Below are 55,666 nucleotides of genomic sequence, written 5' to 3'. Positions count from 1 at the left end.
CGCGTCCGACCTCCGCAGGATCTTCCACGACCACTGGCCGAGGCTGATCCTCTGCGTCTGCCTCGTCGGCGCGTACAACGTCACGGACTACATGCTGCTGTCCTACATGCCGACGTACCTCTCCGACCAGCTCCACTACAGCGACACCCACGGCCTGCTCACCCTGCTCGGCGTGATGGTCGCCCTGATGGCGATCATCACCCAAGTGGGCCGCCTCAGCGACCAGTTCGGCCGCAAACCGCTGCTGATGACGGGCATGCTCGGCTTCTTCGTCCTCTCCCTTCCGGCGTTCCTCCTCATCCAGCAGGGCGGCTATCTCGCGATCGTCGCGGGGATGGCGATGCTGGGGCTCTCCCTGGTCTGTCTCCTCGGCACGATGTCGGCGGCCCTGCCCGCGCTGTTCCCCACGAGCGTCCGCTACGGCTCCCTGTCGGTCGGCTACAACCTCTCCGCGTCCCTGTTCGGCGGTACGACCCCGTTCGTGATCACCGGGCTGATCAGCCTCACCGGCGACAACCTGATGCCCGCGTACTACGCGATGTTCGCGGCCCTGGTCGGCGTGGGCGCGGTGGCCTGCATGGCGGAGACGGCGGGCCTGCCGCTGGAGGGATCGCCACCGTCGGTGGAGACGAAGGAGGAGGCGGCGGAACTGGTCCTGGAGCAGGCCCTGGCCCAGGCTTCCGTACGGTCGTCCTGAGGCGGGAAGTGCCGAGCGACCATCGGCGCCGGGCCGGTAGGATACGGGCGTCTCGCGGCGGTGGCGCAGTGGCGACGCAGCAGACTTAGGATCTGTGGCCCGTGAAAAGGCTTGAGGGTTCGAATCCCTTCCGCCGCACCGAGGAACGGCCCGCGCGTCGAAGCCCCTGGGCACTCGACGCGCGGGCCGTCCTTCGTGCGCGGGCCGTTCCTCGTACGCGGCCGTCCCCCGACAGGCGGATGTCAGCCCAGCAGCTCCCGCACCGCCGGTACCAGCGCGCGGAATGCCTTGCCCCGGTGGCTGATCGCGTTCTTCTCCGCCGGGGTCAGTTCCGCGCAGGTGCGGGTGTCGTTGTCCGGCTGGAGGATCGGGTCGTAGCCGAAGCCTCCCGTGCCCGACGGGGTGTGGCGCAGGGTGCCGTGGAGCCGTCCCTCGGCCACCCGTTCCGTCCCGTCCGGGAGCGCGAGGGCCGCCGCGCAGGCGAAGTGGGCCGCGCGGTGCGGGGGTGCGATGTCGGAGAGCTGGGCGAGCAGCAGGTCGAGGTTGGCGCGGTCGTCGCCGTGGGTGCCGGCCCAGCGGGCCGAGAAGATGCCGGGGGCGCCGCCGAGGACGTCGACGCAGAGGCCGGAGTCGTCGGCGACGGCCGGGTGGCCGGTCGCGCGTGCCAGGGCGTGCGCCTTGAGCAGGGCGTTCTCGGCGAAGGTGACGCCGGTCTCCTTGACGTCCGGGATGTCGGGGTAGGCATCCGCGCCGACGAGGTCGTGCGGGAGACCGGCGTCGGCGAGGATGGCCCGGAGTTCGGTGATCTTCCCGGCGTTGCGGGTGGCGAGAATCAGGCGCGTCATGCGCCGATTATCCGCCCGTGGCCGGGTGGTCCGTTACGGGGTGCAGACCTTGCCGATCTCGGTGGCCGCGTCCGTCACCGGGGTGAGGTCGGGGGTGGCGTCACCGTTCTGGATGGACTCGCGGACGGTGCCGACACCGGTGGTGAGGTCCTCGACGGCCTGGCTGAGGTCCGCGTTGTCGGTCTTGTCCTGGAGCTTGTCGAGCTCGGTGTCGATGTCGTTCAGGGCCTCTTCGGCCTGCGTCGGGTCGTCCGCCGCGGTGGAGATCGCCTGCTGGAGCTTGTCCACGCTGGTGGCTATGGCGTCGGCGGTCTGGACACAGTCGAGTGCCTTGTCGAGTGCGCCACAGCCGGCCGTTCCCGTGAGCGTGAGCAGGACGGCGGCTATGGTCACCGCGGTGCGTCGGCGCGAGGCCATGGGTCGGTTCCCTCCCTTGGTGCGGAAGGGCGTACAGGCAGGTCCGTACGCCCTGGGTCGCGACTGTAACGACGCCGCACCGGCGCACTTGGTTGCTTCTTTACCTGTCGAGGGCCTCTTCGAGCACCGCGGTCTGGAGGGTGGCGAGTTCGGCGCAGCCGCTGGTGGCGAGGTCGAGGAGGGCGCCGAGTTCCTTGCGGTCGAAGGGCTCGGCCTCGGCGGTGCCCTGTACTTCGACGAAGCGGCCGTCGCCGGTGCACACGACGTTCATGTCGGTGTCGGCGCGCACGTCCTCCTCGTAACAGAGGTCGAGCAGGGGCGCGCCGTCGACGATGCCCACGCTGATCGCGGAGACGGTCCCGGTAATGGGCAGTCGGCCGGCCTTGACGATCTTCTTGGCCCTGGCCCACTCGACGGCGTCGGCGAGGGCGACGTACGCGCCGGTGATGGCGGCGGTGCGGGTGCCGCCGTCGGCCTGGAGGACGTCGCAGTCGAGGACGATCGTGTTCTCGCCGAGGGCCTTGAAGTCGATGACGGCACGCAGCGAGCGGCCGATGAGGCGGGAGATCTCGTGGGTGCGTCCGCCGATCTTGCCGCGTACGGCTTCGCGGTCGCCGCGGGTGTTGGTGGAGCGGGGCAGCATCGAGTATTCGGCGGTGACCCAGCCTTCGCCGCTGCCCTTGCGCCAGCGCGGGACGCCTTCGGTGACGGAGGCGGTGCAGAAGACCTTGGTGTCGCCGAAGGAGACGAGTACGGATCCTTCGGCGTGCTTGCTCCATCCGCGTTCGATGGTGACGGGTCGGAGCTGTTCGGGGGTGCGGCCGTCGATTCGAGACATGGGTGTGAGCCTAACGGGACCGACCCGAGTTCCGGTTCGCTGCTCTACGTACGGAGGTTGTCCGGATCGGGCCCCTCGACGGCCGGGTCTTCGGATCGCTCAGTTCACATCATGTCCTCGATGTCGGCGGCGATCGGGTCGGCGTCCGTGCCGATGACGACCTGGATCGCGGTGCCCATCTTGACGACCCCGTGCGCGCCGGCGGCCTTCAGAGCGACCTCGTCGACCTTGCCCGGGTCCACGACCTCGGTACGGAGGCGGGTGATGCAGCCCTCGACCTCTTCGATGTTCTCGATTCCGCCGAGCCCGGCGACGATCTTCTCAGCCTTGCTGGCCATGTCCTGCTCCCTGCTGTCCAAGGGGTGGTGTCCCGGTACACCGTGGATCCGATTTTTCACGGTAACGCACAGTTGGCCCATCTTCGCGGGCGGGTGACCGACCCATACCGAAAGATAACGGTCACCAGTGGTACGCCCTCCGGGGCCCGGCCTCGGGAGCGTATCGCAGCTGGTCTACACCACTGTGCCACGGGAGGACGCTGATGAGTTCGACGGGTGCGGACGCGTCGGCCCTCCCCCCGGCGCCCCGGCGACGGTGGTGGAACAGCCTCTTCCAGGGGCTCCAGAAAGTCGGGCGCAGCCTCCAACTCCCGGTGGCCGTCCTGCCCGCGGCGGGCCTGCTGGTCAGCCTGGGCAATCTCTTCGACGCGTATCTGCACGGCGCCTTCTGGGACAAGACGACCAAGGTCTTCCTCCAGGGCGGCAACGCCATCCTGGACGGGAGCTTCGGTCTGCCGCTGCTCTTCTGCATCGGCGTCGCGATCGGCTTCGCCAAGAAGGCCGACGGATCGACCGCGCTCGCCGCCGTCGTGGGCTTCATCGTCTACCACAACGTACTGGTGGCGTTCCCCGCCGACGGCACGGTCACCGACGAACTGCCGGAGGGCAACCCGCAGAACCCGGGTGTGCTCGGCGGCATTCTGATCGGTCTGCTCACCGCGGTGGTCTGGCAGCGTTTTCACCGTACGAGGCTGGTGGACTGGCTCGGCTTCTTCAACGGCCGCCGCCTGGTGCCGATCCAGATGGCGTTCCTCGGGGTGATCCTCGGAGTGGCGTTCGGGCTGCTGTGGCAGCCGGTGGGTGACGGACTGACGTCGTTCGCGAAGTCGCTGATCGATCTGGGCGCGTGGGGCGCGGGCATCTTCGGTGTCGCGAACCGGCTGTTGATCCCGATCGGCATGCACCAGTTCCTGAACACCTTCTTCTGGTTCCAGGCAGGCGAGTTCACGACCAAGGACGGGACGGTCGTGCAGGGCGACCTGACACGGTTCTTCGCCCAGGACCCGTCGGCGGGACAGTTCATGTCGGGCTTCTTCCCGATCATGATGTTCGGTCTGCCGGCCGCCGCGCTCGCGATCGCGCACTGCGCGCGGCCGGAGCGGCGGAAACAGGTGACGGGGCTGATGGTCTCGGTCGCGCTGACGTCGTTCCTGACCGGCGTGACGGAGCCGCTGGAGTTCTCGTTCATGTTCGCCGCGCCGCTGCTGTACGGGCTGCACGCGCTGCTGACGGGTGCGTCGTTGGCGATCACCTGGGCGCTGGGGGTGCACGCGGGCTTCAGCTTCTCGGCCGGACTGATCGACTATGTCGTCAACTGGCATCTGGACACGAAGCCTTGGCTGATCATCCCCATCGGGCTCTGTTTCGCGGTCGTCTACTACGTGATCTTCCGGTTCACGATCACGAGGTTCGACATCCCGACTCCGGGGCGGGAGCCGGAGGAGCTGGAGAAGGAAGTGGAGAAGGAGAACACGGAGAGGTGAGGGCGGCCGGCCACCGCCCGCTCCCGTAAGCCGCGCGGCACTTCGGGCCGGTCGGACCAGCACCGCGAGGACCCCCGGACCCCCTGGTCCGGGGGTCTTCTCGCGCGCCCGCCGGACACCCTCCGCGACGCGCTCACAGCAGGAAGCGCCGAGTCCGGATCGAAAGATTACGAAGGTTCCTTATTCAACCCTCACCATGCTACAACTGGTCTACACCACTCATAGGTGTAGACCACATGGCCGCGCGCCGTGTTTCCCGGGTCGCCGCCACTCCCCGTTCTCCCTGCTCACGGCGGTGCCTTGTCTTCTGGAGGAAGTTGATGTCCACGGCCAGCGCCGCCCCCGCGGCGAACAAAAAGGGCTCCGGCGTGATGTCGGTCATGCAGCGCATCGGCCGCAGCCTCATGCTGCCGGTCGCCGTGCTGCCCGCCGGTGCTCTTCTGGTGCGCCTCGGCAACCCCGACATGCTCGGGCGCGAGTCGTTCCCCACCTTCATCACCAAGATCGCCGGTTATATGGCCGCGGGCGGCGGCGCGATCCTCGACAACATGCCGCTGCTCTTCGCCGTGGGCATAGCCATCGGCTTCGCGAAGAAGTCGGACGGCTCGACCGCGCTCGCCGCGGTCACCGGCTACTTGGTCTTCCAGAAGGTCCTGGCCACTTTCACGGACGGAAACCTGCCGCAGGTCGCGAGCGTGGTCGACGGCAAGATAGTCATGTCGGACGCCCCCGTGAACGCGGGCGTCCTCGGCGGTGTCGTGATGGGCATCGTGGTCGCCCTGCTCTACCAGAAGTTCTACCGGACGAAGCTGCCCGACTGGGCCGGCTTCTTCGGCGGCCGTCGTCTCGTCCCGATCCTCTCCGCCTTCGCGGGTCTGCTCATCGGCGTCGTCTTCGGTCTCATCTGGCCCGTCCTCGGCGCCGGTCTGCACAACTTCGGTGAGTGGCTGGTCGGCTCGGGCGCGGCGGGCGCCGGCATCTTCGGTGTCGCGAACCGCGCGCTGATCCCGATCGGCATGCACCACCTGCTGAACTCGTTCCCGTGGTTCCAGGCCGGTTCGTACGAGGGCAAGAGCGGCGACATCGCGCGCTTCCTCGCCGGTGACCCCTCGGCCGGACAGTTCATGACCGGCTTCTTCCCCATCATGATGTTCGCGCTGCCCGCCGCCTGTCTCGCCATCTACCACTGCGCCCGCCCCGAGCGCCGCAAGGTCGTCGGCGGCATGATGTTCTCGCTCGCCCTCACCGCGTTCGTCACCGGTGTGACCGAGCCGATCGAGTTCACCTTCATGTTCATCGCGCCGGTGCTGTACGCGATCCACGCCGTGCTGACCGGTGTCTCCATGGCGCTGACGTGGGGGCTGGGCATGAAGGACGGCTTCGGCTTCTCGGCCGGCGCCGTCGACTTCTTCCTCAACCTGGGGATCGCGACCAACCCGTGGGGCCTGGCACTGGTCGGCCTCTGTTTCGCGGCCGTCTACTACGCGGTCTTCCGCTTCGCCATCGTCAAGTTCAACCTGCCGACACCGGGCCGGGAGAGCGACGAGGAACTGGCCGAACTCCAGAAGGCCGAGGCCAAGTAGCCTCCTCCGACACACGAACGCGACGGTGCCCCCGGCCCTTCCCGGCCGGGGGCACCGTCGCGTTCACGTGTCGGAGGGCGGCACTTCGGCGTTCAGATCTCGTACACCGCGCCAGGCGTGGCGAGTTCGGCCGGTCCGTCGTACACCGCCCGCGCGTCGTTCAAGTTCCGCTCGGCGTCGGTCCACGGGGGGATGTGCGTGAGGACGAGTCTGCGCGCGCCCGCGCGGGCGGCGTGCTCGCCGGCCTCGCGCCCGTTGAGGTGGAGGCCGGGGATGTCCTCCTTGCCGTAGGTGAACGCGGCTTCGCAGAGGAACAGATCCGTGTCGTGGGCCAGCTCCACCAGGGCCTCGCTGACGCCCGTGTCGCCGGAGTAGGTGAGCGACCTGCCGTCGTGCTCGACGCGGATGCCGAAGGTGTCGACGGGGTGGGCGACCTTCTCCGTACGGACCGAGAAGGGCCCGATCTCGAAGGAGCCCGGCTTGAGCGTGTGGAAGTCGAAGACCTCGCTCATGGACTTGTCCGTCGGGGTGTCGGCGTGCGCGGTGGTCAGGCGCTGTTCGGTGCCGTCGGGGCCGTAGACGGGGATGGTGTCGCAGCGTCCGCCGTCGTGGCGGTAGTAGCGGACGACGAAGTAGCCGCACATGTCGATGCAGTGGTCGGCGTGCAGATGGCTGAGGAAGATGGCGTCGAGGTCGTAGAGACCGCTGTGACGCTGCAACTCGCCGAGGGCACCGTTGCCCATGTCGAGGAGCAGCCGGAAGCCGTCGGCCTCTACGAGGTAGCTGGAGCAGGCCGATCCCACGGAGGGGAAGGAGCCCGAGCAGCCGACGACGGTGAGCTTCATGGAGCGTGAACCTCCGTGGCGTGGAAGGGGGGCGACGGGGGTCGTTCGGTCTGTCGAGCGTAAGGCGCCAAAGCGCTGGTCGCTCCTCCACACCGGCCTGTTGTGGGGGAACTCACCTGCGCTGTCACCGGTTCGGGCGGACCCCGCCGCCAGGTGACGGGCCGCGGACCGCACGGCGCCCTGGCGGGGCGGCGGCGGTACGGTCTGGGGCATGGACACGTCCTGGTGGGTGGCTCTGATCGTCGTGGTGGTGCTGGCGATGGTCGCCACGGTCGTGGACGGACGGGGCAGGAGCCCGAGACCTCCGCGCGGGCGTTCGCGACCGCCGGGCCGTACGGACCGCCGGCCCGCGGGCGGGCGCGCCGGGACGAGGCCGGGGACGAAGGCCGGGGGCGGGGCCGGCGGCCGGGGGCCGAAGCCGGGCGAGATCTGGTGGGCGATGGTGCCGTACGAGGACGGGACCGGAGAGAAGGACCGGCCCTGTCTGGTGCTCTCGGTACGGGGCCGTACGGTGCTGGTCGCGAAGATCACCAGTAAGTCCCATGAGGAGCGCCCCGGCGTGATTCCGCTGCCGCCCGAGGTGGTGGGCGACGCGGAGGGACGGCGGAGCTACTTGGAGACGGACGAGTTGCGGAGAGTGGACTCACGTGCGTTCCGCCGTCGGGTGGGCGCCGCGGATCCGGGGCTGTGGCGGCAGGTCCGTCATCTGGCCGGCTGACCTCCGGGGCCCCGCAGATCCGCCGGACAGGGTCTAGGGCAGCGGCGCCGTCGGGTACGGCGGTGGGACGTGCGGGCGTGGGGGACGGCGCGTCAGCGCGATGGCGACGAGGATCGCCACGGCTGCCGCGAAGGAGCTGGTCAGGCTCCAGCCGACGGTGGTGTCCCGGTAGTACTCGGAGAGCCGGTCGTACTGGATACCCGCGAGGTCGCGCAGCTGGAGGTAGGCGGAGATGCCGAGCAGCGCGAGCGCCGCCCCGCGGGCCGCCGGGGTGTCGCGCAGCAGCAGGACACCGACGACCAGGAACGCCGCGATGAGCGCGCTGTGGTAGAAGGTGAAACCGGCCGAAGTGCCGTATCCGCCACGGGCGTTGATGTTGAGCACCTTGTGCCACCACTCGGAGAACGCGCCCCGGCCGCCGCCCGGCGCGACGGCGTCGTTGTACTCCCGCAGATTGCGCGCGTACCAGAATCCCTGCAGAGCGCCGATGAGGATCAGCAGGACGCCCGCCGCGCGACGGCCGGCGGTCACGGGCTCGCGCGGCAGGTCGCGCTCGCGGGCGACCAGCATCAGTGTGATCACGGCCGCCGCGGCGAGGAAGGCGAACACGTAGGTGAGCACGATCAGCGTGCCGTGCTCGGTGGCGGAGATGACGTCGCGGTACTCGGTCCTCGCCAGGCCGCTGATCTGGCGGACGCCGACGCCGAGGAGCAGGAACGCGAGGAGCAGCGCGGCGCCGCGTGCGAGGCGGCGGCGGGCGAGGGCGGCGATGCCGACGACGATCAGGGCGACGGCGAAGGCCCATTCGTGGGCGGTGAACACGAGCAGCGGCCGGGCCGGGTCGTTCATGACGAGGCTCTCGAGGAGCCCGTCCGCGTCGGCGTGCCTGCTGACCGCCGTGTCCGCGATCCAGGCGCCGAGAACACACGCGAAGACGATCAGCAGGATGCCGGAGGCGACGTACGCGCCCAGGTACCGGCGGGCCGCGCGGCCGTCCGGTCCAGGCGGCGCGAACGGCTCGGGCGGGCCGAAACCGGGTGGGCCGTAGCCCGGAGGACCGAAGCCGGGAGGGCCCTGTCCGTAGCCGGGGCCAGGGGCGTCGGCGGGGCCGAACGCGTTTCCCGGACCTCCCGGGCCGCCGGTACCGCTCCAGCGGTCGTCCATCTCTGTCCCCCGTTGTGTCGGTGCGCGTGGATCGACACCGATCGTCACCGTCGCCAACGGTGGTGCGACAGCCCCCGTACGAGGACTGTTGCACCACTGTTGCCCGACGGCGGAGGGGCTCAGGCCCAGAGCTGGCCCTGGAGCGTCTCGATCGCCTCTTCGTCCGTGACCGCCGTGTAGACGCCCGTGGAGAGGTACTTCCAGCCTCCGTCGGCGACGACGAAGACGATGTCGGCGCTCTCGCCCGCGGTGACGGCCTTCTTGCCGAGGCCGACGGCCGCGTGCAGGGCGGCGCCGGTGGAGACTCCCGCGAAGATGCCCTCCTGCTGGAGGAGTTGGCGGGTGCGGGTGACGGCGTCGGCGGAGCCGACGGAGAAACGGCTGGTGAGGACGGACTCGTCGTACAGCTCGGGGACGAAGCCCTCGTCGAGGTTGCGCAGTCCGTAGACCAGGTCGTCGTAGCGCGGTTCGGCGGCGACGATCTTGACGTCGGGCTTCTGCTCGCGCAGATAGCGGCCGACGCCCATGAGGGTGCCGGTGGTGCCGAGGCCGGCCACGAAGTGGGTGACGGAGGGCAGGTCGGCGAGGATCTCCGGGCCGGTGGTGGCGTAGTGGGCGCCCGCGTTGTCCGGGTTGCCGTACTGGTAGAGCATCACCCAGGTCGGGTTCTCGGCGGCCAGTTCCTTCGCGACGCGTACGGCGGTGTTGGAGCCGCCCGCGGCCGGGGACGGGATGATCTCGGCGCCCCACATGGCGAGCAGTTCGCGGCGCTCCTGCGAGGTGTTCTCCGGCATCACGCAGATGATCTTGTAGCCCTTGAGCTTCGCGGCCATCGCGAGCGAGATACCGGTGTTGCCGCTGGTGGGCTCCAGGATCGTGCAGCCCGGTGTGAGCCGGCCGTCCTTCTCCGCCTCCTCGACCATGCGCAGCGCCGGGCGGTCCTTGATGGAGCCTGTCGGGTTGCGGTCCTCCAGCTTGGCCCAGATCCGGACGTCCTCCGACGGGGACAGGCGTGGCAGCCGTACGAGAGGGGTGTCGCCGACGACCGCGAGCGGGGAGTCGTACCGCATCAGAGCGCGGGCATGTCGGGCATCGGCATCTCGCGCGCGCCGCCCGCGACGGCGGGGAGGATGGTGACGCTGTCGCCGTCCGAGAGCTTGGTGGAGATGCCGTCCAGGAAGCGGACGTCCTCGTCGTTGAGGTAGACGTTCACGAATCGGCGCAACTGGTCGCCGTTGTCGCCGTCCACGATGCGTTCGCGGATGCCCGTGTGGCGGGTTTCGAGGTCGGTGAGCAGCGCAGCGATGGTGTCACCGGTGCCCTCGACGGCCTTGGCTCCGTCGGTGTAGGTGCGGAGGATGGTCGGAATACGGACCTCGATGGCCATGGCGTGGGCTCCTGTCGGAAAAGAGGCGTGACGGGCGCGCGGCTCTGCCCCCGCGCGGGGGGTGGTGCTCGGAATGGGCGTTCTGCCGCGGCTCAGGCGGCAGCGCCGGCCGTACACATGGCGCTGGCGAGTCGGCACAGATCGACGTGCAGGCGCGCCACCAGCAGATCGCCTGGTGTCTTCTCGCTCACGTCGTGGGAAACCATGGGGTCATCGTATCGATTCCCGGTCCGCATCCCGGTATGTGATCCCGAATGATGGACGTTCGACGTTCGTCAGATGGACTGGGCCGGGGAACCGGCACGCGGGGCCGCCGCCGGCGCGGGCAGATAGATGACCGTGGGGGCGCCCGTCCGGGGGTGGGACGTGACCTCGGCCGCCACCTCGTAGACGTCGGCGAGCAGCCCGGAGGTCAGCACCTCGGCGGGGCTTCCCGAGGCGACGACCGCGCCCGCCTTGAGGACGTACAGCCGGTCGCAGTAGTACGCGGCGAGGTTCAGATCGTGCAGGGCCAGCAGATTGGTCGTCCCCAACTCCTTGATGAGGCTGAGGACTTCGAGCTGGTGACGGATGTCCAGATGGTTGGTCGGCTCGTCCAGGACGAAGAGCGCGGGCTGTTGGACCAGGGCGCGGGCGACCAGCGCGCGCTGGCGTTCGCCGCCGGAGAGGGACGGGAAGGCGCGGTCGGCCAGCGGGGCGATGCCGACGCGCCTCAGCGCGGCGTCCGTCAGGGCGGTGTCGGCCACCGTGTCCGGCTCCCAGAAGCGCCGGTGCGGGGAGCGGCCCATGGCGACGACCTCGCGGACGGTCAGTTCGAACTCGGTCTGTCCGTCCTGCGGGACGGTGGCCACGCGCCGCGCGCGCGCCTTGGCCGTCATGGTGTGCAGGTCGTCGCCGTCCAGCAGGGCCCGGCCGTGCGTGGGGCGCAGCGCGCCGTACACGCAGCGCAGCAGGGTGGTCTTGCCGCTGCCGTTGGGGCCGACGAGCCCGACGGTCTCGCCGGGGGCGGCAGTCAGGTCGACGGCGTCGACGAGGTGCCGGCCGTCGCCGACCCCGTACGACAGGCCCTCCAGGCGCAGTGTCGCCGTACGGGGGCTCATACCGGGGCTCCTTCGGGGCGGCGGCGCATCAGCCAGAGGAAGAACGGCCCGCCGGTGAGCGCGGTGAGGACGCCCACGGGGATGTCCTGCGGCGCGGCGACCGTACGGGCGGCGAGGTCGGCGACGACGAGTACGACCGACCCGCCGAGCGCGGCGACGGGCAGCAGCGGTCGGTGCGCCGCCCCGACCGCCATCCGCGCGGCGTGCGGCACGAGCAGCCCGACGAAGCCGATGGCGCCGCTCGCGGCGACCATCACGCCGGTGACCAGCGAGGCCAGGACGAACACGGCGGCGCGGAAGCGCGCGGTGTCCAGCCCCAGTGCGGTCGCGCCCTCCTCCCCCACCAGCAGCAGGTCCAGCGGCCGGGCGAGCGCCATGAGCAGGGCGGTCCCGGCGACGAGGACGACGGCCGGGACGACGAGAGTGCCCCAGCGGGCGCTGCCGAGACCGCCGAGCGACCAGAACAGCGCCTCCTGGAAGTGCTCGGGCCGGGCGGAGACCACCAGGATCAGGGTGGTGAGGGCGGACAGGATGTACGAGACGGTCACCCCGGCCAGCACCAGACGCCCGCCGGTCATCGTGCCGCCGCGCCGGGCCAGCGCGTAGACGAGGGTCATCGCGACGAGCGAACCGGCGAAGGCGGCGGCCGGCATGGCGACGGTCGTGGTGATCCCGCCGCCGATGCCGCCGCCGACACCGAGGACCAGGACGAGTACGGCGCCGGTGGACGCTCCCGAGGAGATCCCGAGCAGGAACGGGTCGGCCAGCCGGTTGCGTACGAGGGCCTGGAGGACCGTCCCGACGACGGCCAGCCCGGCGCCGACGACCGCCCCCAGCAGCACGCGCGGCAGCCGTACGTCCAGGACGATCGTGCGGAAGGGGCTGGGCTCGGCGCCGCCGGTGAGGATCGTCAGGACCTCGCCGGGCGGGATACGGACGGAGCCGAGCGCGAGCCCGGCGACGACCGCGCAGACGAGGGCGACGGTCAGCCCGGCGAGTACGAGGGCCTGGCGCGTCCGGTGCCGGACCGGCGGGGTCTCGCGGCTCATGGGCGGAGTCTCGTGGGCGCGTCCGCGAAGCGGCTCCGTCCGCCCGCCGGCCGGGCGGGACTTCGCGGACACGAGCTAGCCCGCCTCCGGGTGGAGTTGGTCCGCGAGGCGCCCGACGGCGGCCGGGGCGCGGACGCCGAGGACGGCGTCCGAGAGCGGCAGCACGGCGAAGCGCTTGTTCCTGATCGCCGGGACGTCCCTCAGGACGGGGTCCTCCAGCAGCCGCTTCTTCTTCTGGGCGACGGTGGTGGAGCCGTAGTCGTAGATGACGATCGCCTCGGGCTTGCGGGCGACGACCTGCTCCCAGGTGGCGTCTCCGAAGGACTTGTCGAGGTCGGCGAAGACGTTGCGGCCGCCCGCCCGTTCGATCAGTTCGTTGCCGATCCCCGCGCCGCCCGCGGTGAACGCGGTCTTGTCGCCGCTGTCGTAGACGAAGACCGGTACCGGCTTCACGTCCTTGAGCCCGGCGGCGGTGGCGGCGAGCGTGGCGCGTGCGTCGGCGGTCCACTTCGCGGCGCGGCCGGCCACACCGAAGGTGCGGCCGACCTCCTTGATCTCGACGAAGAGGTCGTCCATGGAGGTCCCGCCCTCGGGGCAGTTCTCCAGATTGAGCCGGGTGTCGATACCCGAGTCCCCCAGGTCGTCGCGGGTGCGACCGTCCTTGGCGGCGAAGGCGCTCGCGTAACCGCCGTAGACGAAGTCGGGGTCGAGGGCGAGCAGCTTCTCCTTGGAGGGGTACTCCTTGGCGACGACCGGGACGCTGTCGTACGCCTTCTTGTAGGCGGGCAGGACGGCGTCGTCCAGCCAGGCGGTCCCGACGAGCGACTTGGCGAGACCGAGCTCGATCATGATCTCGGTGACGTGCTGATTCATCGTGACCACGCGCTTCGGGGGTGCCTCGAAGGTGGTCCTCACACCGCAGTTGGTGACGGTGTACGGGAATCCGGCGGCCGGCGCTCCGGTGCGCTCGGCCGGCTCCGGGGTGGAGCCGCAGGCGGCGAGCGGGAGCAGCAGCGGAAGCAGGGCCGCCGGTATGAGGGCGTGACGCCGCAAGGACATGACTGGGCCTCCTCCGGGGGATTTCCGCGTCCCCTGGCATGGTGGTGGGAGAAGGGCGACAGGTCAGTTCCTGGCTTCCGGGCCCCCGCTCGCGCGGAAGGCCTGGTCACAGTGGCGGGACCGTGCCGGATTCACACCGGCTTCCTGGGTCCTGCCGCCCTGGTTCGGCGTCAGTGTGTCAGACGACTTCGACGTCTTCCTCGGTGACCTCGCCGTCGACGATGCGGTACGAGCGGAACTGGAACGGACCCATCTCGTCCGTGTCGGCCGTGGAGACCAGGACGTAGTGGGCGAACGGCTCCATGGCCAGGTCGATGTCGCGGCGGGAGGGGTAGGCCTCCGTCGCGGTGTGCGAGTGGTAGATGACCACCACGTCCTCGTCGCGCTCGCGCAGCTCGTTGTCGAGCTGTTTGTGCTCGGTCGAGTCGAATTCGTAGAACGTGGGCGAGCGGGCCGCGTTGAGCATCGGGACGAAGCGCTCGGGCCGGTCGCTGCCCTCCGGGCCCGCGATCACGCCGCACGCCTCGTCGGGGTGGTCGGCCCGCGCGTGGGCGACGATCTGGTCGTACAGCGCCTGGGTGATGGTGAGCATGGATCGAAGGATAAACGGGTGGCCTCCGCGGTTGAGATACGGAGGCCACCTGGTGAGACGGCCGGCGGTGCGCCGGTGAGACGCACCGCCGGACGGGCTGGTGTACGGGGTGTCGTACGGGGTCTGCGACGGCCCCGCCGTCAGTCCGAGACCTTCGCGTACTCCGGCTCGTGGGGGCCCTCCGGCTCGTCCCCGCGGACGGCGGGCTCCGGGGCGCGGCGCCCCAGCAGTGCCCAGCCGCCGACCAGGAAGACCGCCCAGACGGCGCCGACGTACAGCGAGATGCGGGCGTCGGAGTCGTACGCGATCAGACAGGTCACGAAGGCCAGGAAGGCCAGCGCCACCCAGCTCAGCGCCGCGCCGCCCGGGGCCGGGAACGAGGACGCCGGCAGCCGGCCGGCGACCACCGCGGAGCGGTACTTGATATGGCTGATGAGGATCATCATCCAGGTCCAGATACCGGCGGCGGTGGCGACCGAGGTGACGTACAGGAACGCCTTCTCGGGGACGACGTAGTTGAGGACGACGCCGATGCCCATCAGCGCGACGGACGCCGCGATGCCGGCCGCCGGTGTCCGGCGGGCGTTGAGCTTGCCGAGGACCTGTGGGGCCTCCTTGTTGGCGGCGAGGTCGCGCAGCATCCGGCCGGTGGAGTACATGCCGGAGTTGCAGGACGACAGGGCCGCCGTCAGCACCACGAAGTTGACGATTCCGGCGCCGAGCGGGATGCCGATCTTGGCGAAGGCGTGTACGAACGGGCTCTCGCCCTCGCTGAATTCGGTCCACTTCACGACGGCGAGGATGACGGTGAGCGCGCCGACGTAGAAGACGATGATGCGCCAGGGCAGCGTGTTGATCGCCTTGGGAAGCGTCTTCTCGGGGTTCTCGGACTCGCCCGCCGTGACGCCGACGAGTTCGACGGCGAGGTAGGCGAACATCACGCCCTGGAGAGTCATCAGGCTGGAGCCGATGCCGTTGGGGAAGATGCCGCCGTGCTGCCAGAGGTTGCCGGTGGCGGCGGTCTCGCCCGCGTCCGAGAAGCCGAGGGTCAGGACGCCGAGACCGATGACGATCATGCCGATGATCGCGGTGACCTTGACCATCGAGAACCAGAACTCGACCTCGCCGAAGATCTTGACGGAGATCAGGTTGACGCCGAACAGCACCACGAGGAAGACCAGGGCGCTGACCCACTGCGGGATCGAGGGGAACCAGAAGTGGATGTAGATCGCCGCCGCCGTGAGCTCGGCCATGCCGGTCACGATCCACATGAGCCAGTACGTCCAGCCCGTCACGTATCCGAAGAACGGGCCGAGGAACTCCCGGGCGTACTCAGCGAACGAGCCGGAGACCGGCCGGTAGAGCAGCAGTTCACCGAGCGCCCGCATGATGAAGAAGATCACCACGCCGGCCAGGGCGTACATCAGGATGATGCTCGGCCCTGCCTTGGCGATGTTCGCGCCGGCGCCCATGAACAGGCCGACGCCGATGGCGCCGCCGATCGCGATCATCTGGACCTGGCGGCTGCCGAGTCCGCGTTCGTAGCCCTCCTCCGAGGTCTTGCCGGAGGGGCTCTGCGAGGTGTTGTCGACCTGTGGGGAGGTCATCGTGATGCGCCCTTTCTCCCTGCCTGTGCCGGTGGTCGTGAAGATTTACCACGGCTCCGGCGACGATCCACGGAGGTCGCTGTGGCGCGGCCCACAGGAAGAAGCGGACAAATCACTTCCCGAATCGCAAAGCATGCGGGCGCGGAGACGGGATCGTTATACGGAGTTGAGCGTCCTTTGAGGAAACGGAAGGCGTCCGTCCGGAGACGGTGTGAGGGCGCGTGGGGACACGGCGGAGACCCGGTGACGGCGTGGCGAAGACGCCGCCGGGGGCCCTCCCCGCGTCAGGGCGTCATCGTCTCGATCAGGGTCTCCTGGAGCGCCCCGAGCCACAGGTACGCCATCACCATCGGCTTGCGCGGGTCGTCGTCCGAGAGCCGGTACAGGCCCTCGCCCTCGTCCTCGTCGGAGATCTCCAGCCGGTTGCCGATGGTCAGGCGCAGGTCGTTGAGCGCGCCGAGCCAGTGCCGGCAGTCGTCGGGCGCCAGCTTCAGCACGGCCCCGCCCTCGCCCGTGGCGGCGAGCGCGTCCAGGGTGCGGACGACGGCGAGGCCGTCCTCGCGCTTGCGCGTACGCAGGTCGTTCTCGGTGAAGCGCCTGAACTCGGCCGCGTACTCGCGCAGTTCGTCGTCGGTGTCGTCGCCGAAGCCGTACGCGTCCGGGAAGAGCCGGGCGAGCGCGGGGTCGGACGGCGGCTCGCTGGGCCCCTCCGCGAAGAGCGCGGCCAGGGGGTCCTCACCCTTGGCCGGTTCCTCGCCGGGGCCGATCAGCTCCAGGAGTTGGACGGCGAGGGAGCGCAGGATGGAGATCTCGACCTCGTCGAGCGCGACGGCGGCGCCACCGCCGGGGATCGGCACGAACTGCCCGGCCATCAGGCGTGGTCCTGGGAGAGCGTGGCCCACAGGCCGTAGCCGTGCATCGCCTGCACGTCGCGTTCCATCTCCTCGCGGCTGCCGCTGGAGACGATCGCGCGGCCCTTGTGGTGGACGTCGAGCATCAGCTTGTGCGCCTTGTCCTTGGAGTAGCCGAAGTACGTCTGGAAGACGTACGTCACATAACTCATGAGGTTGACAGGGTCGTTGTGGACGATCGTCATCCACGGCACGTCAGGTTCCGGGACGGTGAACGTCTCCTCGGCCGACTCGGGAAGTTCGATCTCTGTCGGGGCAACACTCACGGTTCGGGACGACCTTCTTCTCCGCCGGGGGCCCCGGGGTACGCCCCGGGATGCACAGCCTCACTGACCCCATGCTGCCACCCGAAGGGGTCTGTCGCACAAACGGCGGCCCGGACGCCCGATAGAAATCGTCACTCTGACGAGATCCGCTGTAGCATTGTTGGCATGAACTCTGCGGACCTTGAGAAGGGCCTTGCGAAGGACGAGGGCGGCAGGCGGGTCGGTGTTCCGTCGACCGCGCTCTTCACCGACCAGTACGAGTTGACGATGCTCCGCGCCGCGCTGCGCGCGGGGACGGCCGAGCGCCGCTCCGTCTTCGAGGTCTTCACCCGGCGGCTGCCCGAGGGACGGCGCTACGGAGTCGTCGCCGGCACCGGACGGCTCCTCGACGCCGTCGAGAACTTCCGCTTCGACCCGGACGTCATCGGCTTCCTGCGCGAGCGGGAGATCGTCGACGGGGCGACGCTCGACTGGCTCGCCGACTACCGCTTCCGCGGCAACATCTGGGGCTACCGCGAGGGCGAGGTGTACTTCCCCGGCTCGCCGATCCTGCGCGTCGAGGGGTCCTTCGCCGAGTGCGTGCTGCTGGAGACCGTGGTCCTGTCGATCCTCAACCACGACTCGGCTATCGCCGCCGCCGCGTCCCGGATGTCGTCCGCGGCCGGCGGGCGCCCGCTGATCGAGATGGGCGCGCGCCGCACCCACGAGCTGGCCGCCGTCGCCGCCTCGCGCGCCGCGTACGTGGGCGGCTTCGACACCACCTCCGACCTGGCAGCCGGGTTCCGTTACGGCATCCCGACGGTGGGCACCAGCGCGCACGCCTTCACGCTGCTGCACGACAACGAGCGGGACGCGTTCCAGGCGCAGGTCGACGCGCTCGGCAGCGGTACGACGCTGCTCGTGGACACCTACGACGTGGCCGAGGCGGTCCGTACCGCCGTGGAGGTCGCGGGGCCCGAGCTGGGCGCCGTACGCATCGACTCCGGCGATCTGCTGCTCGTCGCGCACCGGGTGCGGCAGCAGCTGGACGAGCTGGGCGCGGTGAACACCCGGATCGTGGTCACCTCCGACCTGGACGAGTACGCGATCGCCTCGCTGGCCGCGGCCCCGGTGGACGCGTACGGGGTCGGCACCCAGCTGGTCACCGGCAGCGGGCACCCCACCTGCTCGATGGTGTACAAACTCGTCGCCCGTGCCCACTCCGCCGATCCGAAGGCGCCGCTGCACGCGGTGGCGAAGAAGTCGCTGGGCGGCAAGACGTCGATCGGCGGCCGCAAGTGGGCGGCGCGGCGGGTCGACGCGGAGGGGTACGCGGACGCGGAGGTCGTCGGCACCGGCCCGGTGCCCGCCGAGCTGCTGGACCGGCAGCTGCTGGTGGAGCTGGTCAAGGGCGGCGAGGTGGTCGCGCGCGAGTCGCTGGACACGGTCCGCGACCGGCATGTCGCGGCGCGCGCCGCACTGCCGATGTCGGCGATCCAGCTGTCGCGCGGCGAGCCGGTCATCCCTACCGTCTACATGTGACGTACACGGGGGACGGATGAGGTGTGGAAGGCATGAACGGAGAACCACCGGGAACGCCAGGCTCCGACAGACCGGCCCTCGGAAAAGATCCGAAAGACAGTGATTCCCCGCCCGCTCCCCACCGAAGGACACCCGCCATGCACCGCGCGTTGATAGTCGTGGACGTTCAGAACGACTTCTGTGAGGGCGGCAGCCTCGCGGTGTCCGGCGGCGCCGACGTGGCCGCGGCCATCACCGATCTCATCGGCCAGACCACCGCCGGTTACCGCCATGTCGTCGCGACGCGTGACCTCCACATCGATCCCGGTAACCACTTCTCCACCCGGCCCGACTACGAGCACACCTGGCCGGTCCACTGCGTCGCCGGCACCGAGGGGGTGGGCTTCCACCCCAACTTCGCGCCCGCCGTCGCCTCCGGGTCGATCGACGCCGTCTTCGACAAGGGCGCCTACTCGGGGGCCTACAGCGGCTTCGAGGGCGCCGACGAGAACGGCGTGACGCTCGCGCGGTGGATGCAGGCGCGCGAGGTCGGCGAGGTCGACGTCGTGGGGATCGCCACCGACCACTGCGTGCGGGCGACCGCCCTGGACGCGGCGCGTGAGGGATTCACCACACACGTGCTGCTGGACCTGACGGCGGGCGTCGCCGAGGGGACGACGCAGCGGGCCCTGGAGGAGCTCCGGGCGGCGGGCGTGCGCCTGACCGGCAAGCCGGTCGTGGTCTAGAGCCGCCGCCTCCGCTCGCGAGTCGCCGGTTACGCGGCGCTCAGATCGCTCCCGCTGCTCCTCGGCAGCTCCGGCCGCGGCGCCGCCTGCGGTCCCGGCCTGGTGCCCGGCGGCGGGCCCGTCGGCACCCCTGTGCGGCCCGCGCGCGGCTCGGCCGACCCGTAGCGCCGCGCGGGGCGCAGCAGGGCCCGTATGGGCTGCCAGAGCTCCTGCGCGCACTCCGGTGTGGCCCGCCAGAGCAGGCCGTCCGGATGGTGCAGCACCGCCGTGATCTCGTCCGGCGTGGGCGGTTCCGCGTTGCCGCGGAGATAGACGGCGCGCAGCCCCAGATTCCGCAGCCTGGTCAGGGCGCGGGCCCGGTTCATCGCGTGGACCAGGATCCGGACCGTACGACCCTCGGTCACCGGGCTGGGCACGGTCAGCGCCACCACCACGGTGCCGTTCGGGAGTCTGCTGAAGCCTCCACCTGCCATATGTCCTCAATCCCCCCGTAAGACGTCGTGTCAATAAGAGTCGGTAGGACGCACCTAAACACGATCGGCCGCCGCCCGCTAGAGGGCGACGGCCGATCATGGTTTGACCTGGGACGATGTCCGTTACTTGGTCGAGCGGTCCACCTTCACCGTGATCGTGGAGCCACTGAGCGGCTCGCTCACGATGGAGATCTTGGTGTTGGTGTCAGGAACGTCGACGGAACCCGTCGGGTTCTCCTCGTACCAGTAGGTACCCTTGCGGTCGTCGAAGACCGGCTTGCCCGCCTGCGGGAGGATCCACTGCGCCTTGTCGGCGTTGTGGAGCCGGAACAGGTCGGTCGGGTACTTGCTGAAGGACGAGTCGAACGTCTGGATCTTGTTGCGTATCACCGTGCCGTCGGCCCACTTCAGGGGCTTGGCGTGCGCGTCGACCGGCAGGATCAGACCCTTGCCGGGGTGGACGCTGGTGTTGTTGTCCTTCTGCGAGGTGTCCCAGAGCCAGACCATGAGGCCGTTCTGGTACGCGTAGTGCTCGACCCAGCCGTCCTTCGGCGCCTTGAAGCCGAAGTTGTACGGGCCCGACTTGAGGGTCTTGTCGTAGCTGACGTACTGCCGGTTCTCCGCGATGTAGAACTGGTCGTAGTCCTTGGTGAACGACTCCTCGATGCGCGAGAAGCCCTTCGAGGTCCAGCCCGCGTCGTCCGCCTCGGCGTTGTCGGTGAAGAGCGGGGTGCCGTCGGCGACGACGCTGATCGCGTCGGCCGCGAAGCCCTTGCCGCCGGCCCCGCCGTCCGTCTGGTAGCGGAAGCGGACGTCGATCTTCTTGCCCGCGTAGGCGTCCAGCGGGTAGACGAGCTTCTTGTACGCGCCGGAGGGACCGGTCAGGGCCGGCTTGTCGCCCGCGTCACGGGTGATGGCCTTGCCGTCGGCGGTGCCGTCGACCGGGGTCCAGTTGGTGCCGTCCTCCGACACCTCGGCGTACAGGTAGTCGTAGTTGGCCTCGATGTCCCACCAGCCGTCCAGTTCCAGCGACGCCTTGGTCTTGCCGGTGAGGTCGACGGGGCGGCTCAGGGTGTTCTTGAGGTCGTCACCCATGTCGCTCCACCACTGCCTGGAGCCCTCGGCGGGCTTCACGACAGTCGTGGTGACCGGCTTCTTCGGCAGCTCGACGACGAGCGCCTGCGGGTTCTTCGTGTTGTACTCCGACACGCCCAGCTTGTGGGTCGACGCGGTCGCGGCCTTGGCCTCGTCGTAGTCGAGCCAGCCCAGCTGGAGCTTGTCCCAGGCGGTCATGTCGCCCGGCAGGTCCCCGATCTCGCCCTTGCCCCGGCCGAGCCAGGAGCCGGCGGACATCAGGGTCCAGTAGCCGGTGGAGTTCTCGCCGCCCGCGGTGTCGTACAGGTCGGGCAGGCCGAGGTCGTGGCCGTACTCGTGCGCGAAGACGCCGAGTCCGCCGTTCTCCGGCTGCATGGTGTAGTCGCCGACCCAGATGCCGGTCTCACCGATCTGCGTGCCGCCGGACTTGTTCTCCGCGGGGCCCGTCTTGCCGGCGTCCGTGCCGTACGCGTACCAGCGGTGCGCCCACAGGGCGTTCTCGCCCTCGGCGCCGCCGCCGGCCGACTCGTCCTCGCCCGCGTGGACGATCTGGAAGTGGTCGATGTAGCCGTCGGGCTCGTTGAAGTTGCCGTCGGCGTCGAAGTCGTAGCGGTCCCACTCGTCGTAGGTCGCGAGGTCCGCCTTGATCTGGGCGTCCGTGCGGCCCTGGGCCTTCTGGTCGGCGGCCCAGGCGGTGGTGCCGTCGCGTACCGCGTCCCAGACGTTGGCGCAGTTGCTGTCGCCGCAGTAGTTGGAGCCGTAACGGGCCTCGTTGTACTTGACCTTGACCCAGTCGGAGACCTCACCGTCGACCGAGTAGCGGCCTGACGAGGTCTTCTCGTAGTAGGTCTTCAGCGACTCTTTCTGCTGACCCTTGCTGTCCTTGCCCTCACCGAAGTAGAGGTCCTGGAAGTGCTGCTGGTTGTAGTCGGCCTGCCAGGCGGTGGAGTTGTCCACCTTCCGGTCCGGCTCGGCTATCTCGTTGTGCTGCGGGCCGGGCTCGCCGCCGTACTTCGTGATGGGGGCCTCGGGGCCGTCGGCACCGTCCGGGTCGTACGTGGTGGTGTCGTCGACCTCGTCGCCGAACTCCACCAGGATCGTGAATATCTTGTCGGTCTTCTCCCGGCCCAGCTCGACGTACTTCTTGTCGTCGAGCTTGACGACCTGGGAGCCGCCGCGCTTCATGATCTTGGCGTCACCCGAGAGCACCTGTTCGAGCGCGGCCTTGCGCTGCTGTTCCCGCTGCTTGCTGAAGGGGCCGTCGAGGTCGTGCCCGACATCGCCCTTCCGCGGCGCCGGATCGCGGCGCTCGATGCTCGCCGGAGCTGCTGTGGGGTTGCCCTCGGCCTGGGCCGGGGCAAGCGCCGACGCCGTCGCGGCCGCCGTGGCGAGGGCCACGAACACCGCGGACGCTCTGATCGCCCGTCGATTGATGGTCACTTGATTGTTGTCCTCTCCCCGCACCCGGAGTCCGCGGACCGGCAGTGTGGGGATCCGCGCGCGGGGTGCGCGTCACAAGTGACGACATTCGACCGGAGTTGAAGGAGAAAAGACAGTCCTTGACTTGCACAGGCCAAGTGCACTATGCACACGTTCCGTTCCGGTATCCGGACGCTCCCCAAGACCCGCCAGTGGGCGCATCGATGTGTCATATAGCGGGGGCGCGTGACTCCGTGCGCCCCCCATGCTCCGGCGTCGTGGGTTAGGTCACGCTTACTGTCGGTTCCTGCCGGGCATCCACCGTCGTAGGGTCGTTTGACAGTGCGACTCCGCGCAGACCACGCGAGACACCCCCAACATCCCCGAAAACAAACCCGATTGCCCCGAGGGACGGATCAGCCATGCCGCGTCCGACTGCCGCACAGCTTGCCTACGGTTCCGCCACCGTCGTCCTCTCCACACTCGTGATGCTGCTGCTCTCCGGCGTCACATCGGTCGTCGGCATCGCGGTGATCGCACTGGTCGCCCTCTGTCTCGGCCTTCTCGTCTCGGTGAAGGCGGTGCGCCCGCGTGTTGCGGAGCCGGTCCGTACGAGTCCCGCGAACCACTCCGATGCGGCTCCCGTCGTCCCGTCGCAGTCCGCCGCCGAGACCCGGGTTCCCGCGTCACTGCGGCGCTGACACCACGACGGTTCTCGCCGCCTTGTCGTGCAGGCCCTGCCGGTAGGGCCGGTCGAGCAGCAGCAGGATCAGCAGGAGCAGCGGCCAGAGGCAGGCGCAGCAGACCAGCGCGGGCAGCCACAGCACGACGGCCCGCAGGAACGAGGGACGGGAGTCGGGGACCCGGCCGTCGTTGAGCATCGCGACACGGATCTTGAACAGCTTTTTGCCGATGGTCTGGCCACGCCACTGCGTCATCACCATGTCGTAGCCGACGTACGCGATGATCGTGATGATCCGGAAGACCCACTGGCCGCCGCCGTTCATGCCGTTGACCGTGTCGTCCCAGCTGTTGGACTCGTCCGACCAGTGCCGGTAGACGCTGAACGGGATGGCGATCACGGCGAGCGGGACCGCGACGATGATCCAGTCGACGATGCGCGCGAGGACGCGCTTGCTCACGGACGCGAGCGGCGGCATCCCGCGCAGCGGATCGTTCGCGCCGAACGGGTCACCGGGGGGCGGAGGAGCCGATCCGCCGTACGGGTCACCCGGTGGTGGCGGGTTGGCGCCCCCGTACGGCTCACCGTAACGCGGCGGTGTACCGCCACCCGGGGGCGGGCCACCGGGCGGCGGCGTCTCGCCGGGCGGCGGCTGCTTACGGAACGGGTCGTCCTCGGGCGGCTGACCGGGCGGCGGCTGATCGTTGCTCATGGGGGCAGTGCACCGCGCCGCGTGGACGCCCGCAACGGATCACCCGCCGTTCGGGGGAGCCCCCGGCCGCGGGTGACCCGGCGTCATCCCCCGTGTGCCACGGTGCCCGGCTTGCTTCGGCTCACCCCCGGCTCACCCGGCGACGAAGGTGCGCGCGATCTTGTCGTGCCAGCACTGCCGCCACGGCTTGTCGAAGAAGCACCACAGCACGTTCACGATGCCGACGACGAGCACGCCGAGCACGCCGTACACGAGCCAGCGGCGCAGGGCGGAGCCGAACGACGGGGACTCGAACGACCCGATGTCCCGCACCTCCAGCCCGAACAGCTTCTTGCCCAGCGTGCGGCCCCACTTGGCGGTGGGCAGCGCCTCGTACAGGACGCCGATGACGAGCAGCGCGGCGAGCACCCCGCCGAAGTAGCCGGCCGTGGTCCCGTCGATCAGCCAGACGGTGACGGTCTCGCCGGTCTGCTTCGCGGCCTCGACCTTGTCGTCGATGTGCGCGAGCGCCTTGGACACCAGGGGTACGGAGATGGCCCCGACGACTCCCAGCAGTACGACGGTGTCGATCAGCCGGGCGGCGAACCGCTTGCCGAGCCCGGCGGGGCGGGCCGCCGCCTGGGCCTGCGCGGCCCGCAGGAACGGGTCGTCGACCGGCGGCTTCCACGGCACGACCGGCTGCCCCGGCGCGGGGTCGGCCCCGGTGGACGGCGTCGAGGGTGACTGCGCGAGCTGGTGCACCTGCTGGGCCCAGGAGGGCGCGCCGCCGCCGGGGCCCGGTGCGACCGGGGTGGCGGGCGGCTGCATCGACCGGGACCCGAGCACGTCGGGCTGCTGCGGGGTCTGGGGCGGCTGGGGCGTGTGGGGTTGGGGCTGGGCGGGCGCGGCGGGTGCCGGGCCGGACGAGCGTGGCCGCAGGGCGCGCAGCGCCATGGTGCCCTCGGTCTGGCCGGTACGGCCGGCGGCCTGCCGGCCCTGCGGTACGCCGCCGACCGGGCCGACGGCGGCGCCGCCGACGGCGGGCGCCTCGCCGCTCCGGGCCTGGCCACCCTGACCACCCTGTGCCTGGCCCCGCCCGCCGCGTCCGGGGCGCGGGACGCGGATCGCGACCGTGCCCTCGTTGCGGGGTGGGTCCTCGTCGTCCCCGCCCGCTCCGGGGCCGGGTCCCAGGGACCGTACGCCGGGCAGTGCGCCGCCCGTGGGGTCGGCCGCCGGTTCCGCGGCCTGGCCGGGCACCCGGGGGTCGCGCGCGTACCGGGGGTCCCTGGCGTCTTCCGGTTCCGGTGCGCTCTGCGGGCCCTGCGTGCCCTGTTCGCCGGGCCGGCCGCGGGAGTCCTGCGGGCCCTCGCCCCAGGAGACCCGGGCGTCATGCTCGCCGCCGAAGCCGGTCTGCCGCCGGGTGTCCGCCTGCCAGACGGAGGCCGGTTCCTGGCGGGGTTCCTCGGCCGGGTCCTCGTCGAAGAACATCGGCCCCGTCTCCTCGACCGCCGGGGCCGGGGTCCGCCGGGCCGGTGGCGGAGTGGGGGCCGACGCCGCTCCCTGGGGCGGCTCCGGCATGGCCTCGCCGGCCTGCGGCGCCGGCCGGCTGGTGCCGGGTACCCAGGAGCCGCCGTTCCAGTACCGGACGTATCCGGGGATGGACGGGTCCGGGTAGTAGCCGGGGGAAGGGCTGCCGTCTCCGGTTGCCGAGGTCGGGGCGCTCATCACCGTGGTCCCGTATCTCTTCGATGGGCTCAACTCAAGGGTCCACATCTATCAGACCACCGCATGGCCCAGGGGCCATCCAGCCGTTTGGACCTCGATTCGGTCACGAAAGAGTCACGGTAGGTCGCGGGAGCAAGTTCTTGCCCGAAGTCGCGTAATGACGGCGGGAGTCGGCGCTCTCCATCGGTACGGCCCACTCCCGGGCGTCGTACGAGGAAGGAAGCACTCGACATGCACACCGTGGTGGAACGCGAGCTGGAGCTCAATCTGGTGCTCTCGCCCGAGCGCAGTATCCCTGTCCCCGCCAGGCTGACGTACCGCACGGAGGACCCGTACGCGGTGCACATCACCTTTCACATCAGTTCGGACACGCCCGTCAACTGGACGTTCGCACGCGAACTTCTGGTCGAAGGGGTGTTCCGGCCGTGCGGGCACGGTGACGTACGGATCTGGCCCACGAAGGTCGACGGCCGCACCGTCCTGTGCGTGGCGCTCAGTTCCCCCGACGGCGAGGCACTCCTGGAGGCTCCGTGGGCGGCGGTCTCGGCGTGGCTGGAGCGGACGTTGCGGCTGGTGCCACCGGACACCGAGGCCGACCGGCTGGGGATCGACGCCGGGCTGGCCCGGCTGCTCGCCCCGATGCCGGCCGACGACCTGTGGCTGCGGGACCCTTGGCCGTCGGACGAGTCCGCGGAGGGTGAGTGCTGAGGGTCAGAAGAGCTTTCCGGGGTTCAGCAGGTCCAGCGGGTCGAAGGTCTTCTTGATGCCGCGCTGCAACTCCATGCCGACCGGGCCCAGTTCGCGGGAGAGCCACTCCTTCTTCAGGACGCCGACACCGTGCTCACCGGTGATGGTGCCGCCCAGCTCCAGGCCCAGCGCCATGATCTCGTCGAACGACTCGCGGGCGCGCCGGGACTCGTCCGGGTCCGAGGCGTCGAAGCAGACGGTGGGATGGGTGTTCCCGTCGCCCGCGTGGGCGCAGACGCCGATCGTGAGGTCGTACTTGGTCGCGATGCGGTCGATGCCCTCAAGGACCTCGGCGAGCCGTGAGCGCGGCACGCACACGTCGTCGATCATCGTGGTGCCCTTGACCGCCTCCAGCGCGACGAGCGCCAGCCGCCGTGCCTGGAGCAGCAGTTCGGACTCGGCGGCGTCGTCGGCGGGGACGACCTCGGTGGCGCCGGCCGCCGTGCAGAGTTCGCCGACGGCGGCGAGGTCGGCCGCCGGGTCCGCGGTGTCGAAGGCGCAGAGCAGCAGCGCCTCGGTGGTCTCGGGGAGGCCCATGTTCGCCAGCGAGTTGACGGCGCGGACGGTGGTGCGGTCCATCAGCTCCAGCAGGGACGGGGTGTGCCCGCGCTCCATGATCCGGCAGATGGCGTCGCAGGCGGCGGACGCCGAGGCGAACTCGGCCGCCAGGACGAGCTGCTGGGGCGGCGCCGGCTTGAGCGCGAGGACGGCTTTGACGACGATGCCGAGGCTGCCCTCCGAGCCGACGAACAGCCGGGTGAGGTCGTATCCGGCGACGCCCTTGGCGGTGCGGCGGCCGGTGGTCAGGAGGCGGCCGTCGGCGAGTACGACGTCCAGGCCCAGGACGTATTCGGCGGTGACGCCGTACTTCACACAGCACAGGCCGCCGGACGCGGTGCCGATGTTGCCGCCGATGGTGCACGTCTCCCAGCTGGAGGGGTCCGGCGGGTAGTACAGACCGTGTTCGCCGACGGCGCGGGAGAGCACCGCGTTGACGACGCCGGGCTCGACGACCGCGATCCGGTCGACCGGGCTGATCTCCAGGATCTTGTCCATCTTGACGAGGGACAGCACGATGCAGCCGTCGGAGGCGTTGGCGGCGCCCGACAGTCCCGTACGGGCGCCCTGCGGCACCACGGGGACGCGCAGGGCCGTCGCCGTGCGCATCACGTGCTGGACCTGCTCGACGGTGCGCGGCAGTACGACCACCGCGGGGGAACCCGCCTCGCAGAAGCTCGCCATGTCGTTCGCGTAGGAGGCCGTGATGTCGGGGTCGGTGATCAGGGCTTCGGCGGGCAGACCGGCTCGCAGCTGGGCGAGGAGGTCGTCCGTGGCGACGGTGGCTGGGGAGGCGGTGGGCGCGGCCGCGACGAGGTCATCCATGATCCCAGCGTGGCACCCCGGGGCCATCGGTGTGAACCCGTCTGCGATCCACATCCGCAAGGACGGGTGTGGTCTTCGTATTGACGCACAGTAATCACATGGATGCCAAGAACACCTGGAACACGCGGCACATGAGGCACATCCGCAGGGCGGCACTGGCCGCGGGTGTGGGGGCGGTCCTCGTCGTGGGCGTCCTGGTGTTCGTCCCGGACGGGGACGAGGCGCCGCCTCCACCGGGCCCCGAGGCGCGGGCGCGGGCCGCCGTCGGCGCGGGCGGTCCCGCCTCGCTGCCGGACGTGGCGGCGCTCATCAGGGACCGGGAGGCGTGGCTGCGGAAGAACCCGAAGGACGCCGGATCCTGGGCGGTGCTGGGCGCGGCGTACGTGGAGCGGGGCGGGCTGCGGGCGGACACGGCGTATTACCCGAAGGCCGAGCAGGCGCTGCGGCGCTCGCTCGCCGTCGCCCCCGGCGAGCGGCGCAACCCGGCGGCGACGACGGGCCTGGCCGCGCTGGCGAACGCGCGGCACGACTACGCGGCGGCCAGGAAGTGGGGCGAGGCGGTACGGAAGGCGGCCCCGGCGCGCTGGACGACGTACCCCGTCCTGATCGACGCGTACAACGGGCTCGGCGACTACGCGGCAGCGGGCAGGGCCCTGGACAAGCTGCGGTCGCTGCGCTCCGGCGTACGCGTGCTGTCCGTGTCGTCGCTGGTCTACCGTGACCGCGGCTGGCGCGAGGACGCGGCGGCGAAGGCGGACGAGGCGGCGGGGAAGGCGGCCACGCCCGCCGAGAGGTCCGGCGCGCTGAACGCTCTCGGCGGGCTCGCCTGGGAGCGCGGCGAGCCGACGGACGCGCTGCGCTACTACGACGCCGCGCTGAAGGTGGCGCCGGACCACCATGCGTCGCTGGCGGGCCGGGCGCGTGTCCTCGCGGCGCTGGACAGGACGGAGGAGGCGTGCCAGGACTACCAGGCGGCCCTCGCCGAGCGCCCGATGCCCGAATACGCCCTGGAGCTGGGCGAGTTGTACGACTCGCTGGGGCTGGACGGGGACGCGCGGAGCCAGTACGAGCTGCTCCGCGACCGTACGGCGAGGGCTCAGGCCGACGGCGTCAACGAGGAGCTGACGCTGGCCCGTTTCGAGGCCGACCACGGCAGTCCGCGGGCGGCGGTGGAGCGGCTGGAGGCGGAGTGGCGGCGCGGCCACCGGAGCATGCAGGTGTCCGACACGCTGGCTTGGGCGCTGTACCGGGCGGGTGAGGCGCGGAAGGCGCTGCCCTACGCGAAGAGGGCGACGGAACAGGGGATGCGGAGCGCGCTCTTCTCGTACCACCGGGGAGAGATCGAACGCGAACTCGGGATGGAGGGCCCGGCGCGCCGCCATCTGGACGAGGCGCTGCGGACGAATCCGCGTTTCTCGCCGCTGCTGGCGCCGAAGGCCCGTGCGGCGCTGGCGGAACTGGGCGAGCTGCCCGGCGGCGGTCCGAAGGACATGTACGGCGACGGCGAGAGCACACCGCTGACGGCGGGGCCCACCGCGCCGTCGAGAAGCACGGTGCCGTCGCCGTCCACACCGGCGACGCCGCCCGCGCGGTCGGTCGCGCCGCCGGTGCCGTCCGCGTCGCCGGCCTGGTCGGAGCCCGCACCCACGCCCACACGGCCCGTATCGGCATCTTCCGCCGCCCGAAGCTGAATGATCACCTCCGGTGGGCCCGTAACTGGGCCCTGAGGCCCTGCGTCTGGGCCCGGTCCCGTCCTTAGTCTCCTCTCGCCCGGGGAAACGGGCGACGGCTTGGGCGAGGAGTCCGGATGAACGGCACGGAGTGCGTACCAAGGCCGCGTCGGCCGCGCGACAGAGGCCAGGGCGGTGTCGAGTACGTCGCTCTGATAGGCGTCGTCGCGGCGATAGTCGCCGCGATCGTGGCGCTGACCGTCCCCACCGACACGGCCGTTGCGCTGGAGGACGCGGTCTGCCGGATCGTCAACACGGGCGACGGCGGCGAGGGCTGCGACTCCGGCGGTGGGGGCGGGGACGACGGCGGAGATGGCGGCGGGGACGGCGAGATACCCGAGGGCCCCCCGGGCGACCCGTTCCAGCCCGCGAAGTGCCTGCTCTCCCAGGATCAGACCAAGACCACGGTCGTGATCCAGATCATCTTCATCAAGATCAGCGGCTCCGAACAGCTCAAGGTCCAGCAGTGGTCGGACGGCACGGTCACCCTGGAGCGCGTGACGGACAGCGGTGTCGGTGTCACGGCCAGCGTCTCGGCGGGGATACCGGGGCTGAAGGACTGGGGCGGCAGCGCCTCGCTGAACGGCACCTACAGCAAGGGCAAGGGCCAGGGCGGGCAGTGGGTGTTCGCGAGCAACAAGAGTGACGACCCGCAGGCCGACCTCGCCGCGAACCTCGCCGACGCCGAGGAGTTCGCGGCGGCGCTCAAGCAGTCGGACACGTGCGACGCGATGATCGGCTCGCCCGTCTCGCCGATCAGCCAGGTCGGCTGCAAGAACAGTGCCGTGTCCCAGATGCAGTCGGCCAACCCCGAGCGGATGCCGGACGTCGACATCACCAAGACCACCACCGACGCGTCGGGCGGACTGAGCTTCGGCAAGTCCTTCAAGAAGGGCGCCGGGGGCAAGGACGAGAACGGCAAGTCCAAGGACCTCGGCAGCGTTTCGGCCGACGGGCTCACCGGCTCGATGACCGAGGACGTCGTGGTCATGCGGACCAACACCGGCCCGGACGCGGGGAAGATCACCTTCGTCTACACCCTCAGCGTCGACGGCAAGAGCGGTCAGGGCGCGCAGGGCAAGGCGACCCGGATGCAGCAGGTGGCCGTCACGTACGACGCGGCGACCTACGACCAGGAGCAGAAGGACGGCAAGGAGCACCGGCCGGAGAAGCTGGTGATCACCACCAGCGAGGAGAACGGCGCGGGCGGCGGCGTCCAGGTCGGCGCGGGGGCCAATGTCCCCGGTACGCCGGTGACCATCGACGTCGGCGGCGGTGGCGGCACGATCGAGTCGCAGATCCACACGGAGTCGGCGGAGCTGGTCCTGGACAACGACACGGACAGCAAGCTGGTCGAGGACTGGCTGCGCGGTCGCGGCGACTTCCCCGCCAGTGACGCCCTGCCCACCCCGTCGGAGGCGGCGGAGGTACCGGGAAGTGACGCGGGGCCGCTGGAGCGGCTGCTGCACGACAAGGGCAAGCTGTCGCGGCTGGACTACAAGGCCAACACCGACTGGTGGAACGCCTCGTTGGGGATCGGCTTCGGTATCTCGGCCGGCCAGGTGACGATGGGGTTCAAGCTGTTCGGCATCGACATCACGCACGAGGAGAAGAACCAGGCCATCACCGGCGACCCGACGTACGCCACCGGTCCGAAGAACGGCGGCGCCCGGCCGTGGGTGGAGTGGAAGAACTGCACCCGGACGCAGCCGATCGTGTAACGGGCGGAACCCGTTCGGAGGAGACATCCGGCACCTCCGATGGCAAGATCTGCGCAACTCACACACCTTGTGGGCCCTCGTCCGTCCCTCGCTTGGAGGCGTCTTGTCCCCGCGCACCGCGTTCGTGTTGCCCGTAGTAACCACCGCCGCCGCCCTCGTCGCCATGACCGGATGTACGAGCACCGAGACCTCCGGGTCCGACGGCTCGAAGGTGGAGCTGGTGAAGTCAGGGAAGCTCACGACCTGCACCCATCTGCCGTACGAGCCCTTCCAGTCCCGCCAGGACAACAAGATCGTCGGCTTCGACGTGGACCTGGTGGATCTGGTCGCCAAGGAGCTGAAGGTCACTCAGGAGATCGTCGACACGCCTTTCGAGGGCATCCAGACGGGCGAGGACCTCAACGCCCGCAAGTGTGACGTCGCCGCCGCGGGCATGACGATCACGCCCGTACGTGAGGAGAACCTGGACTTCTCCGACCCCTATTTCGAGGCCACCCAGGCCCTGGTCACCAAGAAGGGCGCCGGCTACGACTCGCTGGCGAGCCTGAAGGGCAAGAAGCTGGGCGTCCAGCAGGGTACGACCGGTGAGGAGTACGCGAAGAAGAACGGCAAGGACGTGGAGACCGTCCAGTTCGAGGACCTGGCGCTGCTGCTCACGGCCGTGAAGACAGGCCAGGTCGACGCCGCCGTCAACGACAACGGCGTTCTCTTCGAGTACGTACGCAAGAATCCGGACACCGAGGTCACGGCCGAGTTCGAGACCGGCGAGAAGTACGGCGTCGGGGTGCGGACCGGGAACGACGCCCTGCGCGCGGAGATCAACAAGGTGATCAAGGCGGCCCAGTCGGACGGCCGTTACGACGCCATATACAAGAAGTGGTTCCCCGCCGCTCCCAAGAATTGAGGAACCACCACAGATGTCCATGACCCGCCGACAACGGACCCGCGTCATCAGGAGCGTTCAGTACGCCGTCCTGGCCGTCGTGGTGCTCGCCATCGCCCAGGCCGCCGACTGGGGCGAGATCCAGCGAGCCTTCTTCGATGTCGAGGTCGCCAAGGCCCAATTCCCCGACATCATCACGACCGCGCTGGTCAACACCGTCATCTACACCCTGCTCGGCTTCGGGTTCGGGCTGGCCCTGGGACTGCTGCTCGCGCTGATGCGGCTGTCGCAGGTGCCGCCGTACCGCTGGCTGGCCATTGTCTACATCGAGTTCTTCCGGGGCGTTCCCGCGCTGCTGGTCTTCATCGCCCTCGGGTTCGGTGTGCCGCTGGCCTTCCAGGTGGCGATCAACCAGTACGTGACGGTGATGCTGGCCCTGGGCCTGGTCGGCGCCGCCTACATGGCGGAGACCCTCCGGGCCGGTATCCAGGCCGTGCCCAAGGGGCAGACCGAGGCCGCGCGTTCGCTCGGGATGTCGCAGGGGCGGGCGATGGTCTCGATCATCATTCCGCAGGCCCTGCGGATCGTACTGCCGCCGCTGACCAACGAGTTGATCCTGCTGACGAAGGACTCGTCGCTGGTCTATCTGCTGGGCCTGTCCCTGTCCCAGTACGAGCTCGCCAAGTTCGGCCGGGACGCCCTGAACCAGAACCGCAGCCTCACGCCGATCCTCATCGCCGGTCTCTGCTATCTGGTGATCACCCTGCCGCTGGGCCATCTGGTCCGGCGGCTCGAAGCGCGTACGGCAAGGGCGAGGTGAGCGGGGTGGAGGAACCGGTGGACAAGTCCTCGGAGACGGACCCGGCGCCGGACGTGAAGGCGTCCCGGCCGACGGGAGCGTCCGGGGAGGCGCCCGCGATCGAAGTACGGGCCCTGCGCAAGTCGTTCGGCTCGCTGGAGGTCCTCACCGGCATAGACTTCACGGTCGCGCGCGGCGAGGTGGTGTGCGTCATCGGCCCTTCGGGGTCCGGCAAGTCGACGCTGCTGCGCTGTGTGAACCGGCTGGAGGAGCCGACGTCGGGCACCATTCTGGTGGCCGGCGCGGAGGTCACCGACCCGGACGTGGACATCGACAAGGTGCGCCGCGGCATCGGGATGGTCTTCCAGTCGTTCAACCTCTTCCCCCATCTGACCGCCCTCCAGAATCTGACGCTCCCTCAGCGCCGGGTGCTGGGGCGCGGCAAGGAGGAGGCGGCGCGGGTCGCCCGCGAGCGGCTGGCGCGGGTCGGTCTGACCGACAAGGAGTCGTCGTATCCGGCCCAGTTGTCCGGCGGGCAGCAGCAACGGGTGGCCATCGCACGGGCGTTGGCGATGGACCCGGAGCTGATGCTCTTCGACGAGCCGACGTCCGCGCTCGACCCCGAACTGGTGGGTGACGTCCTCGCGGTGATGCGCTCGCTCGCCGACGAGGGGATGACGATGCTCGTCGTCACGCACGAGATGAGCTTCGCCAGGGAGGTCGCCGACCGGGTGGTCTTCATGGACGGCGGGGTCATCGTCGAGGAGGGCTCCCCGGCCCAGGTGATCGGCGACCCGAGCCACAGCCGCACCAAGTCCTTCCTCTCCCGCCTCCTCGACCCGGCCGCCGCCGGGCTGAGCGAGGACAGGGCGCGGGGTACGAAGGAGTAGGGCCCGTCCGGTGGTGGCGGTCGACCGCTGGAGTCAGCGGCCGACCGCCACCAGACCGGCCCAGGGCGCGGGGTCGGCCGGGTCGCGGCCGACCCCGCGGTGAACGTCGAGCGGTGCCGAACGACGTGTCAGAGGTTGCCGCGCCTCTCCTGCTCCCGCTCGATCGCCTCGAACAGGGCCTTGAAGTTGCCCTTGCCGAAGCCCATCGAGCCATGACGCTCGATCATCTCGAAGAAGACCGTCGGCCGGTCCTGGACCGGCTTGGTGAAGATCTGGAGCAGATAGCCGTCCTCGTCACGGTCCACGAGGATCTTCAGCTCGCGCAGGGTCTCCACGGGCACCCGGGTCTCGCCCGCCCACTCGCCGAGGGTGTCGTAGTACGAGTCGGGGGTGTCGAGGAACTGGACACCGGCCGCCCGCATCGTCCGTACGGAGCTGACGATGTCGTTCGTCGCGAGCGCGATGTGCTGGACGCCCGCACCACCGTAGAACTCCAGATACTCGTCGATCTGCGACTTCTTCTTCGCGACCGCCGGCTCGTTGATCGGGAACTTCACCTTGAGGGTGCCGTCGGCCACGACCTTCGACATGAGGGCGGAGTACTCGGTGGCGATGTCGTCGCCCACGAACTCCTTCATGTTCGTGAAGCCCATGACCTTGTTGTAGAACGCCACCCACTCGTTCATCCGGCCGAGTTCGACGTTGCCCACACAGTGGTCGATCGCCTGGAAGGTGCGCTTCTCGGGAGCGGCCACCATCGGCTCGGCGGCGGCGAAGCCCGGCAGGTAGGGGCCCTCGTACCCGGACCGCTCGACCAGGGTGTGGCGGGTGCTGCCGTACGTGGCGATGGCGGCGAGTACGACCGTGCCGTTGTCGTCCTTGAGCTCGTACGGCTCCTGGAGGCCGGTCGCGCCGTGAGCGGTGGCGTAGGCGTACGCGGCACGCGCGTCCGGCACCTCGATGGCGAGGTCGACCACACCGTCGCCGTGCTCGGCGACATGGCCGGCGACGAAGCGCCCCCACTCGGTGGACGCCTTGATGACGGACGTGAAGACGAAGCGGGCCGAGCCGTTCGTGAGGACGTAGCTCGCGGTCTCGCGGCTCCCGTTCTCGGGGCCCGAGTAGGCGACCAGCTTCATACCGAACGCCGTCGAGTAGTAGTGGGCCGCCTGCTTGGCGTTGCCGACGGCGAAGACGACGGCGTCCATTCCCCTGACCGGGAAGGGGTCGGCGTCGCGCGCGGTGGACGGGGCGGAGTCGAGGTTCACCGAGGTATCTGCCATGACGGCAGCGTCTCGCCGTTCCGCAAGGTGCGCAACAGTTCGCGCATTCGCTGGGCAGTCTGTACAGCCGGAGGCGAGGATGACCGGACCATCTGCACAGGATGACCACCACGAACCGCCTCAGGAGGCGCCATGGGTATCGACGGGCTCGACGGCAGGCTCATCTCCCTGCTGGCACGCGAGCCGCGCATCGGGGTGCTGGAGGCGTCGCGCCGGCTGGGGGTGGCGCGCGGCACCGTGCAGGCGCGGCTGGACCGTCTTCAGACGAACGGCGTCATCCGGGGGTTCGGTCCGGACGTCGATCCGGCCGCTCTCGGCTACCCAGTTACGGCGTTCGCAACCCTGGAGATCAAACAAGGACAAGGTTCTGATGTTCGAGCCCATTTGAGTGGCGTTCCAGAGGTCCTCGAACTGCATACCACCACCGGAACCGGGGATATGCTCTGCCGACTCGTCGCTCGTTCGAACGCCGATCTCCAACGGGTGATCGACCGGGTTGTCGGTTTCGCCGGTATTCAGCGGGCCTCCACGGCGATCGTCATGGAGAACCCCGTTCCGCTGCGGATCATCCCGCTGGTGGAGCAGGCCGCCCAGGACACCGACGGCGACCGGCCGCCCGGCCTGCCGGGCGACTGACCGACCGCGACCGACCAGAGAGGAGCGCCGTGGACTTCTGGGACTATCTGGCCAATCGCCACCAGCAATTGCTCACCGACTCGTTCCAGCACGCCAGCGCCGTCTTCCAGTGCATGGTGATCGCCACCGTCCTGGGTGTCGTCATCGGCGTACTGACCTACCGCAGCCCCTGGGGCGGCAGTCTGGCGGTCCTCTCCACCGCCGCCATCCTGACCATCCCCTCCCTGGCCGCCATCGGTCTGCTCATCCCGCTGGTCGGTCTCGGCGTCGCGCCCACCGTGATCGTCCTCACGCTGTACGGGCTGCTGCCCATCGTGCGCAACGCCGTCGTCGGACTGCGCGGCGTGGACCCGGATCTGGTGGACGCCGCCAAGGGCATCGGCATGTCACGTACCGCCCGGCTGCTCAAGGTCGAGCTACCGCTCGCCTGGCCGCCGATCCTCACCGGCATCCGGGTCTCCACCCAGATGCTGATGGGCATCGCCGCCATCGCCGCGTACGCGTCGGGGCCCGGCCTCGGCAACGAGATCTTCCGTGGCATCGCCTCGCTGGGCAGCGCCAACGCGATCAACCAGGTACTCGCCGGAACGATCGGCATCGTCATTCTCGCCCTGCTCTTCGACGCCGCGTATGTCCTGCTCGGCCGACTCACCATCCCGAGGGGGATCCGTGTCTGAGACCGCTGACCCGACGCCGGCCGGGGCCGCAGACAAGGCCGTGACCGACGCCGAGGCCGAGGCCGTGCCGACGGCCGGCGTCAAGCCCGTGGCCACGGCCACGGCCGGCACCACGGCCCGCGCCGTGCCCACCAACGGTGGCACCGCCGGCACCGCCTCCACGAGCGGCGCCACCATCCAGCTCGACGGCCTCACCAAGCGCTATCCGGGCAGCCCCAACCCGGCGGTCGAGAACGTCTCGATGGAGATCAAGGCGGGCGAGACGGTCATCCTCGTCGGCCCCTCCGGCTGCGGTAAGTCGACCACCCTCAAGATGATCAACCGGCTGATCGAGCCCTCCTCCGGGCGGATCAGGATCGGCGACGAGGATGTCACCGACATGGACCCGGTGAAGCTGCGCCGGCAGATCGGCTACGCGATCCAGTCCTCCGGTCTCTTCCCGCACATGACGGTCGGCGAGAACATCGCGCTCGTACCGAAGATGGTCGGCTGGTCCAAGTCGAAGGTGAAGGACCGGGTCGAGGAGATGCTCGACCTGGTCGGGCTCGACCCCCGCGAGTTCCACGGCCGTTATCCGCGCCAGCTCTCGGGCGGCCAGCAGCAGCGTGTGGGGGTGGCGCGGGCGCTCGCCGCCGACCCGCCGGTGCTGCTGATGGACGAGCCGTTCGGCGCCGTCGACCCGATCACACGGGACCATCTCCAGGACGAACTGATACGTCTCCAGCACGAGTTGCACAAGACGATCGTGTTCGTGACGCACGACTTCGACGAGGCGATCAAGCTCGGCGACCGGATCGCGATCCTGCGGGAGCGCTCGCACATAGCCCAGTTCGACACCCCCGAGGCGATCCTCACCAACCCCGCCGACGACTTCGTGTCCGGCTTCGTGGGCGCGGGGGCCGCGCTGAAGCGGCTCAACCTCACGCGCGTACGGGAGGTGGAGATCGCCGACTTCCCGTCGGTGACGGTCGAGGACCCGCTCCAGTCGATCTTCGACAGGCTGAGCAGCGGCCCGCACAACGAACTGCTGATGCTGGACCGGAAGAACCGCCCGTACAAGTGGCTGCGCCGCGGCGACCTGTCGCGGGCCAAGGGCTCGCTCGCCAACGCCGGCCAGCTGGTGCACCACACGGTGACCAGGGACGCCACCCTGCACGACGCGCTGGAGGCGGTCCTGACCGAGAGCGGCGGCCGGGTCGCCGTGACCGGCAGGCGCGGCGAGTACATCGGTGTCGTCGACATGGAAACGCTGATGACGTCCGTCCAGGAAATGCTGGAGGCGGACAGGCTCACCGCCTTCGAGCACCAGCACGAGCTGGCGGAGCGGCGACAGCAGCGGACCGGCCAGGAGCCGGCGGGCGGTGCGGACGTATGAGCGCTCCCCCACGGAACCAGCGCCCACCGGGCGAGTACGACGTCAAGGGGCACGCCTTCCGGGACGAGGAGTCGGAACCGGCCCCGCCGCCCAGCGCCCCGAAGCGCCGGATAACCCGGGCCAAGCTGCTGACGGTGCCCGCCGTGGTCGCGGTCGTCCTGCTGGTGACCTTCGCCTGGATCACGAACGTCTCGCTCGACTCGATCGCGAGGAACTCGCTCGCCAACGGAAATGTGCGGCTGCGGCTGTGGCAGCACATCGAACTGACCGCGGTCTCCACCTTCTGGGTGCTGATCATCGCGATCCCGCTGGGCATCGCGCTGACCCGGCGCGGGCTGTCCAGGGCGGCGCCGGCCGTGACCGCGCTCGCCAACATCGGGCAGGCGACCCCGGCCCTCGGACTCCTGGCGCTGCTGGTGATCTGGCTGGGCATCGGCCCGTCGACGGCGATCATCGGCATGGTCATCTACGCGGTGCTGCCGGTGCTCGCCAACACCGTGGCGGGTCTGAAGGCCATCGACCCGCAGCTGGTCGAGGCGTCGCGCGGCATCGGGATGTCACCGCTCGGGACACTGGGCAGGGTCGAACTCCCGCTGGCCGTACCGCTGATCCTGGCGGGCGTACGGACGGCACTGGTACTCAACGTGGGCACGGCGACACTCGCGACCTTCGGCGGTGGCGGCGGGCTCGGTGACCTGATCACCTCGGGCATCCAGACGCAGCGCATGCCGGTCCTGATCCTGGGCTCGGTGCTCACGGTGACACTGGCGCTGCTGATCGACTGGCTGGCGTCGCTGGTCGAAGTGGCCCTCACCCCGCGCGGACTGGAGGAGCGCTGATGCGCTACATCGACCGAAGGCTCCTGACCGTCGGTGCCGCGCTGCTGCTGAGCGCCGCCACCCTCAGCGGGTGCGGTCTCAAGAGCGGCTCCCCGATGGTGGACGAGGTCGCCCCCGGCTCGGTCGGCCAGGGCGAACCCCTCAAGGGCGCCTCGCTGACGGTGACTTCGAAGAACTTCAGCGAGAACATCATCCTCGGCCAGATGATCGGCCTGATCTTCAAGGCGGCGGGCGCGGAGGTCCTGGACCGGACGAATCTGCCGGGCTCGATCAGCGCGCGCGAGGCGATCGTCAAGGGCGACGCCGACGCGATGTACGAGTACACGGGCACGGCCTGGATCACCTACCTCGGCAACGAGAAGCCGATCACCGGCTCGCGGGACCAGTGGACGGCCGTACGGGACGCGGACCGCTCGCACGACGTCAGCTGGCTGGCGCCGTCCACGCTCAACAACACCTATTCACTGGGCATCAGCAAGAAGAACAACGCGAAGTACAAGCTCAAGACGATGTCGGACGTCGCCGCGCTGTCGAAGAAGCAGCCGGACGGGGTCACGATCTGCGTGGAGAACGAGTTCGCGTCGCGGGACGACGGGCTGCCGGGGATGGTGAAGGCGTACGGGATGAAGATCCCGGCCGCCAGTGTGAAGAAGATGGACGCCGGGATCATCTACACGCAGGCGTCCAAGTCCAACTCCTGCCTGGTGGGTGAGGTGTTCACGACGGACGGCCGGATCAAGGCGATGAATCTGGACACGGTCACCGACGACAAGCACTTCTTCCCGAACTACAACGCGGCGCCGGTGATCCACAGCGCGACGTACAAGAAGTACCCGGAGATCGCGGGGCTGCTCGACCCGCTCAGCAAGCGGCTGAACACCGGGATCGCGCAGGAGCTGAACGCGAAGGTGGATGTGGACGGCCAGGACCCGCACGAGGTGGCGAAGGACTGGCTGATCGAGGAGGGCTTCATCAAGGAGGGCTGAGCCCGGGGTGCCGGGGCCCCGCCCAGACATGCAAAGAAGTAGTTGCAAAGGAACCCTTGCAACTACTTCTTTGCATGCTTACGATGAGCTCATGGCCGAGAACTCCGACGTCCCCGCACCGAACGCCCCCGTGCAGGACGTCCGCACCCTGGACCCGCGCTCACTGCGCGGTCTCGCCCATCCGCTGCGGATGCGGCTGCTGATCGCGCTGCGCCACCACGGCCCCGCCACCGCGTCCCGGCTCGCGGACCGGCTGGGCGAGTCGAGCGGCGCCACCAGCTACCACCTGCGGCAGCTCGCGAGCCACGGGTTCGTCACGGACGACCCCGAGCGCGGGAAGGGCCGGGAGCGCTGGTGGAAGGCCGAGGACAAGGGGATCATGCTCGACGACGCGCTGCATCTCGACCCGGATCCCGAGGTGCGCGGGGCGCTGAACACCTTCTTCTACGAGGTCGCCTCCATCCACGGCCAGGAGGTGAGCACCTGGCTGGGGACCATGCACGACTGGCCGGAGGTCTGGGCGACGAAGGCCGACCTCAGCGACTTCACCCTGCGGCTCACACCCGATCTGCTGGCCGAGCTGGAGAGCCGCGTGCATGACCTGATCTCCAGCTACGAGGACCTTCCGGTGCCCGAGGGGGCGGAGTCCGTGGCGCAGGTACGCGTCCATCTGCACGCCTTGCCGCAGAAGCGGCTCGACACTCCGGACGCCTGACCCGCCCGCTCACCCCACCCCGCTCCCCCACCCTCACTCCTCATCCCCTCATCCCCTCATCCCCTCATCCGCCTGAGCACCACTCCCGCGCCTTCGCAGTCGGCGCGTGAAGGGACGATTTGTCATGCCATTTTCTGACGTGCACCTCCAGCTCCACTCCATACGCGCGACCGAACTGCGTGCCGAGGCCACCGCGTACCGCTCGCCCTCCCCCGCCACGCGATGGCAGACCCGGCTCGGCTGGCTCCTGGTCGAGTGCGGCCTGCGCCTCGTCAACCGGCCGGCGCGGGCCCGCGTCCGGCCCGTATGAGCGCCGCGGCGGTACGGCGGTGGCCGCTCACCGCCGTCCTGACCGCCAACGCCATCTCCGCCCTGGGCCGGACCCTGAGCCTGATCGGCATCCCCTGGTTCGTCCTCCAGACCACCGGCAGCGCCGGCCGCGCGGGCGTGGTCGCCTTCTGCGCCACCCTCCCGGTCGTGGTCTCCGCGCTCGTCGGCGGCCCCGTCATCGACCGGATCGGCCGGCGCCGCGTCTCGATCGCGTCGGACGTACTGTGCGCGCTCTCCGTCGGGGCGATCCCCCTGCTGCACCGTGCCGACACGCTCCCGTTCTGGGCGCTCTGCGCACTGGTCGCGCTCCACGGCCTCGCCCACACACCCGGCGACACGGCCCGCTATGTCCTCGTACCGGATCTCGCCGAACACGCGGGCACCACGCTCATCCGCGCCGCGAGCCTCTTCGACGCGGTCGAGCGCGGCGCCCGGATGCTCGGCGCGGCGCTCGCGGGCCTGGTGATCGCGCTGCTCGGCGCCGAAGCCGCCCTGCTCTTCGACGCGTTGACGTATCTGCTGTCGGCGCTGCTGGTCGGCGCGGGGCTGCGGGGCGTACGGGGAGCGCAGCCGGTCAAGGACATGCCGCCGGTCTCACCGCGTACGTACATCGCCGAACTGCGCGAGGGTTACGCCTACTTGGCACGCACCCGGCTACTGGCGGCGGTCGTCCTCATGGCGATGTTCATGAACGGCGTCGACCAGGGCTGGAACGGGGTCCTGCTCCCCGTACACGCCGAACGCAACCTCGGCGGCGCCGCCGAACTCGGCCTGGTCACGGCCGTGTTCGGGGCCGGCGGCCTGCTGGGCGCGCTGCTGTACGGCGCGGCCGGCCACCACTTCACCCGCCGGACGGTCCTCGCCGTCGCCGTCCTGCTCTGCGGCGCGCCACGCTTCGCGGTGGCGGGACTCACCGACTCCACGGCGGCACTCGCGGTGATCATGGGCGCGGCCGGAGTGGCGGGCGGGATGATCAACCCGATCCTGACGACGGTGACGTACGAACGCGTCCCGGACGAACTCCGCAGCCGCGTCGCGGGCGCCATGACGGCCGGCTGTGAGCTGACGATGCCGCTGGGCGCCCTGGCGGCCGGCCTCCTGGTCGAGGGCACGAGCCTGTCGACCGCGCTGCTGCTGATGGGCGGGGTCTATCTGCTGGCGACGCTGAGCCCGGCCCTGCTCCCGGTCTGGCGCGGGCTGGACCCGGCGAGCCGGGAGACGGCGGACGACCGGGAGGGCGTCAGCAGTCCGGGACCTTCCCGCCCTGTTCCAGCGCCCGCAGCGACGACAGCGCGTCCCCCAGGGCCCTGACCGGGATCAGGCGCATCCCGGCGGGAAGCTCCGACTGGGCGTCCGCGCACTCCGCCTCCGGGACCAGGAAGACCGTCGCGCCGTCCCGGCCCGCCGCCTGCGTCTTCAGGGAGACACCTCCCACCGCGCCCACGTCGCCGTTCGGGGTGATGGTGCCGGTGCCCGCGATGGAACGGCCGCCGGTGAGGTCGCCGCCCACGCCGTCGCCGTCGAGCATGTCGACGATGCCGAGGGCGAAGAGGAGACCCGCGCTGGGGCCGCCGACGTCGGCGAGGTGCAGGGTCACGTCGACGGAGTCCGGCTCCCGGCCGAGCTCGGCGAGGGCCGCGTCGACTGCGACGTTCTGCGACTTCACCATCTCCTCGGTGTTGTGCCGCTCGATCTCCTTGTCGGACTGGCCCGCCGGGTAGACGGAGTTGCGCGGCAGCACGGCGCGGTCGGTCCGGATCCAGCCGTCGAGCACGTCCCCGAAGTCGACGTCGGCGGAGGGTCCCGTCGCCAGGATCGTCGTCATCCGCAGTTCGCCCCGCGGCTTCCGGGTCTCCGCACCCTTGATCGAGATGACGGGCTCGCCCTCGTACTCGCCGAGAACGTTCGCGGTCAGGCCCGGCTGGGCCACCGCGTACGGCAAGGGGGCGACCCCGACGACGACGAGCAGCGCGACGACGGGGACCGCCGAGAGGGCGAGGGAGCGGGGGCGCGAGAGACCGGAGAGACGAGAAAGCACAGCGTCAATCTATCGGCCGGTCCGCCGGCCCCGTCCAGAGCCCGTCCCCCCGGACACTCGGTGGCCGCCTCACCGCAGTGCGTCGGCCACCTCGCGGGCGGCGTCGACCACGCGAGGGCCCACCCGCTCCGGCACCGAGTCGGCGAGCATCACCACACCCACGCTGCCCTCGATCCCGGTCACCCCGACGAGAGCGGCGGCGGCGCCGCTCGCGCCCGCCTCCAGTTCGCCGTGGGTCAGCGTGCACCGCGCCTCGGTGTACGAGCCCTGCCGGGCGGCCAGGATGGCCTTGCCCGCGGCGCCCCGGTCCAGCGGGTGCCGGAAGCCGGCGCGGTACGCCACGTGATAGTCGGTCCAGGTCGGCTCGACGACCGCGACGGCCAGCGCCTCCGCGCCGTCCACGAGGGTGAGGTGCGCGGTGGCACCGATGTCCTCGGCGAGCGCGCGCAGGGCGGGCAGCGCGGCTTCCCGTACGAGCGGATGCACCTGGCGGCCCAGGCGCAGCACCCCCAGGCCCACTCTGGCGCGTCCGCCCAGATCGCGGCGGACCAGCGCGTGCTGTTCCAGGGTGGCGAGGAGTCGGTAGACCACGGTGCGGTTGACGCCAAGTTTGTTGGACAACTCGGTGACGGTCAGCCCGTGGTCGGTGTCGGCGAGCAGTTTGAGGACGCGCAGTCCCCGGTCGAGCGTCTGGGAGGTCTCCGCGGTCACGACGCCCTCTCCTTCGGAGTTTCGGAGTGAGATGACGACGGCACTCTCACGCAGCCCGCGGCGCCGGTCCCAGCGGCGACACACGGAGAGAGGCCGCCGGCAGGCCATGGCGCACCGGCTGCGCTCCGCGGCGGCACTGCCACGGCGCGTATGTAATGACGGGACATTAGCGATCCGTACCGCTCAGCGGAAGACCTCGTCCAGAATCCGGTCATGGACGGGCAGTTGCTCCCTGTTCGGGTCGGAACAGGCGCCGAAAAGGGAATCGCTCTGACCAATCGCACGATTTCCCGGGAACGGACGCGCGTAGAAAAGCCCCTCCAGACGCCAGGGCGACGTCCGAAGAGGCGGAAAACAATCCTTCGCGCTCAGCGCATCCGGGTCGCCCACTCCTGAACTTTTCTGATCCGCTCGCGGAGTTGGCCCCCGGTCGCCTCCGCGCTGGGGGGTCCGCCGCACACGCGGCGCAGCTCGGTGTGGATCACTCCGTGCGGTTTGCCGCTCTGGTGGACGTAGGCGCCGACCATCGTGTTGAGCTGCTTGCGCAGCTCCAGCAGCTCCTTGTGGGAGACCACCGGGCGCCGGTCCGCCGGCAGCTCCAGCAGGTCCGCCTCGGAGTCGGGCTTCTTGCGGCTGTGCGCGATCTGCCGGGCCTGCCGCTTCTGGAGCAGCATCTGCACCTGGTCGGGCTCCAGGAGCCCGGGGATACCGAGGTAGTCCTGCTCCTCCTCGCTGCCGGGGTGCGCCTGCATGCCGAACTCGGCGCCGTCGTACAGCACCCGGTCGAAGACCGCGTCGGACTCCAGCGCCTCGAAGGGCAGCATGTCCTGCTCGCCGGTGTCCTCGTCGAGTTCGCGCTCGGCCTCCGCCATCTCCTTCTCGGACTCGGCGTACGGGTCCTCCTCGCCCTCCTTCTTGGGCTTGTCGAGGACGTGGTCGCGCTCCAGCTCCATCTCGTTGGCGAAGCCGAGGAGGCCGGGGATGGTGGGCAGGAAGACGGACGCGGTCTCGCCACGCCGCCGGGAGCGGACGAAACGGCCGACGGCCTGGGCGAAGAACAGGGGCGTGGAGATGGTGGTGGCGTACACGCCGACGGCGAGGCGCGGCACGTCGACGCCTTCCGACACCATGCGGACGGCGACCATCCAGCGCTCGTCGCTCGCGCTGAAGTCGTCGATGCGCCGCGAGGCCGCGGCCTCGTCGGAGAGCACGACGGTCGCCTTCGCACCGGTGATCTCGCGGATGAGCTTGGCGTACGCGCGGGCCTGGTCCTGGTCGGTGGCGATGACCAGACCGCCGGCGTCCGGGATGGACTTGCGCACCTCGGTGAGCCGCTGGTCGGCGGCGCGCAGCACATTGGGCATCCAGTCGCCGCGCGGGTCGAGCGCGGTGCGCCACGCCTGCGAGATCGCGTCCTTGGTCATCGGCTCGCCGAGCTTGGCGGCGACCTCGTCACCGGCCTTGGTGCGCCAGCGCATGTTGCCGCTGTAGCTGAGGAAGATGACGGGGCGCACGACGCCGTCGCCGAGCGCGTTGCCGTAGCCGTAGGTGTAGTCGGCGGAGGAGCGGCGGATGCCGTCCTGGCCCTCCTCGTACGCCACGAACGGGATGGGGTTGGTGTCCGACCTGAAGGGCGTACCGGTCAGCGCGAGGCGCCTGGCGGCGGGCTCGAAGGCCTCAAGACACGCCTCGCCCCAGGACTTGGAGTCACCGGCGTGGTGGATCTCGTCGAGGATCACCAGGGTCTTGCGCTGCTCGCAGCGGTTGCGGTGGAGCATGGGGCGCACGCCGACGCCCGCGTACGTCACGGCGACGCCGTGGTACTCCTTGCTCAGCGGTCCGGCGCTGTACTCCGGGTCGAGCTTGATCCCTATCCGCGCGGCGGCGTCCGCCCACTGCTTCTTCAGATGCTCGGTGGGCGCGACGACGGTGACCTGCTGTACGACATGGTGGTGCAGCAGCCAGGACGCGAGGGTCAGCGCGAAGGTGGTCTTCCCGGCGCCGGGGGTCGCGACGGCGAGGAAGTCACGCGGCTGCTCCTGGAGATAGCGCTCCAGCGCCTTCTCCTGCCAGGCGCGGAGCTTGTTGGCCGTGCCCCAGGGGGCGCGGCCGGGAAAGGCGGGTGAGAGGTGGTGGGAGGCGGTAGTAGTCACGGTCTCCGCTTCGCGGACGCTCGGTTACTCGGGCTCAGATACGACAACCGGGCCACCCTACCGGCGGCCCGGCCCGATCCTCGTACGAACACCTCCCCCACCGGGTGGGAGAGGGATCACATCCGCTCGTGCGTCCGATCCGGGCGGACACGCCTCCGGACCGCGCGTGGCACCCGAGTACCTGGCGTTCCAGGGGCCTTTCGCCCGTCAGGGGACGGCTACCGCGTCCGTACCCGCGTCGCCACCCAGACCCCCGCCAGTGCCACCGCCGCCATCGGGAGGAACACCGCCGCGAAGGCCGCCGGGTGGGAGGCGGTCGGGGTGGAGAGGGTGTGGGTGCCCACCGCGCCGCCGCCCAGGGCCGCGAACGCCGCGCCGCCAGCCGAGAGCAGCAGGACGTTCGAGAGGCCGTCGGAGATCTGGAGCGCAGCGGAGTTGGTGCCCGCCTCCTCAGGAGGGGAGAGCTTCAGCAGCAGCACGCTCGTCGACGCGATGACCGCGCCCATGCCGAGGCAGCCGACCGCCCAGGCGACGCCCACGATCCAGACCGGGACCGACTCGATCAGCACGCTCGGCGCGGCGGCGATGGCCGCCGCGACCAGCACCATGCCGCCCATCAGCAGCCGTTCGCGGTGCGGCTCCATGCGGGGGCGGGACTGGATGTACGAACCGAGCGCCCACGTCGCGCCGCCGACGGCCAGTGAGAGGCCCGCCAGCGTCGGGGACAGCCCCCGCTGGGTGACGAGCATCAGGGGGACGAAGCTCTCCGCCGCGATGAAGGAGCCCGCCGCGACGCCGCGCAGCAGGACGACCGACGGCATGCCGCGGGCGGCTCGGTAGGTGCCGCGCGGCAGCAGGCCGAGGACGGCGGGCACGATCAGGGCGGCGCCGGCCGCGCCGGGCAGCAGCGACCACCAGTTCAGGTCCTGGCCCGCGTACTGGAGCAGACCCGCGCCGAGCGAGATCGCCAGCGCCAGCCGGATCCGGGTCCTGTCGAAGGCCGGTACCGGCCCGGAGGGGTCGGCGGGGCCGCTCGCCATCTTGCGTATCGCGGGCAGCGCGGTCGCCAGCGGCAGCACCACCAGCACGGGGATGCCGACGAACACCCAGCGCCAGCCCAGGTGTTCGGTGACCGTGCCGGAGGCGAGCGGGCCGACCACCGAGGGGACCACCCAACTCGCGGCGAACGCCGCCATGATCGCGGGCCGCAGCCGCTCCGGGTAGGCGCGGCTGACCACCACGTACAGCGCGACGATCACCAGCCCGCCGCCGAGACCCTGGACCGCCCGGCCCACGATGAAGAGCCACATGGCGCCCGCCGTGCCGGAGAGCAGCAGTCCGGCCGCGAAGGCGCTGATCCCGGTGACGAGCGGCCGGAGCGGGCCACTGCGGTCCGCCCACTGCCCGGAGAGCACCATCGCGAAGAGGCTGGTGGTGAAGTACGCGGAGAAGGCGAACGCGTACAGCGAGACGCCCCGCAACTCGCGCGCGGCGACCGGCATCGCCGTGCCGACCGCCGTGGCCTCGAAGGCGATCAGCAGGACGACGCAGACAATGCCGACGCTGAGCGCCCGGTGGGTCCTGCCGAGGATGCCGTCCTGGCGCGAGTGGAGGGGGCCGGGCAGCGGGGCGGCTTCGGCGGCGATGCCGGCGTCGTTCGGTTCCAGGGCGGTCATGGGCAAAGGGTAAGGGGCATGGCATCGGTTGAAACCTGTCGCTGGTCCCGGCCGGCCTGGTCCCTTCGACGTACGCCCCGGATCCCGCCGGCCGCCGCTCGTGAACGGCGTGTGGCAGTCGCGTTGCGGGGTGCCCGGCTCCCTTGAGGGCCGGGCACCGACCCGCTTACGGTCGAGTCACAAGTACGCACGGCCGTGTGCCCGAGTGGTTCAGGGGCTCGACTGCAAATCGAGTTACGTGGGTTCGATTCCCGCCACGGCCTCTTCTCCGTCCTGTCACTTCGGCGCGTCCCGTTCATTCGGTCGAGGCTCGCGCCGACCGTCACGCTGGTCCCGGCACCGTCGTGTCGAGGACCTCCGCCGCCTCACGCGCCGGGAAGTCCAGTACGTCGCGCAGCACGACGGCGGTCCAGCGCACGCCAGGCGCGCGGGAGCGTCTCCTGGACCACGTCGTCCGCGTCGTGGAACGAGCCGAGCATCCGGTGAGCATGCACGTGGAGTTCGCGCCGGTACGGTCCCACCAGCCGGTCGAACGCCGGGCGGTCGCCGGTACGGGCGAGGGCGCGCGCCCCCGTCCCGTCGTCCGGAGCGCTACGCGCCTGCCGTCACCACGGCGGACTGCGGCCTGATCGGCAGCCGGTTGACCGGCCGGCCCGTCGCCGCGCGCACCGCCGCCGCGACCGCCGCCGGGGACGTCACGACCGGCACCGCGCTCGCGGGCTTCGCCCCGAACGGGGCCACCACGTCCCGCTCCTCGACCAGTTTGACGATACGGATGTCCGCCGCGTCCAGGGACGTCGGCAGGGCGTAGCCGGTGAGGTCGGGACGGCGTACCAGACCCCGGGTCGTACGGAGGTTCTCCGTCAGCGCCGTACCGATGCCCTGGGTGACACCCGCCTCGATACGGGTCGCGAGCTGCGCCGGGTTGAGGACCCGGCCGACGTCCTGCGCGACCGCCATCTCCACGACGCGGATCGAGCCCAGCTCGATGTCGACGTCCACGACGGCGCGGATCGCGCAGAACGCGAGTCCCACGAACGCGTCGCCCTGGCCCGCCTCGTCCAGCGGCTCGGTCGGGTGCGGGCGGCACTGGGCCGTGGCCCACAGTTCCTTGCCGTCCATCGCCTCGGTGACGGTGGTCGACAGCACCCCGTCGTAGGAGGTGATCTTGCCGTCGGTGATCTGGAGCAGCTCCGTCGACATGCCGAACTGGTGCGCCAGCGGCTGGAGGAGCTGCGTACGGACCATCTTCGCCGCCCGTTCGACCGCGCCGCCCGAGACCCAGGTGTGCCGGCCGTGCGTCGCGGGGCCCGCCGGGGGCTGGTCGGTGTCGACCGACGCCACGTGCACCTCCTCGATGCCGAGCGTCTCCTGGACGATCTGGCGGGCGAGGGTGGAGAAGCCCTGGCCGGTCTCGACGGCCGCGCAGATGACCGTGGCGACGCCGTCGTGGACCTTGACCGTGGCCGTGGAGACCTCGTCGGCGCCCTCGGCGCCGAGCATGTGGACCATGCCCAGCGCGTAGCCGACACCTCGGCGCACGGCGCCGGGCTCGCCCGCGCCCTCCGGGCCGCCCGGCAGCAGCCAGGACGACTCGGGGATGTCCTTGGGAAGCGCGGGGAGAGGGAAGTCGCGTACGGCGCGCAGCAGTTCGGCGACGGGGGCCGGGCAGGTCACGGTCTGCCCGGTGGGCAGGATGTCGCCGGTCGCCAGCACGTTGCGCAGGCGCAGTTCGGCCGGGTCGATGCCGAGCTTGGCGGCCAGCTTGTCCATCTGGCCCTCGTAAGCGGCGCAGACCTGCATCGCGCCCTCGCCCCTGACATGACCGGAGGGCGGGTTGTTGGTGCGTACGGCCCAGCCTTCGATGAAGGCGTGCGGGACGATGTACGGCCCGCAGGCGAACGCCACAGCCGCCGCGAGGGATTCGGACGACGCGTCCGCGTACGCGCCCGCGTCGAGGAGGATCTGCGCCTCGACCTTGACGAGCCGGCCCTCGCTGTCGGCGTGGTGCCGGTAGCGCAGCAGCGTCGGGTGCCGGTGGGCGTGGCCGAGGAAGGACTCCTCGCGGGTCGCGGCCAGCTTCACCGGGCAGCCGGTCTGCAGCGCGAGCAGGCCGAGCGGGATCTGGAAGCCGGGGTCCTCGCGGTCGCCGGTGGCGCCGGGGACACCGGTGACGACGACCCTCACCTGGTCGGGTTCGAGGCCGAAGCAGGCGGCGGCCAGATCGCGGTCGGTGTGCGGGTCGGTGGAGCCGGTGTAGATCTCCACTCCGCCGTCGGGACGCGGTACGGCGAGTCCGGCCTCGGCGCCGATGGGGGCCGGGTCCTGGCGGCCGATGCGGTACAGGCCCTCGACGACCACCTCGCCCATGAGGTCGGGGTCGCCGTAGCGCAGCGGGATGTGGCGGATCAGATTGCCGTCGGGGTGCAGCGGCTCGGCCTCGAAGGCCTTCTCCGGATCGGTGACCGGGTCGAGGACCTCGTACTCGACGGCGATGGCGGCGGCGGCCATACGCGCGGTGTCGGGGTGGTCCGCCGCGACGGCGGCGATGGCCTCGCCGTGGTGACGCACGATCTCGGAGGCGAAGACGGGACGGTCGGCGACGAGCCGGCCGTAGGAGGGGTCGCCGAGCACGTCGAGATGGGTCACCACGGCCCGTACGCCCGGCATTTCGGAGGCGGCAGACGTGTCGATCGACAGGATGCGCGCGTGCGGGTGCGGTGAGCGCAGCAGAGCCGCCCAGAGCAGGCCCTCGGCCCAGAGGTCGGCGGCGTACGGGAACGTGCCCTCGGTCTTGGCGCGGGCGTCGGCCGGAGGAAGAGAAGCGCCGAGACCCAGCGCGGGCGGCTCCTGCTGGGGGCCGTCGAGTGCCTGGGTCTCGGTGGCCGCGTCGTTGCTCACGCCATGCCTCCGTCGTGCGGGTCGAGAGGTGCGGGGTGGGCGCCGCCGGCGCCCGGTGGTGCCTGGTGCGGGATACGGGCCTCGTCGGCGGCGGCCTCGGCGCTCGCCGCGCGTTCGGCGACGACCTCGCCGACGGCGTCGAGCACGCCCCGGTAGCCGGAGCAGCGGCAGAGGTTGCCGCACAGCGCCTGGCGGGTCTCCAGCTCGCTGGGGTCGTGGTTGCCTTCGAGGAGGTCGTGGACGGTCATGGCCATGCCGGGGATGCAGAAACCGCACTGCACGGCGCCGCAGTTGGCCAGCGCGCGCTGCACGTCGGACGGTTCGCCGTCGGAGGCCAGGCCCTCGACCGTACGGACCTCGGAGCCGGCCGCCGTGGCCGCCGGGACGAGGCAGGAGGCGACGAGACGGCCGTCGACCTGGACGTTGCAGGCGCCGCACTCGCCCTGTGAGCAGCCGTCCTTGGCGCCGGCGAGGCCGAGGCGCTCGCGCAGGACGTAGAGCAGGGACTCGCCGATCCAGGCGTCCGTGACGGGGCGGTCGCCGCCGTTGACGCGCAGGACGTAGGAGTTGGCGGGGTGTTCCGCGCTGTCGTTGCTGCTGGTGAGGGGGGCCGGTTCGGGTTCGGGCTCCGGAGCCTGCTCGAGGTCGCCCGCGGGCTCGGGCGCGAGTTCCGCTTCCGATTCCGGTACGGCTTCGGCCCCGGTGACCCCGGCCGATGGGTCGGGCTCGGGCTCGGGCTCGCCTTCCGCCTCGTGCTCGTGCGGGGGCGCGGGCACGGCGGTTTCCGGTACGTCGACGGCCTCGGGCAGCTGCTCAGCCACGGGCTCCGGAACCGGTTCCGGTTCGGGCGCCCACGGAGCGCGCGCACCTCCCGGAAGTGTGGCCGGCGGCGCACCGCCCGACCACTGCGACGTGGTCGGCATCGAGGTGGTGAACTCGCCCGATTCGTCGGGAAGCTCCTCACCGATGACCGGGATCACCCACTGGCCGGTGGGCCCCGGCGGAGCCCCCGGTCCAGGCTCCGTACGGGAGTCGGCGGCGCCGTCGGCGAAGGACCACTGCCCGGTCGCCTGCGGATCGCGCGGCGCGTCCGGCCCGGCGGCCTGGCTCGCGCCGTACCCCTGAGACTGCCCGTGGCCCGACCCGTAGCCGTACGGATCGGGCTGCGCCTGCGGGGTCCGCGCCGCCCACTGCCCGGCGGCGGCCGGACCCGCGGGTCCGACGCCCCCGTCCGGCTGCCGCTGGTCGATCGTCGGCGGTACGTACCCGTGCCCGCGTGCGGCGAGCGGCGCGTCCGCCCTGTCCTCGGGCGGCAGTTGGACGAAGGCGGTCGCCTCGGCGTCGTACTCGCCGCCCTGCGGGATCGGCTGCCAGGCGCCGCGTCCCTGCGGGTGCCCGTGCGAAGGGTCCGGTCGACGCCCCTCCGGAGTCCCGGAGTTCTCGTTCTCGTCGGTGGTCACGGCAGCGCCCTCCCCAGTGCTCGTCGAGCCAGAGTGGCGACGGTACGCCTCAGGTGCAGCACGGCGGGCGGCAGGGCGGGCGGCTCGCTGCCGTCCGCCGCCGGAGCCGGGTCGGGGATGCAGGCCGCGGCGACGTACTCGCCGAAGGCGGTCAGCGCCTCGGGCGCCAGCCCGCGGTCCGCGTCCCAGTCGATCAGCGAGGCGATCCAGCGCTCGGCCTCCATCGGGCGCAGCGGCATCGGCGCGATGGCGCCGACCGCGCAGCGCACGCCCCGGCGCGCCGGGTCGAGCACGACGGCGACGGACGCGGTGGCCCGGCCGGGGCCGGTGCGGCCGGTCGCCTTGAGGTAGACCTGCGGGGCGTGCAGCAGCGGGACCCGTACGAAGCCGATGAGTTCGGCGGGCGCCAGCATCTCGCGGCCGGCCAGCAGATGGGAGACGGGGATCTCGCGGCGGGAGCCGCCCGGGCCGGCGACGACGAGGTCCGCCTCCAGGGCCGCCAGCACGGGCAGCGAGTCGCCGGTGGGCGCCGCGGTGGCGATGTTCCCGCCGAGCGTGCCGGCGTTACGGATCTGGGGCGGCCCCGCGGCGCGCGAGGACGCGGCCAGCGCGGGGATGAGCGCGGCGAAGTCGGGCCGCCCCATCCGCGCGTGGGTGAGTCCGGCGCCCAGCAGGGCGTGTCCGTCCTGGTAGTGCCAGCCGCGCAGTTCGCTGATCCGGCCGAGGCCGACCAGGCCGGCCGGTCTGAGCAGGCCCTTGTTGACAGCGGCCATCAGATCGGTGCCACCCGCGACGGGCACGGCGGCAGGCATGGCGCTCAGCGCCGCCACGGCCTCGTCGAGCGAGGCCGGCAGCGTCACGGACTGCGCCGTCTGCGGTGCGTGCGTGGTCAACCCAGCTGCCCCTTCCCGGTGTCCCGGCTGTCCGTCTGTGTTGGCCGTACCGTACGTGCTCACAGGCCGGACGAGGCAACTCTGGCACATCTTCCGGGCCTACCGGTCCGAGGGTCCATGAAGCACGCATCCGCCCCTGAACGAGGGGAAGGTCCGTTTTCACGCCTCTTCACCGACACATACGGAATGCCAGCATTCGGTACTCCATGTACGACTTATTCGCACGGTGGGCCCGGGGGAGGCCGGTCGGGGGGACTACACGTTCGGGGGCGCTCCCTCGATCGGACGTCCGAGAACGGCCGAGTCGCCGTTCGGTCCCGGGCGCTTCTGCCAGGGCAACGGGCCCCCGGGCGGCCGGTAATCGACCCCGAGGGCGTCAAGGCGCTTGTAGTGCGCGGTCATTCGCCGTTCGAAATCCGTGAAGTCGCGGTCGGGGGACGCGGGCAGGGCGGACCAGGCGACCTCGGCGAAGGCGCAGAGGCGCGGGAAGAGCTGGTAGTCGACGCGGGAGCGGTCCTGCATCACCTCGGTCCACACGTTGGCCTGGGTGCCGAGGACATGGTCGGCCTCGGCGCCGGTGAGCTGCGGCGGTACGGGCTCGAAGCGGTAGACGTCCTCCAGCGTGCGGACGTATCCGATGGGCATCGGCTCGTCCTCGCCCGCCGCCTGACGGTGGTCCAGATACACCTGCTGCTCGGGGCACATGACCACGTCGTGGCCGGCTTTGGCCGCCGCGATCCCGCCCGCGTAACCGCGCCAGGAGGAGACGGCGGCGCCGGGCGCCAGCCCGCCCTCCAGGATCTCGTCCCAGCCGATGAGACGCCGGCCGCGCGCGGAGAGCCAGACGTCGAAGTGCCTGATGAACCAGGACTGGAGCTCGTCCTCGTCGGCCAGGCCGAGTTCACGGATCCGCTCCTGGGCGGCGGGCGAGCGTTTCCACTGGTCCTTGGGGCACTCGTCGCCGCCGATGTGGATGAACGGCGAGGTGGCGGCGGGGAAGAGCTCCAGGAGCTCCTCGAAGACGCCCTCGAAGAAGCGCAGGGTGTGGTCGCTGGGGGCAAGCACATTCGGGTTGACGCCCCAGGTGTCCCAGACGTCCAGCGCGGAGGTGTCGACGACGTCGGTGTTGCCCAGCTCCGGGTACGCGGCGATGGCGGCCTGCGAGTGGCCGGGGATGTCGATCTCGGGGACGACGGAGATGTGCCGCTCGGCGGCGTACGCGACGATCTCGCGGATGTCGTCCTGCGTGTAGAAACCGCCGTGCGGCTTCTCGTCCCACATGTCCGAGAACCGGTGGCCGTACTTGGTCCGGGACCGCCACGCGCCGACCTCGGTCAGCTTCGGGTAGCGCTTGATCTGGACGCGCCAGCCCTGGTCGTCGGTGAGGTGGAAGTGGAAGACGTTGAGTTTGTGCGCGGCCATCAGATCCAGGAAGCGCAGCACGCCGTCCTTGGGCATGAAGTGGCGTGACACGTCGAGCATGACGCCGCGCCAGCCGAAGCGGGGCTGGTCCTCGATCACCTGACGGGGGATCTCCTGCCGTACGCCCGGGGACAGGGGCGCGCGGCGGAAGGCCTTGGGACCGAGGAGCTGACGGAGCGTCTGCGCTCCCCAGAAGACACCGGCCGCGCTGCCGCCGTGTATCTCGGCGCCCCACTCGGCGGTGATGTCCAGCCGGTACGCCTCGGGGGCCATGGACTCGTCGATGCGCAGCGAGACCGCGTTGCTGCCGCCCGCGGGGCCGGGGGCCAGCGGCAGCCCCAGCGCGGCCCCGAGGGTGGCGCGCAGCCAGCGCTCGGTGGTCTCGGTCCCGGGCGCCGCCCAGAGGGTGGTGGCCGAGTCGGGGACGAAGCCACCGGTCTGTGGGCCTTCGACACTGACAGGCGCCGGGATCAGGTCCATCACGTCAGTCCTCAGTCCTCGTTCGGCTGGCATATGCCGGAGTCAATGGGTCGTTGGAGCGTGCACGTGGACACTAGGCCCGGCCCTGACGAACGGACAAGTGGTCTCAACCATTCGGTGATCAGGCACACGTGAGCGTTCCCGGGCACGTCTGTGCGCCCGGTCCGTCCACGCACCTCCGACCTACCCGCTCAGGCGCCCCTCGACGCGAAAGGCTCCGGGGCGCGCGGTTGCGCGCCCCGGAGCCGTCCGGCGCAAGATCGGAAAAAGAGGCGCTAGTTCTTGCCCTTGCCGCTCTTGTCCTTGCCGCCCTTGTCCTTGTCCCCGCCGGGGCCCATGGACTCGTAGATCTCCTTGCACATCGGACAGACCGGATACTTCTTGGGGTCGCGCCCCGGTACCCAGACCTTCCCGCACAGTGCCACCACGGGAGTGCCGTCGAGGGCACTCGCCATGATCTTGTCCTTCTGGACGTAGTGGGCGAAGCGCTCGTGGTCGCCGTCGCCGTGCGACACCTTCGGTGTCGGCTCCACGAGGGTGCCCGTACCTGCCCCGCGCTCGGGCTCAAGAGTGCTCATAACCGCCAAGGGTACCCACGCTCGCGCCATCCGGAGGGCTCCGGGCCCAGGAGGGTGTCCGAGCCCTCCGCGGCCGCCCGCTCACACAGCGCGCCGACGCGGCGCGAGGAGCCCCCGGCGGCCCGTCCGCTCCGACTCAGTTGAGCGAGGGATCGTCCGGATAGGTCGCGACCATGGCCAGTTCGCTGCGCTGTCTGCGCAGCACGGCGCGCCACAGGCTCTCGGGGCGCGGCGACGACACGTCGCCGGGCTCGGACTCGACCACGTACCAGGCGCCTTCGCTCAGCTCGTCCTCCAGCTGACCCGGCCCCCAGCCCGCGTACCCGGCGAAGATCCGCAGCGAGCCGAGGGCCCGCGCGAGCAGTTCGGGCGGCGTCTCCAGATCGACCAGGCCGATCGCGCCGTGCACCCGGCGCCAGCCGAGGGGCCCTTCGTCGCCGGGGATGACCGCGAGGCCGAGCGCCGAGTCGAGGGAGACCGGTCCGCCCTGGAAGACCACACCGGGGTCGCCGGCCAGCCCGCCCCAGGACTCCAGGATGTCCCCGACGTCCACGGGGGTGGGCCGGTTGAGGACAACGCCGAGCGACCCCTCCTCGTCATGGTCGAGCAGGAGCACCACCGCGCGGTCGAAATTCGGATCCGCCAGGGCCGGAGTCGCGACGAGCAGCCGCCCTGTGAGCGAGGACACCTCGGTCATGCCAGACATGATCCCGCACATTCGCCTTCCGCGGGGGCCGCGCGGCAGAGTGCGCGTGATCGCAGCTCAGGCGCACGGCGGCACGGGGAGCGCAGGGAACCGCCACGCCGTGGACCCAAGTGGGCACGGAAAGAAAGGTGACTCTCGGCAAGGGGCCGACGACGGAAAGTGTTCTGCCGTCCTCTCCACGGCTCCAGGACGTCCGATGCCTTACGGGACAGGGGTGCCAGCCCCTTACTCTTTTGCTTTGGCCCCCTGTCCGACGACACCGGAACGCGAGATTCATGACCGGCACAGCTGATGTAATGCTTGTCCACGGCGGAACCCCGCTGGAGGGTGAGATCCGCGTCCGAGGCGCGAAGAACCTGGTGCCGAAGGCCATGGTCGCCGCCCTTCTCGGCAGCGGGCCAAGCAGACTGCGCAACGTGCCCG

53 protein-coding genes, 2 tRNA genes, 1 pseudogene and 1 riboswitch (2 of these 57 running past the window's edge) are annotated in these 55,666 nt (G+C 70.6%); of the genes and pseudogenes, 24 read left to right on the top strand and 32 right to left on the bottom strand.

Going from position 1 to position 55,666, the window contains the following annotated elements:
• Both proP and IEY79_RS09560 read left to right on the top strand, forming a co-directional pair.
• Window positions 1-697, top strand: the end of a protein-coding gene (gene proP / locus IEY79_RS09565; RefSeq protein ID WP_189106941.1) for a glycine betaine/L-proline transporter ProP. The gene continues 812 nt to the left of window position 1, outside the view; the window shows 697 of its 1,509 coding nt (coding positions 813-1,509); the start codon falls outside the window, past its left edge; it ends in the stop codon at window positions 695-697.
• A 54-nt stretch (window positions 698-751) separates the two neighbouring features.
• Window positions 752-835 (top strand) — tRNA-Leu (locus IEY79_RS09560).
• 104 nt (window positions 836-939) lie between these two features.
• On the opposite strand, the gene rdgB is transcribed toward IEY79_RS09560, so the two are convergent.
• From rdgB to IEY79_RS09540, 4 genes are all read right to left on the bottom strand, one after another.
• Window positions 940-1,542, bottom strand: a complete 603-nt coding sequence (gene rdgB / locus IEY79_RS09555; protein ID WP_189106940.1) for an RdgB/HAM1 family non-canonical purine NTP pyrophosphatase — start codon at window positions 1,540-1,542, stop codon at window positions 940-942.
• Window positions 1,543-1,575: 33 nt separating this feature from the next.
• On the bottom strand, window positions 1,576-1,959 hold the full coding sequence (locus tag IEY79_RS09550) for a hypothetical protein (protein ID WP_189106939.1): 384 nt from the start codon (window positions 1,957-1,959) through the stop codon (window positions 1,576-1,578).
• Window positions 1,960-2,059: 100 nt separating this feature from the next.
• The gene (rph, locus tag IEY79_RS09545) at window positions 2,060-2,797 is read right to left on the bottom strand and encodes a ribonuclease PH (RefSeq protein ID WP_189106938.1); all 738 of its coding nucleotides are present in this window, start codon (window positions 2,795-2,797) and stop codon (window positions 2,060-2,062) included.
• A gap of 104 nt (window positions 2,798-2,901) precedes the next feature.
• A complete protein-coding gene (locus IEY79_RS09540; protein ID WP_189106937.1) occupies window positions 2,902-3,135 on the bottom strand; it encodes a PTS sugar transporter subunit IIB in 234 nt (77 codons plus the stop codon).
• Window positions 3,136-3,338: 203 nt separating this feature from the next.
• On the opposite strand from IEY79_RS09540, the gene IEY79_RS09535 reads away from it, so the two are divergent.
• Complete coding sequence (locus IEY79_RS09535; protein ID WP_189106936.1) at window positions 3,339-4,619, top strand: PTS transporter subunit EIIC; 1,281 nt, start codon at window positions 3,339-3,341, stop codon at window positions 4,617-4,619.
• A 320-nt stretch (window positions 4,620-4,939) separates the two neighbouring features.
• Entirely contained in the window at window positions 4,940-6,202 is a 1,263-nt protein-coding gene (locus IEY79_RS09530) for a PTS transporter subunit EIIC (RefSeq protein ID WP_189106935.1), read from the top strand.
• A gap of 92 nt (window positions 6,203-6,294) precedes the next feature.
• On the opposite strand, the gene IEY79_RS09525 is transcribed toward IEY79_RS09530, so the two are convergent.
• Window positions 6,295-7,047: an MBL fold metallo-hydrolase gene (locus IEY79_RS09525; protein WP_189106934.1), complete on the bottom strand. Its 753-nt coding sequence runs from the start codon at window positions 7,045-7,047 to the stop codon at window positions 6,295-6,297.
• Between the two features lie 211 nt (window positions 7,048-7,258).
• Here IEY79_RS09525 and IEY79_RS09520 point away from each other — a divergent pair, with 211 nt between their 5' ends.
• Entirely contained in the window at window positions 7,259-7,765 is a 507-nt protein-coding gene (locus IEY79_RS09520) for a type II toxin-antitoxin system PemK/MazF family toxin (RefSeq protein WP_189106933.1), read from the top strand.
• A 33-nt stretch (window positions 7,766-7,798) separates the two neighbouring features.
• Here the strand turns inward: IEY79_RS09520 and IEY79_RS09515 are convergent, their stop codons facing one another.
• The 11 genes from IEY79_RS09515 to clpS all read right to left on the bottom strand — a co-directional run bounded on the left by IEY79_RS09515 (window position 7,799) and on the right by clpS (window position 16,900).
• Window positions 7,799-8,929, bottom strand: a complete 1,131-nt coding sequence (locus IEY79_RS09515) for a hypothetical protein (RefSeq protein ID WP_189106932.1) — start codon at window positions 8,927-8,929, stop codon at window positions 7,799-7,801.
• A 119-nt stretch (window positions 8,930-9,048) separates the two neighbouring features.
• Window positions 9,049-9,999: a PLP-dependent cysteine synthase family protein gene (locus tag IEY79_RS09510; protein ID WP_189106931.1), complete on the bottom strand. Its 951-nt coding sequence runs from the start codon at window positions 9,997-9,999 to the stop codon at window positions 9,049-9,051.
• Complete coding sequence (locus IEY79_RS09505; RefSeq protein WP_189106930.1) at window positions 9,999-10,316, bottom strand: MoaD/ThiS family protein; 318 nt, start codon at window positions 10,314-10,316, stop codon at window positions 9,999-10,001. The genes IEY79_RS09510 and IEY79_RS09505 overlap by 1 nt, the downstream gene beginning before the upstream one ends.
• A 92-nt stretch (window positions 10,317-10,408) precedes the next feature.
• Window positions 10,409-10,522 (bottom strand): putative leader peptide, encoded by a 114-nt coding sequence (locus tag IEY79_RS38360; RefSeq protein WP_329078691.1) that lies wholly within the window; start codon window positions 10,520-10,522, stop codon window positions 10,409-10,411.
• A gap of 69 nt (window positions 10,523-10,591) precedes the next feature.
• Entirely contained in the window at window positions 10,592-11,416 is an 825-nt protein-coding gene (locus tag IEY79_RS09500; RefSeq protein ID WP_189106929.1) for an ABC transporter ATP-binding protein, read from the bottom strand.
• Window positions 11,413-12,465, bottom strand: coding sequence for a FecCD family ABC transporter permease (locus IEY79_RS09495; RefSeq protein WP_189106928.1), 1,053 nt, complete (start codon window positions 12,463-12,465; stop codon window positions 11,413-11,415). The genes IEY79_RS09500 and IEY79_RS09495 overlap by 4 nt, the downstream gene beginning before the upstream one ends.
• A gap of 75 nt (window positions 12,466-12,540) precedes the next feature.
• Window positions 12,541-13,524 carry an ABC transporter substrate-binding protein gene (locus IEY79_RS09490; protein ID WP_189106927.1) on the bottom strand — a complete coding sequence of 328 codons (984 nt, stop codon included), beginning with the start codon at window positions 13,522-13,524 and terminating at the stop codon, window positions 12,541-12,543.
• A 44-nt stretch (window positions 13,525-13,568) separates the two neighbouring features.
• A riboswitch (cobalamin riboswitch) is annotated at window positions 13,569-13,694 on the bottom strand.
• Between the two features lie 8 nt (window positions 13,695-13,702).
• Window positions 13,703-14,116: a M67 family metallopeptidase gene (locus IEY79_RS09485; protein WP_189106926.1), complete on the bottom strand. Its 414-nt coding sequence runs from the start codon at window positions 14,114-14,116 to the stop codon at window positions 13,703-13,705.
• A 140-nt stretch (window positions 14,117-14,256) separates the two neighbouring features.
• Entirely contained in the window at window positions 14,257-15,723 is a 1,467-nt protein-coding gene (locus tag IEY79_RS09480) for an amino acid permease (protein WP_189106925.1), read from the bottom strand.
• Window positions 15,724-16,007: 284 nt separating this feature from the next.
• Window positions 16,008-16,595, bottom strand: coding sequence for a DUF2017 domain-containing protein (locus tag IEY79_RS09475; RefSeq protein WP_189106924.1), 588 nt, complete (start codon window positions 16,593-16,595; stop codon window positions 16,008-16,010).
• Window positions 16,595-16,900, bottom strand: coding sequence for an ATP-dependent Clp protease adapter ClpS (gene clpS / locus IEY79_RS09470; protein WP_189106923.1), 306 nt, complete (start codon window positions 16,898-16,900; stop codon window positions 16,595-16,597). The genes IEY79_RS09475 and clpS overlap by 1 nt, the downstream gene beginning before the upstream one ends.
• 165 nt (window positions 16,901-17,065) lie before the next feature.
• Here clpS and IEY79_RS09465 point away from each other — a divergent pair, with 165 nt between their 5' ends.
• Window positions 17,066-18,421 carry a nicotinate phosphoribosyltransferase gene (locus IEY79_RS09465; protein WP_189106922.1) on the top strand — a complete coding sequence of 452 codons (1,356 nt, stop codon included), beginning with the start codon at window positions 17,066-17,068 and terminating at the stop codon, window positions 18,419-18,421.
• Between the two features lie 137 nt (window positions 18,422-18,558).
• A complete protein-coding gene (locus tag IEY79_RS09460; protein ID WP_189106921.1) occupies window positions 18,559-19,146 on the top strand; it encodes an isochorismatase family protein in 588 nt (195 codons plus the stop codon).
• 167 nt (window positions 19,147-19,313) lie between these two features.
• Here IEY79_RS09460 and IEY79_RS09455 read toward each other — a convergent pair.
• A pseudogene (locus IEY79_RS09455) lies at window positions 19,314-19,619 on the bottom strand (hypothetical protein); the annotation flags it as partial.
• Between the two features lie 123 nt (window positions 19,620-19,742).
• Window positions 19,743-22,154 carry an immune inhibitor A domain-containing protein gene (locus tag IEY79_RS09450; protein ID WP_189106920.1) on the bottom strand — a complete coding sequence of 804 codons (2,412 nt, stop codon included), beginning with the start codon at window positions 22,152-22,154 and terminating at the stop codon, window positions 19,743-19,745.
• Window positions 22,155-22,555: 401 nt separating this feature from the next.
• Here IEY79_RS09450 and IEY79_RS09445 point away from each other — a divergent pair, with 401 nt between their 5' ends.
• Entirely contained in the window at window positions 22,556-22,834 is a 279-nt protein-coding gene (locus IEY79_RS09445) for a hypothetical protein (RefSeq protein ID WP_189107177.1), read from the top strand.
• Here IEY79_RS09445 and IEY79_RS09440 read toward each other — a convergent pair.
• Window positions 22,820-23,527 (bottom strand): RDD family protein, encoded by a 708-nt coding sequence (locus IEY79_RS09440; protein ID WP_189106919.1) that lies wholly within the window; start codon window positions 23,525-23,527, stop codon window positions 22,820-22,822. The genes IEY79_RS09445 and IEY79_RS09440 overlap by 15 nt on opposite strands.
• A gap of 132 nt (window positions 23,528-23,659) precedes the next feature.
• Entirely contained in the window at window positions 23,660-25,231 is a 1,572-nt protein-coding gene (locus tag IEY79_RS09435; protein WP_189106918.1) for an RDD family protein, read from the bottom strand.
• 231 nt (window positions 25,232-25,462) lie between these two features.
• On the opposite strand from IEY79_RS09435, the gene IEY79_RS09430 reads away from it, so the two are divergent.
• Complete coding sequence (locus IEY79_RS09430; RefSeq protein ID WP_189106917.1) at window positions 25,463-25,939, top strand: SsgA family sporulation/cell division regulator; 477 nt, start codon at window positions 25,463-25,465, stop codon at window positions 25,937-25,939.
• Window positions 25,940-25,942: 3 nt separating this feature from the next.
• Here IEY79_RS09430 and IEY79_RS09425 read toward each other — a convergent pair whose 3' ends face one another.
• Window positions 25,943-27,361: an FAD-binding oxidoreductase gene (locus IEY79_RS09425; RefSeq protein ID WP_189106916.1), complete on the bottom strand. Its 1,419-nt coding sequence runs from the start codon at window positions 27,359-27,361 to the stop codon at window positions 25,943-25,945.
• A 98-nt stretch (window positions 27,362-27,459) separates the two neighbouring features.
• Here IEY79_RS09425 and IEY79_RS09420 point away from each other — a divergent pair, with 98 nt between their 5' ends.
• The 5 genes from IEY79_RS09420 to IEY79_RS09400 all read left to right on the top strand — a co-directional run bounded on the left by IEY79_RS09420 (window position 27,460) and on the right by IEY79_RS09400 (window position 33,384).
• A complete protein-coding gene (locus IEY79_RS09420) occupies window positions 27,460-29,052 on the top strand; it encodes a tetratricopeptide repeat protein (protein WP_189106915.1) in 1,593 nt (530 codons plus the stop codon).
• A gap of 116 nt (window positions 29,053-29,168) precedes the next feature.
• Window positions 29,169-30,812 carry a hypothetical protein gene (locus IEY79_RS09415; protein WP_189106914.1) on the top strand — a complete coding sequence of 548 codons (1,644 nt, stop codon included), beginning with the start codon at window positions 29,169-29,171 and terminating at the stop codon, window positions 30,810-30,812.
• A 103-nt stretch (window positions 30,813-30,915) separates the two neighbouring features.
• Entirely contained in the window at window positions 30,916-31,716 is an 801-nt protein-coding gene (locus IEY79_RS09410) for an ABC transporter substrate-binding protein (protein WP_229700771.1), read from the top strand.
• Window positions 31,717-31,729: 13 nt separating this feature from the next.
• The gene (locus IEY79_RS09405) at window positions 31,730-32,515 is read left to right on the top strand and encodes an amino acid ABC transporter permease (RefSeq protein ID WP_189106913.1); all 786 of its coding nucleotides are present in this window, start codon (window positions 31,730-31,732) and stop codon (window positions 32,513-32,515) included.
• A gap of 53 nt (window positions 32,516-32,568) precedes the next feature.
• A complete protein-coding gene (locus IEY79_RS09400; protein WP_308426660.1) occupies window positions 32,569-33,384 on the top strand; it encodes an amino acid ABC transporter ATP-binding protein in 816 nt (271 codons plus the stop codon).
• Between the two features lie 128 nt (window positions 33,385-33,512).
• Here IEY79_RS09400 and hppD read toward each other — a convergent pair whose 3' ends face one another.
• Window positions 33,513-34,667 carry a 4-hydroxyphenylpyruvate dioxygenase gene (gene hppD / locus IEY79_RS09395; protein ID WP_189106912.1) on the bottom strand — a complete coding sequence of 385 codons (1,155 nt, stop codon included), beginning with the start codon at window positions 34,665-34,667 and terminating at the stop codon, window positions 33,513-33,515.
• Between the two features lie 132 nt (window positions 34,668-34,799).
• Between hppD and IEY79_RS09390 the strand changes: the two genes are divergently transcribed.
• From IEY79_RS09390 to IEY79_RS09355, 8 genes are all read left to right on the top strand, one after another.
• Window positions 34,800-35,303: an Lrp/AsnC family transcriptional regulator gene (locus IEY79_RS09390; RefSeq protein WP_189106911.1), complete on the top strand. Its 504-nt coding sequence runs from the start codon at window positions 34,800-34,802 to the stop codon at window positions 35,301-35,303.
• Between the two features lie 29 nt (window positions 35,304-35,332).
• Window positions 35,333-35,980: an ABC transporter permease gene (locus IEY79_RS09385; RefSeq protein WP_189106910.1), complete on the top strand. Its 648-nt coding sequence runs from the start codon at window positions 35,333-35,335 to the stop codon at window positions 35,978-35,980.
• A 124-nt stretch (window positions 35,981-36,104) separates the two neighbouring features.
• Window positions 36,105-37,355, top strand: coding sequence for a betaine/proline/choline family ABC transporter ATP-binding protein (locus tag IEY79_RS09380; RefSeq protein WP_189107150.1), 1,251 nt, complete (start codon window positions 36,105-36,107; stop codon window positions 37,353-37,355).
• Window positions 37,352-38,194 carry an ABC transporter permease gene (locus tag IEY79_RS09375; protein WP_189106909.1) on the top strand — a complete coding sequence of 281 codons (843 nt, stop codon included), beginning with the start codon at window positions 37,352-37,354 and terminating at the stop codon, window positions 38,192-38,194. The genes IEY79_RS09380 and IEY79_RS09375 overlap by 4 nt, the downstream gene beginning before the upstream one ends.
• Window positions 38,194-39,180: a glycine betaine ABC transporter substrate-binding protein gene (locus tag IEY79_RS09370; RefSeq protein WP_189106908.1), complete on the top strand. Its 987-nt coding sequence runs from the start codon at window positions 38,194-38,196 to the stop codon at window positions 39,178-39,180. The genes IEY79_RS09375 and IEY79_RS09370 overlap by 1 nt, the downstream gene beginning before the upstream one ends.
• A gap of 91 nt (window positions 39,181-39,271) precedes the next feature.
• On the top strand, window positions 39,272-39,895 hold the full coding sequence (locus tag IEY79_RS09365) for an ArsR/SmtB family transcription factor (RefSeq protein WP_189106907.1): 624 nt from the start codon (window positions 39,272-39,274) through the stop codon (window positions 39,893-39,895).
• A 124-nt stretch (window positions 39,896-40,019) separates the two neighbouring features.
• A complete protein-coding gene (locus IEY79_RS09360) occupies window positions 40,020-40,205 on the top strand; it encodes a hypothetical protein (protein ID WP_189106906.1) in 186 nt (61 codons plus the stop codon).
• The gene (locus IEY79_RS09355; protein ID WP_189106905.1) at window positions 40,202-41,536 is read left to right on the top strand and encodes an MFS transporter; all 1,335 of its coding nucleotides are present in this window, start codon (window positions 40,202-40,204) and stop codon (window positions 41,534-41,536) included. The genes IEY79_RS09360 and IEY79_RS09355 overlap by 4 nt, the downstream gene beginning before the upstream one ends.
• On the opposite strand, the gene IEY79_RS09350 is transcribed toward IEY79_RS09355, so the two are convergent.
• The 4 genes from IEY79_RS09350 to IEY79_RS09335 form a co-directional block, all read right to left on the bottom strand.
• Window positions 41,466-42,263, bottom strand: a complete 798-nt coding sequence (locus tag IEY79_RS09350; RefSeq protein ID WP_189106904.1) for a S16 family serine protease — start codon at window positions 42,261-42,263, stop codon at window positions 41,466-41,468. The genes IEY79_RS09355 and IEY79_RS09350 overlap by 71 nt on opposite strands.
• Before the next feature lie 69 nt (window positions 42,264-42,332).
• A complete protein-coding gene (locus tag IEY79_RS09345) occupies window positions 42,333-42,974 on the bottom strand; it encodes a helix-turn-helix domain-containing protein (RefSeq protein ID WP_189106903.1) in 642 nt (213 codons plus the stop codon).
• Window positions 42,975-43,342: 368 nt separating this feature from the next.
• Window positions 43,343-45,127: a DEAD/DEAH box helicase gene (locus IEY79_RS09340; RefSeq protein ID WP_189106902.1), complete on the bottom strand. Its 1,785-nt coding sequence runs from the start codon at window positions 45,125-45,127 to the stop codon at window positions 43,343-43,345.
• A 218-nt stretch (window positions 45,128-45,345) separates the two neighbouring features.
• Complete coding sequence (locus IEY79_RS09335) at window positions 45,346-46,803, bottom strand: MFS transporter (RefSeq protein WP_189106901.1); 1,458 nt, start codon at window positions 46,801-46,803, stop codon at window positions 45,346-45,348.
• 191 nt (window positions 46,804-46,994) lie between these two features.
• Here IEY79_RS09335 and IEY79_RS09330 point away from each other — a divergent pair.
• Window positions 46,995-47,066: transfer RNA gene (locus tag IEY79_RS09330), tRNA-Cys, on the top strand.
• A gap of 328 nt (window positions 47,067-47,394) precedes the next feature.
• Here the strand turns inward: IEY79_RS09330 and IEY79_RS09320 are convergent.
• The 6 genes from IEY79_RS09320 to IEY79_RS09295 form a co-directional block, all read right to left on the bottom strand.
• Window positions 47,395-49,704 (bottom strand): xanthine dehydrogenase family protein molybdopterin-binding subunit, encoded by a 2,310-nt coding sequence (locus IEY79_RS09320; RefSeq protein WP_189106900.1) that lies wholly within the window; start codon window positions 49,702-49,704, stop codon window positions 47,395-47,397.
• A complete protein-coding gene (locus tag IEY79_RS09315) occupies window positions 49,701-51,164 on the bottom strand; it encodes a (2Fe-2S)-binding protein (protein WP_189106899.1) in 1,464 nt (487 codons plus the stop codon). The genes IEY79_RS09320 and IEY79_RS09315 overlap by 4 nt, the downstream gene beginning before the upstream one ends.
• On the bottom strand, window positions 51,161-52,057 hold the full coding sequence (locus IEY79_RS09310) for an FAD binding domain-containing protein (RefSeq protein WP_189106898.1): 897 nt from the start codon (window positions 52,055-52,057) through the stop codon (window positions 51,161-51,163). The genes IEY79_RS09315 and IEY79_RS09310 overlap by 4 nt, the downstream gene beginning before the upstream one ends.
• Before the next feature lie 255 nt (window positions 52,058-52,312).
• Window positions 52,313-53,959: a beta-N-acetylhexosaminidase gene (locus IEY79_RS09305; protein WP_189106897.1), complete on the bottom strand. Its 1,647-nt coding sequence runs from the start codon at window positions 53,957-53,959 to the stop codon at window positions 52,313-52,315.
• Between the two features lie 275 nt (window positions 53,960-54,234).
• Complete coding sequence (locus IEY79_RS09300; protein ID WP_189106896.1) at window positions 54,235-54,537, bottom strand: DUF3039 domain-containing protein; 303 nt, start codon at window positions 54,535-54,537, stop codon at window positions 54,235-54,237.
• A gap of 136 nt (window positions 54,538-54,673) precedes the next feature.
• A complete protein-coding gene (locus IEY79_RS09295) occupies window positions 54,674-55,234 on the bottom strand; it encodes a YqgE/AlgH family protein (RefSeq protein ID WP_189106895.1) in 561 nt (186 codons plus the stop codon).
• 284 nt (window positions 55,235-55,518) lie between these two features.
• Between IEY79_RS09295 and murA the strand changes: the two genes are divergently transcribed.
• Window positions 55,519-55,666, top strand: partial view of a UDP-N-acetylglucosamine 1-carboxyvinyltransferase gene (gene murA, locus IEY79_RS09290; RefSeq protein ID WP_189106894.1) — the 5' portion only. The gene runs 1,193 nt beyond the window's last position; 148 of the gene's 1,341 nt are visible here — the first part of the coding sequence; it begins with the start codon at window positions 55,519-55,521; its stop codon lies beyond the right edge, outside the window.

It is taken from the genome of Streptomyces camponoticapitis (assembly GCF_014646115.1).
Lineage (GTDB): Bacteria > Actinomycetota > Actinomycetes > Streptomycetales > Streptomycetaceae > Streptomyces > Streptomyces camponoticapitis.
Note: the sequence above shows the minus strand (reverse complement) of the source record. Positions and strands in the feature narration are given on the sequence as shown.

Excerpts from the sequence above, each read along its gene's own strand:
- IEY79_RS09510 (WP_189106931.1), bottom strand. The coding sequence starts at position 9,999 with ATGCGGTACGACTCCCCGCTCGCGGTCGTCGGCGACACCCCTCTCGTA.
- IEY79_RS09295 (WP_189106895.1), bottom strand. The coding sequence starts at position 55,234 with ATGACCGAGGTGTCCTCGCTCACAGGGCGGCTGCTCGTCGCGACTCCG.
- IEY79_RS09550 (WP_189106939.1), bottom strand. The coding sequence starts at position 1,959 with ATGGCCTCGCGCCGACGCACCGCGGTGACCATAGCCGCCGTCCTGCTC.
- IEY79_RS09465 (WP_189106922.1), top strand. The coding sequence starts at position 17,066 with ATGAACTCTGCGGACCTTGAGAAGGGCCTTGCGAAGGACGAGGGCGGC.
- IEY79_RS09480 (WP_189106925.1), bottom strand. The coding sequence starts at position 15,723 with ATGACCTCCCCACAGGTCGACAACACCTCGCAGAGCCCCTCCGGCAAG.
- IEY79_RS09420 (WP_189106915.1), top strand. The coding sequence starts at position 27,460 with ATGGATGCCAAGAACACCTGGAACACGCGGCACATGAGGCACATCCGC.
- IEY79_RS09305 (WP_189106897.1), bottom strand. The coding sequence starts at position 53,959 with ATGGACCTGATCCCGGCGCCTGTCAGTGTCGAAGGCCCACAGACCGGT.
- IEY79_RS09390 (WP_189106911.1), top strand. The coding sequence starts at position 34,800 with ATGGGTATCGACGGGCTCGACGGCAGGCTCATCTCCCTGCTGGCACGC.
- IEY79_RS09460 (WP_189106921.1), top strand. The coding sequence starts at position 18,559 with ATGCACCGCGCGTTGATAGTCGTGGACGTTCAGAACGACTTCTGTGAG.
- IEY79_RS09365 (WP_189106907.1), top strand. The coding sequence starts at position 39,272 with ATGGCCGAGAACTCCGACGTCCCCGCACCGAACGCCCCCGTGCAGGAC.
- IEY79_RS09435 (WP_189106918.1), bottom strand. The coding sequence starts at position 25,231 with ATGAGCGCCCCGACCTCGGCAACCGGAGACGGCAGCCCTTCCCCCGGC.
- IEY79_RS38360 (WP_329078691.1), bottom strand. The coding sequence starts at position 10,522 with ATGGTTTCCCACGACGTGAGCGAGAAGACACCAGGCGATCTGCTGGTG.
- IEY79_RS09525 (WP_189106934.1), bottom strand. The coding sequence starts at position 7,047 with ATGAAGCTCACCGTCGTCGGCTGCTCGGGCTCCTTCCCCTCCGTGGGA.
- IEY79_RS09485 (WP_189106926.1), bottom strand. The coding sequence starts at position 14,116 with ATGCTCACCATCACCCAGGCGCTGTACGACCAGATCGTCGCCCACGCG.
- IEY79_RS09475 (WP_189106924.1), bottom strand. The coding sequence starts at position 16,595 with ATGGCCGGGCAGTTCGTGCCGATCCCCGGCGGTGGCGCCGCCGTCGCG.
- IEY79_RS09405 (WP_189106913.1), top strand. The coding sequence starts at position 31,730 with ATGTCCATGACCCGCCGACAACGGACCCGCGTCATCAGGAGCGTTCAG.
- IEY79_RS09505 (WP_189106930.1), bottom strand. The coding sequence starts at position 10,316 with ATGGCCATCGAGGTCCGTATTCCGACCATCCTCCGCACCTACACCGAC.
- IEY79_RS09335 (WP_189106901.1), bottom strand. The coding sequence starts at position 46,803 with ATGACCGCCCTGGAACCGAACGACGCCGGCATCGCCGCCGAAGCCGCC.
- hppD (WP_189106912.1), bottom strand. The coding sequence starts at position 34,667 with ATGGCAGATACCTCGGTGAACCTCGACTCCGCCCCGTCCACCGCGCGC.
- rdgB (WP_189106940.1), bottom strand. The coding sequence starts at position 1,542 with ATGACGCGCCTGATTCTCGCCACCCGCAACGCCGGGAAGATCACCGAA.
- IEY79_RS09535 (WP_189106936.1), top strand. The coding sequence starts at position 3,339 with ATGAGTTCGACGGGTGCGGACGCGTCGGCCCTCCCCCCGGCGCCCCGG.
- IEY79_RS09360 (WP_189106906.1), top strand. The coding sequence starts at position 40,020 with ATGCCATTTTCTGACGTGCACCTCCAGCTCCACTCCATACGCGCGACC.
- IEY79_RS09520 (WP_189106933.1), top strand. The coding sequence starts at position 7,259 with ATGGACACGTCCTGGTGGGTGGCTCTGATCGTCGTGGTGGTGCTGGCG.
- rph (WP_189106938.1), bottom strand. The coding sequence starts at position 2,797 with ATGTCTCGAATCGACGGCCGCACCCCCGAACAGCTCCGACCCGTCACC.
- IEY79_RS09440 (WP_189106919.1), bottom strand. The coding sequence starts at position 23,527 with ATGAGCAACGATCAGCCGCCGCCCGGTCAGCCGCCCGAGGACGACCCG.
- IEY79_RS09445 (WP_189107177.1), top strand. The coding sequence starts at position 22,556 with ATGCCGCGTCCGACTGCCGCACAGCTTGCCTACGGTTCCGCCACCGTC.
- IEY79_RS09370 (WP_189106908.1), top strand. The coding sequence starts at position 38,194 with ATGCGCTACATCGACCGAAGGCTCCTGACCGTCGGTGCCGCGCTGCTG.
- IEY79_RS09490 (WP_189106927.1), bottom strand. The coding sequence starts at position 13,524 with ATGTCCTTGCGGCGTCACGCCCTCATACCGGCGGCCCTGCTTCCGCTG.
- IEY79_RS09540 (WP_189106937.1), bottom strand. The coding sequence starts at position 3,135 with ATGGCCAGCAAGGCTGAGAAGATCGTCGCCGGGCTCGGCGGAATCGAG.
- IEY79_RS09425 (WP_189106916.1), bottom strand. The coding sequence starts at position 27,361 with ATGGATGACCTCGTCGCGGCCGCGCCCACCGCCTCCCCAGCCACCGTC.
- IEY79_RS09300 (WP_189106896.1), bottom strand. The coding sequence starts at position 54,537 with ATGAGCACTCTTGAGCCCGAGCGCGGGGCAGGTACGGGCACCCTCGTG.
- IEY79_RS09495 (WP_189106928.1), bottom strand. The coding sequence starts at position 12,465 with ATGAGCCGCGAGACCCCGCCGGTCCGGCACCGGACGCGCCAGGCCCTC.
- IEY79_RS09430 (WP_189106917.1), top strand. The coding sequence starts at position 25,463 with ATGCACACCGTGGTGGAACGCGAGCTGGAGCTCAATCTGGTGCTCTCG.
- IEY79_RS09515 (WP_189106932.1), bottom strand. The coding sequence starts at position 8,929 with ATGGACGACCGCTGGAGCGGTACCGGCGGCCCGGGAGGTCCGGGAAAC.
- IEY79_RS09355 (WP_189106905.1), top strand. The coding sequence starts at position 40,202 with ATGAGCGCCGCGGCGGTACGGCGGTGGCCGCTCACCGCCGTCCTGACC.
- IEY79_RS09500 (WP_189106929.1), bottom strand. The coding sequence starts at position 11,416 with ATGAGCCCCCGTACGGCGACACTGCGCCTGGAGGGCCTGTCGTACGGG.
- IEY79_RS09530 (WP_189106935.1), top strand. The coding sequence starts at position 4,940 with ATGTCCACGGCCAGCGCCGCCCCCGCGGCGAACAAAAAGGGCTCCGGC.
- IEY79_RS09415 (WP_189106914.1), top strand. The coding sequence starts at position 29,169 with ATGAACGGCACGGAGTGCGTACCAAGGCCGCGTCGGCCGCGCGACAGA.
- IEY79_RS09375 (WP_189106909.1), top strand. The coding sequence starts at position 37,352 with ATGAGCGCTCCCCCACGGAACCAGCGCCCACCGGGCGAGTACGACGTC.